The 57,671-nt window shown below is 71.6% G+C and carries 44 protein-coding genes and 2 pseudogenes (1 of these 46 running past the window's edge); 18 read left to right on the top strand and 28 right to left on the bottom strand.

Translation table 11 applies throughout. The features are described from left to right. Positions 1–846: the 5' portion of an amidohydrolase family protein gene (locus tag AB0399_RS26120; protein ID WP_329361837.1), read on the bottom strand. The gene continues 180 nt to the left of window position 1, outside the view; the window shows 846 of its 1,026 coding nt (coding positions 1–846); it begins with the start codon at positions 844–846; its stop codon lies off the left edge, out of view. Between the two features lie 309 nt (positions 847–1,155). On the opposite strand from AB0399_RS26120, the pseudogene AB0399_RS26115 reads away from it, so the two are divergent. Together AB0399_RS26115 and AB0399_RS26110 are read left to right on the top strand one after the other, a co-directional pair. Beyond that, positions 1,156–1,218 (top strand): annotated as a pseudogene (locus AB0399_RS26115) (hypothetical protein); the annotation flags it as partial. 55 nt (positions 1,219–1,273) lie between these two features. Further along, positions 1,274–1,540, top strand: a pseudogene (locus AB0399_RS26110) (FCD domain-containing protein); the annotation flags it as partial. Positions 1,541–1,654: 114 nt separating this feature from the next. On the opposite strand, the gene AB0399_RS26105 reads toward AB0399_RS26110, so the two are convergent. Continuing rightward, positions 1,655–2,332, bottom strand: coding sequence for a GntR family transcriptional regulator (locus tag AB0399_RS26105; protein ID WP_366412994.1), 678 nt, complete (start codon positions 2,330–2,332; stop codon positions 1,655–1,657). 173 nt (positions 2,333–2,505) lie between these two features. Between AB0399_RS26105 and AB0399_RS26100 the strand changes: the two genes are divergently transcribed. Beyond that, entirely contained in the window at positions 2,506–2,967 is a 462-nt protein-coding gene (locus tag AB0399_RS26100) for a nitroreductase family deazaflavin-dependent oxidoreductase (RefSeq protein ID WP_366412993.1), read from the top strand. Between the two features lie 118 nt (positions 2,968–3,085). Here the strand turns inward: AB0399_RS26100 and AB0399_RS26095 are convergent, their stop codons facing one another. Then, positions 3,086–3,340, bottom strand: a complete 255-nt coding sequence (locus AB0399_RS26095; protein ID WP_366412992.1) for a hypothetical protein — start codon at positions 3,338–3,340, stop codon at positions 3,086–3,088. 221 nt (positions 3,341–3,561) lie between these two features. On the opposite strand from AB0399_RS26095, the gene AB0399_RS26090 reads away from it, so the two are divergent. Both AB0399_RS26090 and AB0399_RS26085 read left to right on the top strand, forming a co-directional pair. Then, positions 3,562–4,284 carry a sulfite exporter TauE/SafE family protein gene (locus tag AB0399_RS26090; RefSeq protein ID WP_366412991.1) on the top strand — a complete coding sequence of 241 codons (723 nt, stop codon included), beginning with the start codon at positions 3,562–3,564 and terminating at the stop codon, positions 4,282–4,284. A gap of 692 nt (positions 4,285–4,976) precedes the next feature. Then, positions 4,977–5,753, top strand: coding sequence for an AfsR/SARP family transcriptional regulator (locus AB0399_RS26085; RefSeq protein WP_329373624.1), 777 nt, complete (start codon positions 4,977–4,979; stop codon positions 5,751–5,753). A gap of 125 nt (positions 5,754–5,878) precedes the next feature. Here the strand turns inward: AB0399_RS26085 and AB0399_RS26080 are convergent, their stop codons facing one another. The 5 genes from AB0399_RS26080 to AB0399_RS26060 all read right to left on the bottom strand — a co-directional run bounded on the left by AB0399_RS26080 (position 5,879) and on the right by AB0399_RS26060 (position 14,154). Then, positions 5,879–6,451, bottom strand: coding sequence for a flavin reductase family protein (locus tag AB0399_RS26080; RefSeq protein WP_366412990.1), 573 nt, complete (start codon positions 6,449–6,451; stop codon positions 5,879–5,881). A 3-nt stretch (positions 6,452–6,454) separates the two neighbouring features. Beyond that, positions 6,455–8,584, bottom strand: coding sequence for a tetratricopeptide repeat protein (locus AB0399_RS26075; RefSeq protein ID WP_366412989.1), 2,130 nt, complete (start codon positions 8,582–8,584; stop codon positions 6,455–6,457). A gap of 50 nt (positions 8,585–8,634) precedes the next feature. Continuing rightward, positions 8,635–9,972: a hypothetical protein gene (locus AB0399_RS26070; protein ID WP_366412988.1), complete on the bottom strand. Its 1,338-nt coding sequence runs from the start codon at positions 9,970–9,972 to the stop codon at positions 8,635–8,637. Between the two features lie 301 nt (positions 9,973–10,273). Beyond that, on the bottom strand, positions 10,274–13,042 hold the full coding sequence (locus AB0399_RS26065; protein ID WP_366412987.1) for a glycoside hydrolase N-terminal domain-containing protein: 2,769 nt from the start codon (positions 13,040–13,042) through the stop codon (positions 10,274–10,276). A 278-nt stretch (positions 13,043–13,320) separates the two neighbouring features. Next, complete coding sequence (locus AB0399_RS26060) at positions 13,321–14,154, bottom strand: FadR/GntR family transcriptional regulator (protein WP_366412986.1); 834 nt, start codon at positions 14,152–14,154, stop codon at positions 13,321–13,323. Between the two features lie 191 nt (positions 14,155–14,345). Here AB0399_RS26060 and AB0399_RS26055 point away from each other — a divergent pair, with 191 nt between their 5' ends. The 5 genes from AB0399_RS26055 to AB0399_RS26035 all read left to right on the top strand — a co-directional run bounded on the left by AB0399_RS26055 (position 14,346) and on the right by AB0399_RS26035 (position 20,242). Beyond that, positions 14,346–15,401, top strand: coding sequence for a substrate-binding domain-containing protein (locus tag AB0399_RS26055; RefSeq protein ID WP_366412985.1), 1,056 nt, complete (start codon positions 14,346–14,348; stop codon positions 15,399–15,401). 110 nt (positions 15,402–15,511) lie between these two features. Further along, the gene (locus AB0399_RS26050; RefSeq protein ID WP_329361856.1) at positions 15,512–16,600 is read left to right on the top strand and encodes a mandelate racemase/muconate lactonizing enzyme family protein; all 1,089 of its coding nucleotides are present in this window, start codon (positions 15,512–15,514) and stop codon (positions 16,598–16,600) included. 2 nt (positions 16,601–16,602) lie between these two features. Beyond that, entirely contained in the window at positions 16,603–17,697 is a 1,095-nt protein-coding gene (locus AB0399_RS26045; protein WP_366412984.1) for an ABC transporter permease, read from the top strand. Next, positions 17,694–18,695, top strand: coding sequence for an ABC transporter permease (locus AB0399_RS26040; RefSeq protein WP_366412983.1), 1,002 nt, complete (start codon positions 17,694–17,696; stop codon positions 18,693–18,695). Before AB0399_RS26045 ends, AB0399_RS26040 begins: the two co-directional genes overlap by 4 nt. Further along, a complete protein-coding gene (locus tag AB0399_RS26035) occupies positions 18,692–20,242 on the top strand; it encodes a sugar ABC transporter ATP-binding protein (RefSeq protein WP_366412982.1) in 1,551 nt (516 codons plus the stop codon). The genes AB0399_RS26040 and AB0399_RS26035 overlap by 4 nt, the downstream gene beginning before the upstream one ends. A 76-nt stretch (positions 20,243–20,318) precedes the next feature. On the opposite strand, the gene AB0399_RS26030 is transcribed toward AB0399_RS26035, so the two are convergent. From AB0399_RS26030 to AB0399_RS26020, 3 genes are read right to left on the bottom strand one after another with little or no spacing between them, the layout of a single operon-like run. Further along, a complete protein-coding gene (locus AB0399_RS26030; protein ID WP_366412981.1) occupies positions 20,319–21,074 on the bottom strand; it encodes an SDR family oxidoreductase in 756 nt (251 codons plus the stop codon). Further along, positions 21,071–22,024, bottom strand: a complete 954-nt coding sequence (locus tag AB0399_RS26025; protein ID WP_366412980.1) for a dihydrodipicolinate synthase family protein — start codon at positions 22,022–22,024, stop codon at positions 21,071–21,073. The genes AB0399_RS26030 and AB0399_RS26025 overlap by 4 nt, the downstream gene beginning before the upstream one ends. Continuing rightward, entirely contained in the window at positions 22,024–23,739 is a 1,716-nt protein-coding gene (locus AB0399_RS26020) for an IlvD/Edd family dehydratase (protein ID WP_329361868.1), read from the bottom strand. Before AB0399_RS26020 ends, AB0399_RS26025 begins: the two co-directional genes overlap by 1 nt. Positions 23,740–23,998: 259 nt before the next feature. Here AB0399_RS26020 and AB0399_RS26015 point away from each other — a divergent pair, with 259 nt between their 5' ends. The 4 genes from AB0399_RS26015 to AB0399_RS26000 all read left to right on the top strand — a co-directional run bounded on the left by AB0399_RS26015 (position 23,999) and on the right by AB0399_RS26000 (position 27,609). Next, complete coding sequence (locus AB0399_RS26015; RefSeq protein ID WP_366412979.1) at positions 23,999–24,625, top strand: bifunctional 4-hydroxy-2-oxoglutarate aldolase/2-dehydro-3-deoxy-phosphogluconate aldolase; 627 nt, start codon at positions 23,999–24,001, stop codon at positions 24,623–24,625. Beyond that, complete coding sequence (locus AB0399_RS26010; RefSeq protein ID WP_366412978.1) at positions 24,622–25,587, top strand: sugar kinase; 966 nt, start codon at positions 24,622–24,624, stop codon at positions 25,585–25,587. Before AB0399_RS26015 ends, AB0399_RS26010 begins: the two co-directional genes overlap by 4 nt. A 251-nt stretch (positions 25,588–25,838) precedes the next feature. Continuing rightward, a complete protein-coding gene (locus AB0399_RS26005) occupies positions 25,839–26,834 on the top strand; it encodes an aldo/keto reductase (protein WP_366412977.1) in 996 nt (331 codons plus the stop codon). A gap of 364 nt (positions 26,835–27,198) precedes the next feature. Further along, on the top strand, positions 27,199–27,609 hold the full coding sequence (locus tag AB0399_RS26000) for an L-rhamnose mutarotase (RefSeq protein ID WP_366412976.1): 411 nt from the start codon (positions 27,199–27,201) through the stop codon (positions 27,607–27,609). Between the two features lie 6 nt (positions 27,610–27,615). Here AB0399_RS26000 and AB0399_RS25995 read toward each other — a convergent pair whose 3' ends face one another. Genes AB0399_RS25995 through AB0399_RS25975 form a run of 5 tightly spaced genes read right to left on the bottom strand, consistent with a single transcriptional unit; the run spans position 27,616 to position 32,815 of the window. Then, positions 27,616–28,470 (bottom strand): ribonuclease activity regulator RraA, encoded by an 855-nt coding sequence (locus AB0399_RS25995; protein WP_366412975.1) that lies wholly within the window; start codon positions 28,468–28,470, stop codon positions 27,616–27,618. Then, a complete protein-coding gene (locus AB0399_RS25990) occupies positions 28,467–29,630 on the bottom strand; it encodes a mandelate racemase/muconate lactonizing enzyme family protein (protein WP_366412974.1) in 1,164 nt (387 codons plus the stop codon). The genes AB0399_RS25995 and AB0399_RS25990 overlap by 4 nt, the downstream gene beginning before the upstream one ends. A 24-nt stretch (positions 29,631–29,654) precedes the next feature. Next, the gene (locus AB0399_RS25985; protein ID WP_366412973.1) at positions 29,655–30,560 is read right to left on the bottom strand and encodes a carbohydrate ABC transporter permease; all 906 of its coding nucleotides are present in this window, start codon (positions 30,558–30,560) and stop codon (positions 29,655–29,657) included. After that, positions 30,557–31,513 carry a sugar ABC transporter permease gene (locus tag AB0399_RS25980; protein ID WP_366412972.1) on the bottom strand — a complete coding sequence of 319 codons (957 nt, stop codon included), beginning with the start codon at positions 31,511–31,513 and terminating at the stop codon, positions 30,557–30,559. Before AB0399_RS25980 ends, AB0399_RS25985 begins: the two co-directional genes overlap by 4 nt. Before the next feature lie 3 nt (positions 31,514–31,516). After that, positions 31,517–32,815, bottom strand: coding sequence for an ABC transporter substrate-binding protein (locus AB0399_RS25975; protein ID WP_366412971.1), 1,299 nt, complete (start codon positions 32,813–32,815; stop codon positions 31,517–31,519). Between the two features lie 208 nt (positions 32,816–33,023). On the opposite strand from AB0399_RS25975, the gene AB0399_RS25970 reads away from it, so the two are divergent. Next, positions 33,024–33,716: a FadR/GntR family transcriptional regulator gene (locus tag AB0399_RS25970; RefSeq protein WP_366412970.1), complete on the top strand. Its 693-nt coding sequence runs from the start codon at positions 33,024–33,026 to the stop codon at positions 33,714–33,716. 62 nt (positions 33,717–33,778) lie between these two features. Here AB0399_RS25970 and AB0399_RS25965 read toward each other — a convergent pair whose 3' ends face one another. From AB0399_RS25965 to AB0399_RS25955, 3 genes are read right to left on the bottom strand one after another with little or no spacing between them, the layout of a single operon-like run. Next, on the bottom strand, positions 33,779–34,822 hold the full coding sequence (locus AB0399_RS25965; RefSeq protein WP_366412969.1) for an ABC transporter permease: 1,044 nt from the start codon (positions 34,820–34,822) through the stop codon (positions 33,779–33,781). Then, the gene (locus AB0399_RS25960; protein WP_366412968.1) at positions 34,819–36,531 is read right to left on the bottom strand and encodes an ATP-binding cassette domain-containing protein; all 1,713 of its coding nucleotides are present in this window, start codon (positions 36,529–36,531) and stop codon (positions 34,819–34,821) included. The genes AB0399_RS25965 and AB0399_RS25960 overlap by 4 nt, the downstream gene beginning before the upstream one ends. Before the next feature lie 4 nt (positions 36,532–36,535). Then, positions 36,536–37,579 (bottom strand): substrate-binding domain-containing protein, encoded by a 1,044-nt coding sequence (locus AB0399_RS25955; RefSeq protein ID WP_366412967.1) that lies wholly within the window; start codon positions 37,577–37,579, stop codon positions 36,536–36,538. Between the two features lie 427 nt (positions 37,580–38,006). Here AB0399_RS25955 and AB0399_RS25950 point away from each other — a divergent pair, with 427 nt between their 5' ends. After that, on the top strand, positions 38,007–38,705 hold the full coding sequence (locus tag AB0399_RS25950; RefSeq protein ID WP_329361869.1) for an FCD domain-containing protein: 699 nt from the start codon (positions 38,007–38,009) through the stop codon (positions 38,703–38,705). Between the two features lie 13 nt (positions 38,706–38,718). Here the strand turns inward: AB0399_RS25950 and AB0399_RS25945 are convergent, their stop codons facing one another. From AB0399_RS25945 to AB0399_RS25935, 3 genes are all read right to left on the bottom strand, one after another. Beyond that, positions 38,719–42,456: a glycoside hydrolase family 2 TIM barrel-domain containing protein gene (locus AB0399_RS25945; RefSeq protein ID WP_366412966.1), complete on the bottom strand. Its 3,738-nt coding sequence runs from the start codon at positions 42,454–42,456 to the stop codon at positions 38,719–38,721. Between the two features lie 271 nt (positions 42,457–42,727). Further along, positions 42,728–45,229: an RICIN domain-containing protein gene (locus tag AB0399_RS25940; protein WP_366412965.1), complete on the bottom strand. Its 2,502-nt coding sequence runs from the start codon at positions 45,227–45,229 to the stop codon at positions 42,728–42,730. Between the two features lie 62 nt (positions 45,230–45,291). Continuing rightward, positions 45,292–46,458 carry a glycoside hydrolase family 16 protein gene (locus tag AB0399_RS25935; RefSeq protein WP_366412964.1) on the bottom strand — a complete coding sequence of 389 codons (1,167 nt, stop codon included), beginning with the start codon at positions 46,456–46,458 and terminating at the stop codon, positions 45,292–45,294. 527 nt (positions 46,459–46,985) lie between these two features. Between AB0399_RS25935 and AB0399_RS25930 the strand changes: the two genes are divergently transcribed. After that, complete coding sequence (locus AB0399_RS25930) at positions 46,986–48,032, top strand: LacI family DNA-binding transcriptional regulator (RefSeq protein ID WP_366412963.1); 1,047 nt, start codon at positions 46,986–46,988, stop codon at positions 48,030–48,032. A gap of 119 nt (positions 48,033–48,151) precedes the next feature. On the opposite strand, the gene AB0399_RS25925 is transcribed toward AB0399_RS25930, so the two are convergent. The 4 genes from AB0399_RS25925 to AB0399_RS25910 all read right to left on the bottom strand — a co-directional run bounded on the left by AB0399_RS25925 (position 48,152) and on the right by AB0399_RS25910 (position 52,611). Beyond that, positions 48,152–49,393 (bottom strand): family 16 glycosylhydrolase, encoded by a 1,242-nt coding sequence (locus AB0399_RS25925; RefSeq protein ID WP_366412962.1) that lies wholly within the window; start codon positions 49,391–49,393, stop codon positions 48,152–48,154. A 62-nt stretch (positions 49,394–49,455) separates the two neighbouring features. Next, on the bottom strand, positions 49,456–50,736 hold the full coding sequence (locus AB0399_RS25920) for an ABC transporter substrate-binding protein (protein WP_366412961.1): 1,281 nt from the start codon (positions 50,734–50,736) through the stop codon (positions 49,456–49,458). 25 nt (positions 50,737–50,761) lie between these two features. Further along, positions 50,762–51,679, bottom strand: a complete 918-nt coding sequence (locus AB0399_RS25915) for a carbohydrate ABC transporter permease (protein ID WP_366412960.1) — start codon at positions 51,677–51,679, stop codon at positions 50,762–50,764. Beyond that, positions 51,676–52,611 (bottom strand): sugar ABC transporter permease, encoded by a 936-nt coding sequence (locus tag AB0399_RS25910; protein ID WP_366412959.1) that lies wholly within the window; start codon positions 52,609–52,611, stop codon positions 51,676–51,678. Before AB0399_RS25910 ends, AB0399_RS25915 begins: the two co-directional genes overlap by 4 nt. Before the next feature lie 555 nt (positions 52,612–53,166). On the opposite strand from AB0399_RS25910, the gene AB0399_RS25905 reads away from it, so the two are divergent. Further along, a complete protein-coding gene (locus AB0399_RS25905) occupies positions 53,167–55,449 on the top strand; it encodes an FAD-dependent oxidoreductase (RefSeq protein ID WP_366412958.1) in 2,283 nt (760 codons plus the stop codon). Positions 55,450–55,510: 61 nt separating this feature from the next. On the opposite strand, the gene AB0399_RS25900 is transcribed toward AB0399_RS25905, so the two are convergent. Both AB0399_RS25900 and AB0399_RS25895 read right to left on the bottom strand, forming a co-directional pair. Continuing rightward, entirely contained in the window at positions 55,511–56,290 is a 780-nt protein-coding gene (locus AB0399_RS25900; protein ID WP_329361875.1) for an IclR family transcriptional regulator, read from the bottom strand. Positions 56,291–56,453: 163 nt separating this feature from the next. Further along, positions 56,454–57,164 (bottom strand): FadR/GntR family transcriptional regulator, encoded by a 711-nt coding sequence (locus tag AB0399_RS25895; RefSeq protein ID WP_366412957.1) that lies wholly within the window; start codon positions 57,162–57,164, stop codon positions 56,454–56,456. Between the last annotated feature and the right edge of the window lie 507 nt (positions 57,165–57,671).

The following is a 57,671-nucleotide window of genomic DNA, read 5'->3' as shown; positions in this document are numbered from 1 at the left end:
GGCGAAGAGGACGTTGGCGTGCGGAATCACCTTCAACAGCAGGTCGATGCCCGGCTGGTGGTAGACGCAGGTGTCGAAGTGGACGTTGCCCAGGAGGTGTTCGGCCGGTTCCGGCCTGCCGAGCGCCTGGGCCAGGCCGCGGAAGCGGCCCCAGTGGTACGGGACCGCGCCGCCGCCGTGCGGGATGACCAGCCGCAGCGTGGGGAAGTCGGCGAACAGGTCGCCCTGGATCAGCTGCATGACGGCGGTGGTGCCGGCGTTGAGGTAGTGCGCGCCGGTGGTGTGGAACGCGGGGTTGTCGCTGGTGCTCACGTGCACCATCACCGGTACGTCGAGTTCGACGATCTTCTCGTAGAGCGGGTACCAGGAGCGGTCGGTCAGCGGCGGCGCCGTCCAGTGGCCGCCGGAGGGGTCGGGGTTGAGGTTGACCGCGACGGCGCCCAACTCCTCGACCGCGCGGACGAGTTCGGGGACGCAGCCGGCCGGGGCGGCCCCGGGTGACTGCGGCAGCATCGCGGCGGGCGCGAAGCGGTCGGGGAACAGCTCGGCGACACGCGCGCACAGGTCGTTGCAGCACCGCGCCCATGCCTCCGACACGGCGAAGTCGCCGATGTGGTGGGCCATGAACGAGGCACGCGGGGAGAAGACCGTCAGGTCGATGCCGCGCTCGTCCATTCGCCGCAGCTGGTTGGCCTCGATGGTCGCGCGGATCTCGTCGTCGCCGATCCGAAGGTCGGAGGGCCGCGGCGGCTCACCGGAGCCGGCCAGGGCCCGGATCTGGCGCTCGCGCCACTCGCCCAGTGCGACGGGAGCGGTCGTGTAGTGGCCGTGGCAGTCGATGATCAACGCGGCCTCTCCTCGCTGGTCGTGAGGGCTGCTGGGGGCGGGCGTTCGTCTGTCGTGTCGCGCTCCGCATGCTAGTCGTCCATCATATTGCTGACAATATTGCCAACGGTAAAGTCGGCAACCGGCTGGGTGATGCACGGGAGTCGACCTGGGGCCGGCGGCCTGCGAGCCGCGGGCCGCGCGGGCCCATGAGAGCGGGACCCATGAGAGAGGAAGCGGCGACAGGTGACCAGCACGCGAAGGAAGAAGGCGGCCGCGCGGCACCACGTCGGCGCCCAGATCCGGCGCGCCCTGTGGGTCGGCGAACTCATGCCGGGGCAAAGGCTGGTGGAGCAGGACCCGGCCGACCGGCCGGGGGCGACCCGCAGCTCCGTGCGCGAGGCGCTGCTCGGCCTCGCCTCCGACGACCTGGTGGGCCGGTGGGCCGGTGGGCCAGTGCCGAACCGGGGCGCCCGGGTCAGGGTGGTCTCGGTCGAGGAGGCCCTCCAGATCACCGGGTACCTCCGCGCTGGAGCGCCTGTGCGCGCGGACAGCGGCCGGGACCGCGAACGAGGAGCAGCGCGCCGCGATGGTCGAGGTCGGCGAGCGCCTGCGTACGGCGGTCGCCGAAGGGGCCTTAGCGACCTACTCCACGCTCAACCGCAGCCCGCACGACCTCGTCATCGAGTCCCCCGGCCGGGCCGTCGCCCAGCACCAACTGGAGCGGCCCCACCCGCAGATGGCGCGCTTCCGGTTCCGCCTCGCGATGCGGCCCACCCCACGCGCGCCCCCGCCCCGGCCCCCGCCTCAGCTCCGTTTCAGCTCCGTCTCAGCCGACGACGGACGAGGCAGCACCGTCAGCGGTCGCTCGCAACTCCTCCAGCACGCTGTCGAGATGCGCCCGCGTCGCCTCCTGCGCGGCGTCCGGGTCCCCGGCCACGACCGCGTCGATGATCGCCAGATGCTGGGGCAGCGACCTGGCGGGGCGGCCGGCGCGGGCGGCGAGGCGGAACTGGTGACGCACCATCTGGGCGCTGAGCCGGTCGAGCAGCGACTCGGCCACCGACTGACCGCTCGCGGCGGCCACGCGCTCGTGCAGGCGGCGGTTGAGGGCGGAGTAGGTGTCCAGATCTCCTTCGGCGACGGCCGCGCGCATGCGCTCCCCGACGTCGAGGAGCGCCGTGCGGTCCTCGGCCGTCGCGTGGACGGCCGCCCGCCGCGCGCACAGGACTTCGAGCGCCGCGCGGCACTCCGTGATCAGCACGGCGTCCTCGACCGACACCACGCGCACCCGCGCGCCCCGGTTCGGCACCAGCTCCACCAGCCCCTCGGCGGCCAGCTCCTGGAGAGCCTCGCGGACCGAACTGCGGGTGACGCCGAACCCGTCCGACAACTCCTGCTCCACCAGCCGCTGGCCGGGCACCATGTCTCCGGCCGCGAGCGCCTCGCGGATGCCCTGCTGCACCGCGCTCCGCCCCGCCCGCCCCGACTTCCGGTCCTGCGCCACTGCGACCGCCTCGCTGAGTGCTGCTGTTCTCCTGTTCTCCGCCTGGAATATATCTCCGGCCTCTCCCGTGGCGCGCCGAAGCCGGCCGGCCGGCGCACACGGTTCCCGTACCGGCACTCGGGCCGCGCGGACGCGTGTTAGCCTCCGCTGTGCCGAAGATACGGAAGCTGCTCATGAAGCCGGGCGCCACGCGGGCCTGGGCGGCCCTGGGTCGCTTCCTGGCCCCCGCCGACCGCGTTCTGCTGGCCCTGAGCCGTGGCCGGGTCGGAGTGGGAGCGGCGGCGGGTCTGTCCACCCTGCTGCTGACGACGACCGGCCGGCACAGCGGGCAGCCCCGGCAGGTCCCCGTGCTGTACGTCCGCCACGGCGGCGGCCTCGTCGTGGTCGGCTCCAACTGGGGCGGCGACCGCCACCCGGGATGGTCCGCGAACCTGCTCGCCCAGCCGCGGGCGGAGGTGACCGCCCGCGGCCGTACGACGGCGGTGACCGCGCGGCTGCTCACCGGCGAGGAGCGCCGGAGCGCGTGGGAGAAGGTCGCGGCGTACTGGCCCGCGTACGACGCCTACGCCACGCGGGCCCCCGACCGCGCGATCCGCGTCTTCCTCCTGACCAGGTCACCGGAGACGTCGGCCTGACCGGGACCGGTCCGCGACCGGGTGGCGCGGAGCCGCGCCGTGCAGTGCCGGGCGACCCGCTCGCCCGGAACAGCAGAACACGGGAACACCGGAACACCGGAACAGCCGCCGGGGTCGGCTACGCGAACTCGCCGCATCCCAGCACCGGGTTGGTCTCGTCGGAGATGTCCGTGTCGGCGACCCATCCCCAGCCGCCGTCGTCGGACTCCGTGTACAGCCAGCGGTTGGGGTGCGGGCCGCCGCCGTTCCACGGGCCGTTGTCGATCCTGCACTCGAACCAGCTGGGGTTGCTGTTCAGGTGGCCGGACACCACGTTGAGGTTCACCGTGCCGTCGGTCTTCGAGCTGGGTCCCTGGCCGCCGTACACTGCCAACGCAGCGAGCTGCCGTGCCGGGCGCCGCGAACCGGTGCACCTTTCCCGTCATGGCGCTAGCATCGTGCCCGACAGCGCCTAGGGTTCCGGTGCCGGGTGGCACGGCTGGTCCGAGCGGCGCCACCGCGCACCGCCGATCGGGGCGCGGTCATCTCAAAGGACAAAAGCCTGGAGGATCGGTTCCGCTCGCGCCCGCGACGGGACAGAAACGGTCCTTCCGCATGCTCGCGCTGTCCCTTCTCTCGTGCCTCGCCCTCGCCGCCGGTGTGCTCGGTGGCGTCGTCGGCACCGGCTCCTCGCTGGTCCTCCTGCCGGTGCTCGTCGTGCTGTACGGGCCGCGGGTCGCCGTACCGGTGATGGCGATCGCCTCGGTGTTCGGCAACCTCGGGCGGGTGATCGCCTGGTGGCGCGAGATCCGCTGGCGGCCGGTGCTCGCGTACGCGCTGACCGGCGTGCCCGGCGCGGCGCTCGGCGCCCACACCCTGCTGACGATCCCCCCGGCCGCCGTCGATGTCTTACTGGCCGGGTTCTTCCTGGCGATGATCCCGATCCGTCGCCTGATCCGGCGCTCACGCGTCCGTGTCCGGCTGTGGCACATGGCGCTCGCGGGGGCGTTCGTCGGTTTCCTCACCGGGCTGGTCCTGTCCACCGGGCCGCTCAGCGTGCCGGTGTTCACCGGATACGGGATGACCGGTGGCGCGTTCCTGGGTTCCGAGGCGGCGAGCGCGGTGCTGCTCTACACGGGCAAGCTCGCGACGTTCGACACCGCCGGCGTCCTCGCGCCGCCCGTCGTCGCCCACGGCCTCGTCATCGGGGTGGCCCTGCTCACCGGCGCCATGTGCGGCAAGTGGGTCGTGCGGCGGCTTCGCGTACGCACCTTCGAGCTTCTCGTCGACGCGGTGCTCGTCGTCGGCTCGGTGGGAATGCTGCTCGCGCTGCGGTGAACGAGCCCCCCGCGCGGGTCGAGCCGGCGTTCGACGGCCGGCCCGGCGGCCACCGGCCCGGCGCTCGGATTGCCGTATTTCGAGACAGCGGACAGCGCATCCGGAACCTCCGACCATTGCCGCCGAGGATTTTCCGGGCCACGAAATGGGCTGCCCACGAGGGGAGTTGGCGCTCCGCCAAGATCGAATATCAGGAATGGCGCAAATCTTCTTTTGTCTTGAATCCAGCTTTGTGCGATGGCTGGCATGTGGAAGAGTTCCATCCACATCAGCTCACACGGGGAACGTCTCTTTCGAGGGAGGGCACTGTGGCCGGCACATCGTTCCGTGCGCGCCGTGCGTTCCTCCGTGGCACCGCACCGCCTCGCACGTGCTGCGTCGGCCCGCCCTTCACCCGCCGGCCGCGCCCGCGGGGCGGATTTCCCGGGCTATTGGCTCCCACGGCCGTGACATGAACTCCGGCCCGCCTTATCGGCGAGAAGTCGCCCCCTCGGTTCCCGCCCTCGCCTAGGGATGTTCTCCGCACGTCGTCCGCGCGCGCATATCGATCGGATCAGCTCTGCCGCAACGATCAGACCGGTTCGTAGAATTCGGAGACCGCCGTGGTCAGTCAGCTCACTCCAGCGTCACCCGGAATCCTCCCCGCAGCGAGAGCGGAAGGCCCACGCTATTTCGTGCTGGGACCGGTGACGATGCTCCGGAACGGCCTGCCCCGCACCCCCAGCGCGCTCAAACAGCGGGCCCTGCTGGCCCTGTTGCTGCTGTCCGCCAACGCTCCCGTCCCGACCCACCGGCTGATCGAGGGGCTGTGGGGGTCGCGCCCGCCGCAGGCCGCCGCCGCGACCCTGCAGATGTACGTCTCCGGACTGCGCCGCGCCCTGGACCCCGAGCATGGTGCCGCGCACCGCGACCCGCGGCACCATCCGGTGCTGCGCACCGAGGCGAACGGCTACCGGATGCGGGTGGCACCGGGCGAACTCGACCTCGACCGGTTCCGCACCCTCACCGCGGCCGGCCGCCGCCACCTGGCCGAAGGACGATGTCGGCAGGCGGGCGAGGCGCTCCGCCAGGCGCTGGCACTCTGGCGCGGGCACCCGTTCGCCGACCTGGAGCACTCCGGCCGACTCGGCTCCTACGCGGTGCGGTTGGAGGAGGAACGCCTCTCGGCGCTCGGCGACAGCATCGACGTGGTGCTGTGCCGGGGCAGGAGCCACGAGATCAGCGATGTCATCGGTGAGCTGCACGAGTTGTGCGCCGCCCATCCGCTGCGGGAGTCGCTGCACGAGCAGTTGATCCGGGCGCTGTGCCGGGTCGGCCGCCGCGCCGAGGCGCTCACGGTCTACGCCCGGGTGCGCGGCATGATGATCGCGGAACTCGGCATCGAACCCGGCCCCGGGCTCAGAGCGGCCCAACTCGTCGCCCTGGAAGCACGCGAGCCCTACGGGACCGGGCATCTGCACTGCCGCTGACGGACCGCGGCACGGGGACGAGGACCCGGGCGAGGGCGGAACTCCGGGCAAGGGCGGGCCTCCGCGCGCCAGCGGCGACGAAGACGCGGACGAGGACGGAGACATCCGCGACGACGGGGACCCGGTCACCGTGGCGCCGCCACCTGGTCCCGCTCCCCCGCGACCTCCCCCGCCCTCGCGGCGCACCCCTGGTCCTCCGGCGCCGCCAGCCGCCACCCGAACCGCCGCCGGTAGTGGACCAGGGGATCGTCCTCCGCCGGGGCCGGCACGCAGCGCACCACCTCGCCGACCACCACGGCGTGGTCGCCGTGGTGGAGGACCGCGGTGGACACACACCGCAGATACGACGGCACGTCCGCGAGACGCGGCACCGGCCCGTCCCAACTCCACCGCGTGTGGGCGAACTTGTCCGCTCCCCGGCGGGCGAAGAGCTCGGCCGTCGCGCGGTCCGCGGCGCTCAGCAGATGGACGCCGAAGGCCGCGCCGACGACCGCCAGCGCCGGGCAGGCGCGGGCGGACTCGGCGACGGCGACCAGCACGGAGGGCGGCGCCACGCTGTAGGAGCAGACCGAGGAGACCAGCAGCCCGCACGGCGCGCCGTCGGCCTGCCGTACGGTGACCACGGCCACCGCGGACGCGAGCCGGGCCATGCTCTCGGTGAAGACCGCGGTCAGCGCCGCGTCCCCTCCCGGCGGCACCGCCTACACCCCGGCCCGCTCGGCGCGCAGGCACGAGGCGTGGTGGACCCGGGCTTCCTCGTCGTCGGTCTCCGCCAGCACCGCCGCGAAGTCGCTCACGGCGTCGGCGAACCGGCCCGCCGCCTCGTGCACCAGGCCCCGGTTGTAGCGGATGGCGGCGCCGCCGCCGATTCCGACCGCCCGGTCGAAGTCGGCCGTCGCCCGGTCCAGATCGCCCGCGCCGAAGGCGATCTCGGCCCTGACCGCCCACGCCTCGGCGAGGTCGGGGGCGCTCTCCAGAGCCGCGCCGAGCGCGTCGAGCGCGGGTCCCGATTCGCCCTGCTCGGCCAGCAACCGGCCCTTGAGCGTGAGCAGATGGGCGTTGCCGGGGTCCACGTCGAGGCCCGCCGCGACATCGCGCAGCGCGGCCTGCGGGTCGCCGAGTTCGGCGTGCACCCCCGCCCGGTTCAGCAGCGCGTCCACGTTGCCGGGGTCCAGCACCAGGGTGCGGTCGAACTCGGCGAGCGCGCCCTCGATGTCCCCGAGTTCCAGCCGGGCGTCACCGCAGTTGTAGTGCGCCTCGGGGAAGGGCGGTTCCAGCGTCAGCGCGTGCTCGTAGTCGGCGAGCGCCTCCTCGGTGCGGCCCAGGCGGCGCAGGATGTTGCCGCGGTTGAAGTAGTGGTCGGAGAAGTCGTCGTCGATGGCCATCACGATGGCGTAGTCCGCCAGTGCCTCCTCCAGCCGGCCGCTCATCGTGTGGACCTGGGCCCGGTTGTAGCGCAGCCCCACCCGGTGCCAGCTGCGCTCGCCAAGGCCGAGTTCCCTGTCCAGCCGCTCGATGCCCTCGTCGAGCAGCTTCAGCGCCTCGTCGGTGCCGCCGGTGCGGGTGGCGACGAGGGCGAGCCCGTTGCGGTTGAAGACGGAGAAGAACGTACGCTCCTGCGGGTCCTCCAGCACCGAGGCGATGGCGATCGCCTGGTTGATCCAGGCCCTGGCCAGTCCCGGATCGCGCTTGTCCGGGCTGAAGTGGCGGGCGTAGAGCATGCCGGTCTCGTAGGCGAGTTTCATGTGCACGGCCGGGTCGATGCTGGTGCGCCGGGCGGCGTCCTGGAGCGCCGCGGACTCCTCGGCCCGGCCCGCCGCCGCGAGCGAGACCGCGGTGTCCCGGGTGAACTCCCACCAGGCGTCGGGCTGTTGCGCCGCCTCCACCAGCAGCAGCCCGCGTTCGCCGTACTCCACGGCAGTCCCGTACAGACCGAGGTACTTGCAGCGGGTCTGCGCCCAGCGCAGCGCCTCGACGCCGGCGGTGCCGCGGTCACTGCCGCGTTCCAGGTGGTAGGCCAAGGCGCCCAGCCGCAGGGACGGTTGGGCCTCGGTCATGGGGGCCAGTACGGCGGCGCGGGCGTCGTGCAGCGCCGCGCGGCTTGCCGGGTCCAGGGCTTCGTACGCCGCGACCGTCGCCGGGTCGTCCGCGACGCCGTCGGATTCGGCGTAGGCGCGGGCGAGTTCGTCCGGCGTGGGGGCGGCGGCGGCCGGTCGGGCCGCGGCGGGCTCCGGCACCCGGCCCGGCGCGGTGATCCGCTCGGTGTGGGCGAGCAGGGCCCGGGGCAGGTCCTCGGAGATCGGGCCCGGCCGCGACGGCGGTGTGTCGGGGCCGGTGGCGACCACGACGGTCAGCAGCCGGGCGGGGACCCGTCGCAGCAGCACGGCCAGGAACTCCTGGTCGGTGGCGTCGGCGTGTTCGACATCGTGCACCACCAGCGTCTGCGGGGCCCCGCCGAGGCCGCCGAGGTGGCTTTCGAGGAAGTCGACCAGGCCGTGCGAGATGCGCAGCGAGTGCAGTCGCGCGGGGTACCGGCTGACCGCGACCGGCCCGGTCGCGCTCGCCTCCAGGGGCCGGTGGATCGCCGGTACCAGGCCGGCCAGTTCGGGTGTCGTCTCCTGGAGTTCGATGCGGTGCCGCCGCGCGAGTTCCGGGTCGCGCCGCAGCGCCTCCGGGGCGATCGCCCGCAGGAGGGTCCCGACGGCCGTGTACGGTCCGCGCAGGTGGCGGTGCGCGCTGACCGTCGCGAGCAGGGGCGGCAGCGACAGACCCCTGATCAGCCGGTCACGGTCGGCGCGCAACGGCGCCTGTATCCAGTAGTGGCTACTCATGAGCCTGCCTTTCGAGCGACGAGGTGAGCTGTGCTCCGGGCGTGCGGCCGTCAGGCGACGACGTGGACGGCTTCGGATCGGCGGCGGGCGCGGTCCCTGAGGGCGATCCACAGCGGGAGCAGCGTCTGCGTGAGCAGCAGGACCAGGAAGACCACCGAGTCCAGCAGCCGCAGGGCGCTCGCCCCGCCCGAGGTGAAGCGCTCCACGGAGTTCACGCACATGTGCACGAAGACCGGCAGCAGCGCGAAGAGCGTGGTGCTGAGGCTGATGGTGTAGCCGGCCAGCACGAGCCACGCGTACCAGCGGGCGGCCTTGAGGTCCACCGGATGCGCCGTGCTCAGGTCGGTGATCTTGTCGCGCCGGCCGAGGAGGCGGTTGACCCGGTTGCGCAGGGTCCGCAGGGCGACGCCGTGCAGGTCCACGTTGCCGAGCATGGTGGTGATCAGGACGTAGATGTCGGTGCGCAGGTAGAAGAAGAACTGCCAGAGCAGGCGGGTGAAGGTGGCGAAGGCCACGCCCAGGCAGACCCGGCCGGCCAGGGACGGGTGGCTGCCCGTCCCACCGAGGACGTCGGCGAGGACCACCAGCGCGCACAGCACCAGGACATCGGCGAGCATGCCCGCGAGGATCGGCAGGTACCGCTTGCGCCGGGGCACCGCCACCAGCCCGTCGAGGGCGGTCTCGACCACCAGGAAGTAGAAGCGGTAGGACATCGACAGCCGTGAGCGGATGGCGAGCCGGCGGCCGGCCAGCGCGTGGAAGATCTCGTGCAGCGCGATCAGCGGGGTGACCGCGACCAGCAGCGTCAGGTTCACCAGGGAGTAGTACGAGCTGAAGACGAGGTCGTGCGAGCGCGGCACCAGGCTGGGCGAACGCGCCATCAGCACCACGGCGGTCACCGCCAGTGCCGCGTAGCAGAACCAGGCGTACGGCGAGAATGTCGCCCGGCCCAGGCGCTGCCACCGCAGCGGGGCCGTCTCGGCGGGCTCCTCGTCGACGGTCCTGGTGAAGCCCAGTTCCTCCAGCGCCGCCAGGACGTCCTCGACGTCCGCGCTCTCACCGTAGGTGTCGCGGTAGCGGCGGGCGGCCTCGTCGGCGGTCGCGCCGCCTTCGAGCCAGCGCACGAGTTGGGCGCCGTCCGGCGGGAAGATCGCGTACGAGTCGATGTCCGCCCGGCCGATCGTCACACCGTCGCCGTCTTCGAGATAGACCAGCGGGTGGAAGAGGATCGGCTTCCGCGTGCTCTGACCGGTGGCCTGGCTGTCGACGGCCTGACCGCCGGTGGCCTCGCTGCTGACGGCCGGGCCGCCGGGCGCCTGACCGCTCGTGCCCTGACTGCTGGTGACCTGACTGCTCGTGCCCTGACTGCTGGTGATCTGTTCCGGCACCGCTCGACCTCGCTTCTCCGCGGCCGTCCGCAGGGGCGATGTGCCCCGCTGGCAGATGGGGGGCGCGCGCCGCCGCCCGGCAGCAGGCTGCTGGACGGCGGCGTACCCTCGGCCTGGATCAGGCAGTCGGGTAGGTGTGGCAGCCCGCGGTCGTGAGACGGACGGGACCGGCCTTGCGGATCACGATCTTCTTCATCGCTGACCTCCTGGAGTGGGAAACGGAACGTGCTTCCTCACCTTCGGCGGGCCCTCCAGAACCTCACCAAACTCCCGCCAAACCGTGCCGCACCGCGGGGGCCGTCTACACCGCGATGAGCGTCCAGTTCTGGTGGTAGCCACCGGTGTTCGTCTGCTGCGTCAGCGTCGCGCCTTGGGAGGTGGCGGCGTCCGCCACGCCGATGACCTTGCCGCTGCGCACCGAGGTGAGGGTCACGAAGCCGCCGCCGACCGGGTCGATGGTCCACTCCTCGTTGGTGCTGTTGCCCGACGGCCACTGGATGAGGGTCGCGCCGTCGGCCGTCGAACCGCCGCCGACGTTGGCCAGCAGCCCGGAGTTGACGTTCCGCAGGGCGACCTTCCCCGCGCCCCGGTCCACGATCCGCCACTGCTGGTTCGACGACCCGGCCGCGTCCGGCCACTGGTCGAGCAGGACGCCCTGCTGCCGGGAGCCGCCGGGCACCTCAAGATCCATGCCCGTCAGGCGGTTGACCAGCCTGACGGTCGCGGGCCGCGCCGGGGTGACCGTGAGCGCACCGCTCGCCGGGATGGTGACGTGCTGGGTCCAGGTACCGAATCGCAGGCTCGTCGTGGCGCCCGCCGGGCCGTGCAGCGTGACCGACGTGGCCTGCCCGCCGGACCAGGTGAGGTCGACGGTCAGCCCGCCCCTGGCCCGCACCCCGGTGATGGAGCCCGTGCCCCAGGCCGGGGGCAGGGCCGGAAGCACCTCCACCACCCCGGGCCGTGAGTACACGAGCATCTCGACCGCCGCCGCCGGCGTGCCGAGGTTGGCGTCGATCTGGAAGAGCCCGGTGTAGACGTCGAAGAAGTTGATCGCCGTGCCGTTGCTGTTGTTCACGCTGAGCTTCATCACGCTGGCGAAGTACTGGTACGCCTTGCCGGCGTCCTTCAACCGGGCCCAGCAGACCGACCGCCAGGCCTCGGCCCAGCCGTAGTACCCGTCGCCGCGACGCGTCAGCAGGCTCCTGGCGCCGGCGAGCAGGGCCGCCGGACTGGAGTCGACCGCGATCCGATCGCCCGGGAAGAGCCCGATGAGGGGGGACAGATGCCGGTGCTGGGGATCGTCGGCCAGGTCGGCCGGGTCCATCCACTCCTCCAGGTCGCCGGTGGTCGGGCTGACCACCGGGAGGTACAGCCTGCTCTGGAGGTCGGCCACCGCACCGGCGAAGGACGCGTCGCGGTGCAGGACCGCGGCCGCAGCGCCGAAGTCCTCGAAGAGCTGCCAGACGAGTTCCTGCGCGTAGGTGATGCCGCGAACCGTGCCGTCCGGGCCGTGTTCCGGCGACCAGTCGTAGTCGTCGACGAGCACCTGGCTCCCGCCGACGTCCATCGTGACCAGCCGTGCCTGCCAGAACTCGCAAGCCCCTTTCAGCAGGGGGTAGATCTTCGCCAGATAGGCGGCGTCCTGGGTGTACTGGTAGTGGTCGAACAGGGTGGTGCACAGCCAGGCGTTGCCCGCCGGATGCCAGTTCCACCCCGAACCGCCGTTGATGTTGGTGGAGATGCCGACCGCCCAACCGGCGATCTTCCCGCTGGTGTTGCGGTAGCGGTTGCGCGTGTCGTTGAAGTCGGCCGTCGTCGTGGCGGTCCACACCGGAAGCTGCGACACGCAGTAGTCCGCGAACGGCTCGAACGAGGCGGGCAGGGCGCACCGGTCGGGGAGCCAGTAGTTCATCTGGACGTTGATGTCGGTGTGGTAGTCGCCCTGCCACGGCGGGTTGGGGCCGTCGAACCACAGGCCCTGCAGGTTGATCGGCAGGTCGTGGCGCGATCCGCTGATCATCAGGTAGCGGCCGAACTGCACGTAGGACGCTTCCAGTTCGGGGTCCGGCGCGGCACCCGAGGCGCTGCGGGCGGCCAGCCGGTCGGGGGTGGCCATGCCCCGCTGCGCCGGCGTGGACGCGCCGAGGTCGATCTTCTGGGCGCCGTACAGCGGTTGGTAGTCGGCGAGGTGCGCCGCGAGCACCTGGTCGGCTCCCGCGCTCTTGGCCGCGGCAAGGCGACTCGCCGCGACGGCCGCCGGGTTGATCGAGGTGTCCTGGTACCCGGCCGCCGTCGGCGAGTAGTCGGTCCCCGCGGTGACGACCACCAGCACGTCGCTGCACCCGGTGAAGGTGACGGTGCCGCCGCTGACGCCGACGGTTCCCCCGGAAGCGGTGGCCGAGGCCGCCACGGCGTACTTCAGTCCGTTGTCCGACGCGGCGGCGAAACCGGCGGTGTTCGTCGCGGACTCGGCCGTCGGCTGCTCCGCGTTCAGCCCGGCGAGCGTGATCGTTCCGGTGTACGTGCCGCCGCCGGACTGGGTCAGCCGGACCGCGATGACCTCGCCCGGCGCGCTGGCGACGATCTCGCGGCGGTAGGTGACACCGTCGACGGTGTAGCTCGCGGAGACGATGCCGTTGGCCATGTCGAGTTGGCGGGTGTAGCCGGTGGCGGACTGGTGCGCCGGAACCGCGACGTACACCTTGCCCATGAGGCCGGTGTGGCCGAACTCGGTGTTGTCGTAAGGGAACTGGCCGTCGGACTGCAGCGTGGCGTTGGCGGTGCCGTTCCAGAACGACCCGTCGTTGAGGTAGAGCGCCTCGCTCGCCGGCCCGCAGGTGGTCAGGGCGCCGATGCGGCCGTTCCCGACGGCGAGGCCCTGCTGGAGTATCGCGCTTTCGGTGGCCGGCGCCGTGTACCGCAGGAGGCTCGCGGCATCGGGGGTGACGAGCGAGGAGGTTGCCGGGGTGGCGGCGGTCGCGGGAGCGGCGGTGAACAGCCGGCCACCCCACAGGAGTGCCGCTCCCGCCGCTCCGGCCTTCAGCGCGCTGCGTCGGGACATGTCAGCCATGGGGCAGGTCCTTCCGGTGGACGTCCTGCTGAGCATTCGTATGACGAAATACGATGCAGAGGATGTCCTCGCCGGGCCGCCGGCGCAAGAGGTCGTACCGCACCGGTTCACCGCGGCGGCGGGCGCGCGGCCCTCGACGTGCGGCGAAGATGTGGCGAACGTGCGGCGAAGGGTACGGCGAACGTGCGGCAACCGCGCGGCGATACGGGCCCACCACCGGCACCCACCCGACGGGCCGGGCCGGGCGGGGCCGGCTGACGGTCACTCAGGACGCGAGGTCAGCGCTCCGGCCGCTCCGGCCGAGGCGGCCGCCGGTGCAGCCAGGACCGCTGGATGTGGTCGTCCATCGCCCGCGCGGCGCCCTCGGCGTCCCCGGCCCGCACCCGATCGTGGATGAGCCGGTGTTCGGCGGTGGAGTCCTGGCAGTCCTTGACCGAGGTGTCCCCGATGTAGCGCAGGCTCCGGTACGCCTCGGCGTTGATCGTGCGCACCACCGCCCGGCCGAGGCGGTTGCCCGACGCCACCATGATCGCGTCGTGGAACTCGAGGTCCGCGCGCAGGTAGCGGGCCGGATCGTGCTCCTCGGCCACCAGCAACTCGAAGGCCGCGGTGATGCGTTGCAGGTCCTCGGGCCCCGAGCGGGCGGCCGCCCGCGAGGCCATCTGGGCCTCCAGGGCGCGGCGCGTCGCGACCATGTCCTCCAGGATCGCCAGTTCCGCGTCGTGGCGCACGCTGGCGGCGAGCACCACCGGATTGAGCAGGTCCCACTCGTCGGAACGGCGAATCCGGGTGCCCTGTCCTTGCTGCGCCGTCACCAGCCGCATCGCCTCCAGTGACTTCACCGCCTCGCGGATCACCGTACGGCTGACGCCGAACAGCTCGCACAGCACCGGCTCGATGGGCAGCGGGCCGCCCTCGGGCAGGTCTCCGCCGACGATGCGGTCGATGAGGTCCTCGACGACCGCGGTGGCAAGCCGCTTGGGACGGCGAGGCCATGGCCGCAGCACGGTGCCGTGCTCGTCTGCGGGGCCGTCCGTACCGCCGGACGCGGGGCCGGATGCGGGTGCGGGGCCGTCCGTACCGCCGGCCGCGGGGGGTGGAACAGGGCTCATGGCGTCCGTTCTCGCGCTGGGTTCTGACCGTGGAGCATAGTCGACGCATTCCCTTGACTGCATTCGTATGACGAATTATGTTGTGCGCCATTCTCGGTCGCCCCCACCGCCAACGGGCCGGCGATCCCACGCACCGCAGCAAGGAGTCCGCGGTACGTCGCGCGTCCTCCGGGCTTACAGAGAGGTACGTCATGCGCTCCCCCCTCACTCGCCGATGCCTCAGCGCGTCGGCCGGCCTGATCGCCCTCGCGGTCGCCCTGACCGGATGTGCGAAGAAGGCGGACAACGGCGACGGCGCCGGGCACGGCCTGTCGCCGGGCAAGGTCAACGTCGCCCTGGTCCCAGGCGGCCCGCACCCTTACTTCCAGCCCTGGAAGAGCACCATCCAGCAGGCCAGGAAGGACTTCTCGCTCGGCCAGGTCACCTTCAACGAGACGTCCGCGTGGGACCAGACCACGCAGAACTCGGTGCTCAAGTCGCTTGCCGCCCACGGGTACAACGCCTTCGGGGTGTTCGGCGTGTCGCCCGACAACATCAACTCGACCTTCGGGGACCTCGAACGGCAGGGCTTCCACGTGGCGTCCCTCGGCTCGTGCCCGGCCGGCAGCACCGACGCGGCGGACTTCTGCCTGTCCACCGACGTCGAGCAGGCCGCCTACAAGGCCACCAAAGCGGCCATCACCTCCATGGGCGGCCATGGCCGGCTCGTCCACCTCACCGGGAACAAGACGGATTCCAACACCTCCCGCCGGGAGGCAGGCGTGGCCAAGGCCGTCGCCGAGACCGGCGGGAAGGTGACGCTGCTGCAGACCGTCACCGACATCGACACCGACCTGCAGACCGCCCAGAAAGCCGTCGCCGACCTGCTGGCGGCCAAGGGCTCGGCGATCAACGGCATCGTCAACACCGCCTACAACCCCGCGGTGGCCTCGGCGGCGGCCGTGAAGAAGGCGGGCCTGCCGATCAAGGTCGTCGCGATCGACGACGACCCCACGATCCTGGCCGACATCAAGGACGGCTCGGTCACCGCGTCCGTGGTGCAGAACCCGGTCGGCCAGGCCTATGTCGGCTCCTACGCCCTGATGAAGCTCGCCGGCGGCTGCACCATGCGCACGCCCGGTGTGGTGATCGACTCCGGGTCCTTCGTCGTCACGACGGCCGACGTCGGCAGCTACGACGCCGCCCGCACCACGAAGACGGCGCAGCTGAGGAAGGACTTCGACCGCAGCTACCTGTCCTGCCCGTAAGCCCGAACACCCCGCACGCTCCGACGACCGCGAAGACGACCCCGAACGCCCCGCACACCCCGAGCAGGCGCGGCCGGTGCACCTCCGGCCGGCCGCGCCGAGGAGAGCCCTTGTCCAGCATCACCCGCGCCGTGGCCTACCTCGTCGACCTGCCCGTCGAGGCCGAGCGCAACGACGCCGTCCAGTCGTTCCTGAAGCAGGAGACCATCTTCGTGGAGATCTCCACGGCAGACGGCGCCGCCGGCACCGGGTACTCGTACACCATCGGTACCGGCGGCACCGCGGTCCTTGCGCTGCTCCGCGACTACCTGCTGCCCCGGCTGCACGGGCAGGACGCCCGCCGGATCGACGCGATCTGGCAGGACCTGTTCGCGGCGACCCGGGCCACCGCGGTGGGCGCGATCACCTCGCTGGCCCTGGCCGCGGTCGACACCGCGCTGTGGGACCTGCGGGGCCGGCAGACCGGCCTGCCGCTGTGGATCATGGCCGGCGGTGCCCGCGACCGCGTCCCGCTCTACGACACCGAGGTCGGATGGCTCCACCTGACCACGGAGGAACTCGTCGCCGGCGCGCGCAAGGCCGTGGCGCAGGGCCGCCGCGGCATCAAGGTCAAGATCGGCAAGCCGTCCGCGGTCGAGGACGCGGAACGGCTCACGGCGGTGCGGTCCGCGGTCGGCCCGGACATCGACCTGATGGTCGACGCCAACCAGTCGATGACCGCCGCCGAAGCGGTGCGCCGCGCGGCCCTCCTGGCACCGGTGAACCTGCTGTGGCTGGAGGAGCCGCTGCCCGCCGACGACCTCGACGGCCACGCCCACCTGGCCCGCTCCACCACCATCCCGGTGGCGGTGGGCGAATCCCTGTACTCCATAGGCCAGTTCGCCCAGTATCTGCGCAGGGGGGCGGCCGGGGTGGTCCAGGCCGACGTCGCCCGTATCGGGGGCATCACCCCGTGGCTGAAGGTGGCGCACCTCGCCGAGGCGCACAACGTCGCCATCTGCCCGCACTTCCTCATGGAGTTGCACGTCAGCCTGGCGGCGGCGGTCCCCAACGGCCGCTACCTGGAGTACATCCCGCAACTGACGGCGATCACGAGCAGCCCGCTGGCCGTCGAGGACGGCGCCGCCCTCGTTCCCCGGACGCCCGGCCTGGGCATCGACTGGGACCGGGACGCCATCGACGCGCTGCGAAAGGCCTGACGATGAGCCGCTCCTCACCGCCCCCCGCCGCCTCGCCCGCCGCCGCGTCCGACCTGGACGGCGCCGGACCGGACCCGCTCTCCCCGGTCACCCGGGCGCTGCCGTACTGGGCCAATCCGCGGCTCGGCCTCCTGGTCGTGATCGCCGCGTTGGTCGGGGTCTTCACCGCGCTGCGACCGGAGTTCCTCGACACCGATCTCACGCTGGTGCCCATGCAGGCCGACCTGAGCGTGTTCGTGGTGGTCGGCCTGGCCCAGCTGTCCGTCCTGTCCCTGGGGCACATGAACCTGGCGATCGGCCGGATCGCCGCCATCTCGGCGTTCGCCATGGGCTGGTGCTACGACAAGCTGTCGTTGCCGCTGCCGGTGGGCCTGCTCGTCGGCATGGCCGTCGGGACGGCCGTGGGCGCCGCCGCGGGCTGGACGATCCACGCCACCGGCGTCAACTCCTTCGTGGTGACGCTCGCCCTGGACTTCGGGCTGATCGGGCTCGTCTCCCTGCTGTACAGCAGTGTCGGTGACGGGGTCGCGTTCCACGTCCACCCCGCCGGAATGGACAGCCTGCGCAACGACACGTTCAGCGACTACTGCGCCGGCAACGTCTGCGGGCCGCCGGTCCCGCTGATCGCCCCGCTCGCCCTCCTGGCCGTCGTCGCCGTCGGCGTGCTCTTCCGGTACTCCCGGCTGGGCCGGGAGATCCTGATGACCGGCTCCAACGCGCGAGCGGCCGAACTGTCGGGCATCCCCACCGCCCGCAGGGTCGTCCAGGCGCACGCCGTGTCCGGGCTGCTCGCGGCGCTCGCCGCTTTCCTGCTGGCCATCACCAACGGGGCGTTCTCCGCGGACATCGGTGGCCAGTTCCTGCTCCCCTCCTTCCTGGGCCCCGTCCTCGGCGGCACCCTGCTGGCCGGCGGCGCGGTGAGCGTCATCGGCACCGTCCTCGGGGCCGCCCTCACCGAGGTGATCCAGACCGGTCTGAACCTCATGCAGTTCCAGATCGAGAAGTCCAAGATCCTCATCGGTCTCGTGCTGCTCGCCGCTCTGTCACTCGACCGGGTCCGGCACGTCATCGCCCAGCGCAGAGGAGGCAGCGCATGACCACCCCGCACTCCACCGTGGGCGCCGGCCCGCGTCCCCGCGGGCGCTGGCAACAGGCTGTCCGGAGCACCGAGTTCACCCTGGCCTGCCTCGCCGTGGCCGGATACGCCCTGCTCGCCGCGACCACGCACGGCGCGGTCGTCTCGGGGGACACCGTCACCGCCGTCTTCCAGTTCCTGGCGGTGCCGATGGTCATCGGACTGTCCCAGATGGCGGTGCTGAGCGTGGGCCAGATGAACCTCAGCAGCGGAGTCCTCACCGGCCTGTGCGCCATGGTGTGCGCCTGGCTGATGGCGGCCGCCGGGCTGCCCGCGTGGCTCGCCGTCCTGGGCGGAGTCCTCACCGGGGCCGCGATCGGCCTGGTCAACGGATTGCTGGTGGTCCTCACCCGGATCAACGGGTTCATCGTCACGCTGGCGACCATGACCATCATCGACGGGCTCCGCTACGGCATCCACGGCACGGCGACCTACCAGGGGTACTCCCCCGGCCTGGTGTCCCTCGGCCAGCGTTCGCTCCTCGGCGTTCCCACCGTGTTCCTGGCCGCCGTGCTCGTCGCCGTCCTCGTCGGCCTCTTCTTCCGGAACGCGATGCTCGGCCGCAAACTGCTGGCCAGCGGGGGCAATCCGCTCGCCGCGCGGCTGTCGGGAGTGTCCAACGACCGGTCGGTGGTGGTCGCGCACCTCCTGTCCGGCCTGCTGGCCGGGGTGGCCGGGGTGATCGTGGTCGCCCTGTCCGGATCGGTGAACGCGACCATCGGCGACGACCTGCTGCTGCCCAGTTTCGCGGCGCCGATCATCGGGGGCGTCGCCCTGGCGGGCGGCGTGGTGAGCGTCCTGGGGACCTGCCTGGCCGCGCTGGTGATCCGCCTCGTCGACGTCGCGCAGGCCCAGTACTCCGTCGATCCGGACTGGGTGGACCTCATCGTGGGAGCCGTCGTGCTCGGGGCCGTCCTGCTCACCCAGTTGCGCCGCGGCAAGCCGGGCGGCGCCCGATGATCTTCACCGCCGAACGCCTGGTCAAGACCTTCCCCGGAGTGCGGGCCCTCGACCACGCGACGCTGCGCCTCGAACCCGGCTCCGTGCACGCGCTGCTCGGCGAGAACGGGGCGGGAAAGAGCACCCTGATCAAGGTCCTCACCGGAGTGGTCCGACCGGACCACGGCCGGCTGCTCCTCCAGGACGCGGCGGGAACCGGAGCGCGAGAGGTGCGGTTCTCCGGGCCGCACGACGCCCAGCAGGCCGGGATCGGGGTCGTCCACCAGGAACGCAACCTCGTTCCCGCCTTCGGCGTCGCGGAGAACGTCGCCTTGCAGGCGTTGCCCGGACGCCGCGGGCTGGTCGACCGGTCGGCCATGCGGACGCTCGCCCGCGACTGCCTGGCACGACTCGACGTCGACCTCGACGTGGACCGCCCCGTCTCCTCGCTGTCCGTCGCCCAGATGCAACTCGTGGAGATCGCCAAGGCGCTGGCGACCGACAGCCGCGTCCTGCTGCTGGACGAACCCACCGCGTCGCTCACCTCGCAGGAGGCCGACCGGCTGTACACCGTGGTCCGCCGGCTGCGCGACGAAGGGCGTGCCGTGGTGCTGGTCAGCCACAAGCTGGAGGAGGTGTTCGCCGTCGCCGACACCGTCACGGTGCTGCGCGACGGCCGTACCATCACCGAGGCCGAACCGCTCGCCGACCACTCCGTCGCCCAGATCGTCGACCTGATGGTGGGCCGGGCCCACGCGGAGGTCCGGCTCGACCGCGTGCCCGTCCCCGCCGACGCGGCACCGTCGTTGGAACTCGACCAGGTCAGCACGGCCGCCGGGCACCGCGATGTCTCGCTGGCCGTCCGCCCCGGCGAGATCCTCGGCCTGTACGGGCTGGTGGGTGCCGGCCGCAGCGAACTGGCGCGCGCGGTACTGGGCTTGGACGCGATCACCGGCGGCGCCGTGCGCGTGCACGGCCGCGAGGTGCGGATCGGCGGTGTCCGGCAGGCACTTCACCGGCACCGCATCGGCTACGTCACCGAGAACCGCAAGGAGGAGGGCGTCTTCCTCCAGCAGCCGGTCACCCGGAACGTCGCCGTGACCGTCTGGAACCGGCTGGCCAGGGCCGGCATGGTGCGCCAACGCGACGAGCGCCGGGTCCTGGCGACGTACCAGGAGCGGCTGGGCATGCGGGTGTCCGGGCCGGGCCAGCTCGCCGGCCAGCTGTCCGGGGGCAACCAGCAGAAACTCAGCCTGGCCAAGTGGCTCGCCGCCGAGTGCGACATCCTCATCATCGACGAACCCACCGTCGGCATCGACGTGCGCACCAAGGCCGCGTTCCACGAGCTCATCGTCGAACTCGCCTCGGGCGGCCTGGCGATCCTGCTGATCTCGTCCGACCTGCCCGAGATGGTGACGCTCGCCGACCGCATCATGGTGATGCGGGAGTACACGGTGGCCGGCGAGATCGAGAACGACCACCACTACGCCGGCGTCAGCAAGGCCGTGGGCCGGCTGCTGCACCGGCAACCGGCGGGCGCGGGTCCGGAGGGCCGGGCCGGCGGCTGAGGAGGGGCGCCCCACGGCCGGGCGCCCACCGGCCGGCGGCACGCGCCGGCCGCCGGCCGGTGGCACGGTGGGGAGTTCAGGCGAACCGGGCGGACACGCCGCCGTCCACCGGCCAGTCGGCGCCGGTGACGAAGCCTGCCGCGTCGGAGAGCAGGAAGACCACCACGGCGGCGACGTCCGCGGGTGTGCCGAGCCGGCCGAGGATGTGCTTGTCCAGCGCGTCCTGGCGCACGTCCGGCGCGCTCTGCGCGAAGTACTCCGCGAGCAGGTCGGTCTCGATGTAGCCGGGGCTGACCGCGTTGACCCGTACCCCTTGCGGGCCGACCTCCAGTGCGAGGCTGCGGGTGAGGCCGACCAGGCCGGACTTGGCCGCGGCGTACGGGAACATCCCCGGGCAGGTGAGGCTGGCGTGCATGGAGGCGATGTTGACGATCGAGCCGCGTCGGGCGTCGAGCATGGGGGGCAGCACGGCGCGGGCGGTGAGCCAGGCCCCCTTGAGGTCGACGCCGAACACCTCGTCCCACTGGCTGGTCGTCATCGCGACCGGGTCGGCGTAGGAGTTGCGCCCGGCGTTGTTGACCAGCCCGGTGAAGGGGCCGAGTTCCGCGCTCAGTGCCGCCACCGCCGCGGCGACCTGCTCCTCGTCGGTGATGTCGCAGGGGGCCGACGCGGCCGACGCGCCGAGGCGGCGGGCGGTCGCCCGGACGCCGTCCGCGTCGATGTCCAGCAGGCCGGCGCGGCCGCCGGCGTCGACGACCGCGGCCGCGACGGCGGCGCCGATCCCTCGTGCGGCACCCGTGACGAGTACGCGGTGGCCGGTGAGATCCGTCATGATGCGCTCCTGTTCCGCCGGGGCCGCAGGAGCGCGTCGAACTCGGCCAGGAACCGGTCGATGCCGCCGATCTCCTGCGGGTCCAAGCGGCGCGCCGGATGGCGGCAATGGGGGTCGTCGATGAGTCCGCGGCGGGCCGAGACGACCTTCTCCACCATGATGATCAACTCCACCTCCTGCATCCAGTACGCAAGGTAGGGCACCAGGCGGGCGTGGAGGAGCAGGGCCCGGGCCTCGTCGCCGGAATGCCACAGCCGCCAGATCTCCTGGTAGATCTCCGTGAAGGAGCATCCCGGCTGCACGCCGTCGACGCCCCGCCGCAGCCCGTCGGCCAGTTGGAGCCCGGCGTAGCCGGTGAAGGAGCGCAAGCCCGGGGTGCCGGCCGCGAGGTCCTCCGCGAGCCGGCCCGGCAGCGGCGTCTCGATCTTGACGGCCACCAGGTTCGGGTGGTCCGCGGCCAGGGCGCGCAGGGCGTCCGCGGTGAAGGACGACCCGGTCTGCGCGGGGGCGTACTGGAGGACCACGGGCGTGGGGGCGACAGCGGTCAGGATCGCCGTCACGTGCCGGCGCACCTCGTCGGCCGGAGGGGCGAGGAAGTGCGGCGGCAGGAGGTTGATCGCGTCGGCGCCGGCGTCCACGGCGGCGGTGGCGCGCTCGACCGCGAGGCGGGTGGCGTGGTCGGGGATCGACACCACGGCCGCCACGTCGGGGCGGGCCGAGGTGAGGTCGAGCAGGCGGGCGGTGAGCAGGTCCCGTTCGGCGTCGCTCAGCTTGTGGAACTCGCTGGCGAAGCCGGGGAACATGACGGCCGTGACGCCGGTGTTCAGGACGTGGCGCACCAGGCGGTCGAAGCTGTCGAGGTCGAGGTCGCCGCCCGCGGTGAAGGGCACTTCGAGGACGGGCATCACCCCGCGCAGCAGGTCGGCGCCGGTGGTCGGGGGCACGCTCATCAGAAGGGCACCTTTCCGGGCTGGTCGCCGGACCCGCCGACCAGGAAGTCGAGGTCGACGCCGCGGTCGGCTTGCAGGACGCGGTCGACGTACAGCCGCGTCCAGCCGCGGGTGTCCGTGCGCTGCGGGGCGGTCCACGCGGCGCGGCGTTCGGCGAGTTCGGTGTCGGTGACGTCCACGCGCAGGCTGCGGGCGGCGACGTCGAGTTCGATCGTGTCGCCGGTGCGTACCAGGGCGAGCGGCCCTCCGACGGAGGACTCCGGTGCCACGTGCAGGATGACGGTGCCGTAGGCGGTGCCGCTCATCCGCGCGTCGGAGATGCGGACCATGTCGGTGACGCCCGCGGCCAGCAGCTTGGCGGGCATGGGCAGGTTGCCGAGTTCGGGCATGCCCGGGTAGCCGCGGGGGCCGAGGTTGCGGACGACGAGGACCGTACCGGCGTCCACCGGCAGGTCGGGGTCGTCCGCGGCGCGCAGGTACTCCTCGATGTCGTCGAAGACCAGGGCGGGGCCGCGGTGGCGGAGCAGGTGCGGCGAGGCCGCGGACTGCTTGAGCACCGCGCCGTCCGGTGCCAGGTTCCCGCGCAGCACCACGGTGCCGCTGCCGACGGGCTGGACGGGATCGTCGACCGGGCGGATCACCTCGCGGTTCCAGACCTGATGGCCTTGGATGTTCGCGCCGAGGGTCCGCCCGTTGACGGTCGGCGCGTCGTGGTCCAGCAGATCGCCGAGTTCGGCCATGAGCGCGGGAAGGCCGCCGGCGTAGGCGAAGTCCTCCATGAGGAAGCGGCCGCTGGGCATCAGGTCGGCGAGCAGCGGCACCCGGCGGCCCAGGGTGTCGATGTCGTCGAGGGTGAGGGGCACGCCCGCCCGGCCCGCGATCGCGAGCAGGTGCAGTACCGCGTTGGTCGAGCCGCCGATGGCGGCGTTGACGACGACGGCGTTGGTGAAGGCCCTCTCGGTGAGGATGTCCGACGGGCGCAGGCCCTCGCGGGCGAGTTCGACCGCGCGGGCGCCGGACTCCTCGGCGAGTTGGGCGCGGCGGGCGTCGGCGGCGGGCAGGGCGGCGGCGCCGGGCAGCGAGAGCCCGAGGGCTTCGGTGACGCAGCCCATGGTGGAGGCGGTGCCCATCGTCATGCAGTGGCCGGCCGAGCGGGCGAGGCAGCCTTCGAACTCGTCGAAGTCGGACTGCGTGATGCGGCCGGCGCGCAACTCCTCGCTCATCCGCCAGATGTCGGTGCCGGAGCCGACCGTCCGGCCCCGGAAGCGTCCGGTCAGCATCGGGCCGCCGGACAGCGCGATGGCGGGCAGGTCGACGCTCACCGCTCCCATGAGCTGCGCGGGCAGCGTCTTGTCGCAGCCGCCGAGGAGCACCACCGCGTCCAGGGGGTTGGCGCGGATGGTCTCCTCGACGTCCATGCTCATCAGGTTGCGGAACATCATCGACGTGGGCCGCATCAGGGGCTCGCCGATGGACATCGTCGGGAACTCCAGGGCCAGGCCGCCCGCGGCGGTGATCCCGCGGCGCACGGATTCGGCCAGCACCCGCAGGTGCGCGTTGCACGGGGACAGTTCGGACCAGCTGTTGCAGATGCCCACCACCGGCTTCCCGCGCAACTGGTCGCGGGTGAGTCCGAGTTGGCGCATGTGGTGGCGGGCGATGAAGCCGGCCTTGCCGGGCTCGTCCCACCAGGCCGAACTCCGCAGGGGGCTCATGTCCGGCTCCCCACAAGAGACCTGCCCGCGCGTTTCGTGGTGATCCGGTCACGCATCGCCGCCACACCTTCCGGTTTTCTGGGGTCCACTCTCCTGAACGGAGTGGTCGCTCGATCCGACCGCTCCCGGCAGCGAAGGCACGGCCATGGAGTCCGTCATAGCGAATACGACAGGACGATGGCACTTGGCAGCTATGCTGTCAAGCAATCGACGAGCCGGCAGAGCCGTCGGGGACCACACCGCCGCACAAGGGGCCGCCATGAATCCGACCGAACTGCCGCACCGGACCGTCGCCATCGTGCGCGGAAGCGATCGCCAGGCCGCGCTGCGCACGGTGGTCACCCTCGCCGAGGAGGGCATCACCTGCGCCGAGGTCTCGCTCACCACCACCGACGCGCTGTGGGTGATCCGGCAGGCCCGCCGGGAACTCGGCCCCGGCGCCCACCTCGGCGCCGGCACCGTCCTGACCGCGGCCGACGCCGCGAAGGCCGCCGACGCGGGGGCGGGCTTCCTCGTCACCCCCGGGCTCGGCAACGACCTGCGCGGGGCCATGCCACTGGAACTGCCCACGCTGATCGGCGCCCTGACGCCCAGCGAGGTCGTCGCCGCGCACGAGTGCGGAGCGCTCGCGGTCAAGCTCTTCCCCGCCTCGCTCGGCGGCCCCTCGTATCTCAGGGCGCTGCGCGATCCCTTTCCGGCGATCCCGTTCGTGCCCGTGGGAGGTGTCGACGCCCGCGCGGCGCGCGCCTTCCTCGCCGCCGGCGCCGTGGCCGTCGGCGCCGGCACCCCACTGGTCGGCGACGCGGCCCACGGCGGGGACCTGGCCGCGCTGCGCCGGCGCGTCGCCCACTGGCGCAGCGCGCTGGCCGAGGAGGTCACGGCATGACCGCCACCGGCGGCCCTGAGGTCGTCACCATCGGGGAGACCATGGCCGCGCTGCGCGCCACCGGCCCGATCAGGCTCGGCCCGGCGATGGAACTGTCCGTCGCCGGCGCGGAGTCCAACGTCGCGATCGGCCTCGCCCGGCTCGGCCACCGGGTCGGATGGGTGGGACGCGTCGGGGACGACGCGTTCGGCACGCTGGTGCTGCGCACCCTGCGCGCCGAAGAGGTCGACGTCACCCACGCGCGCGTCGACACCGACGGACGCGCCACCGGCCTCCTGGTCCGCGAGGACAGCATCGGGGACCTCGCCAAAGTCGCCTACTACCGTGCGGGATCGGCCGGATCGGCCATCCGGCCGGAGGAGGTGCTGCCCGCCCTGCGGCCCGGGCTGCGCGTCCTGCACCTGACCGGAATCACCCCGGCCCTCGGTCCTTCGGCCGCCGAGGCCGTGGCGGCGGCGACGACGCGCGCGGGGGAACTGGGCGCCCTGGTCTGCCTGGACGTCAACTACCGTGCCGGGTTGTGGAATCCGGAGCGGGCCAGGAGGCTCCTGCTGCCGCTGGCCCGCACCGCCGACCTGCTCGTCGCGTCCGCCGACGAACTGCACCTGGTCAGCGACGATCCCGGGCTGGACGAGAGCGACGCGGTCGCCGCGCTGGTCGCCCGCGGACGGCGCGAGGTGGTGGTCACCCGTGGCGGCGACGGCGCGAGCGCGACCGACGCCCACGGCACCGTCAGCGTCGCCGCCCGCCCGGTCCGGGTCGACGACGTGATCGGCGCCGGCGACGCCTTCGTCGCCGGCTACCTCTCGGCGCTGCTCGACGGGCTGGACCTGGCAGCCAGGCTCCAACGGGCCGCGTCCACCGGCGCCTTCGCCGTCGCCGGCCGCGGCGACTGGGAGGGCCTGCCCACGCGCGCGGACCTCGCGCTCCTCGACCAGCCCGCCGGGACGACGCTGCGCTAGGCCGGCCGAGCGCGGGGCTCGCTCACCGTCAATGCCGCTCGGGAGGACAGGATTCGTACCCGCGACCCCCTGACGCCCAGTCAGGTGCGCTGCCAAGGTGCGCCATGTCCCAGAACGACCGCCCGAGAGATCGTATCTCTTGGAGCCTCAGGGGCTGCCGATAGCGTCAACTACCGGCATACTGTCCATCGCCGGGCCGAAGATGTCCTACCTCTTCGCCCGGACACGCGAGCACACTTCAGGAGGGCACCATGGCGGACCGCCGCCACACCGCACCGGCGGCCGAGCGCGCCGGACTGCCGCGACTCGGCCTCGGGTGCGCGCCGTTCGGCAACATGTTCCGGGTCCGCTCCGACGAGGAGGTCGAGCGCGCGCTCGAAGCGGCGTGGGCCGCCGGCGTACGGCACTTCGACACGGCACCCCACTACGGGCTCGGCCTCTCCGAGCGCAGGCTGGGCCGCTTTCTGGCGACCAAGCCGCGCTCGGAGTTCACCCTGTCCACGAAGGTGGGGCGGCTGCTGCGGGAGGACCCGCGGTGGGACGGCCGGTCAACGGACCCCGAGGGGTTCGTGGTTCCCGCGCGGTACCGCAGGACCTGGGGGTTCGGCCCGGACGACATCCGGGCCGGCCTCGAGGACTCGCTCGGCCGGCTCGGAACGGACCGGGTGGACGTCCTCTACCTCCACGACCCGGAGCGCTCGGACGACGCCCAGGCGGTTCCCCGCGGCATGGCCGCCCTGGCCGGCCTGCGCGAGGAGGGTCTGGTCACCTCGATCGGCGCCGGCTCGATGGACCCGGGCACCCTGGTCGCCACGGTCGAGACCGGCCTGGCCGATGTCGTCATGGTCGCGAACCGGTACACGCTCCTCGACAACAGCGCGGTGCCCGATCTGGACTCCGCGTGCGCGCGGCACGGCACGGTGATGGTCGCCGCCGCCGTCTTCCACAGCGGGCTGCTGGCCCGGTCGCCGCGCGAGGACGCCACGTTCGACTACCACCAGGTGCCCGCCGACGTGCTCGCCCGCGCGCGGCGGATCGAGGCGGTCTGCCTCGCCCACGGTGTCGAACTCCCCGCGGCCGCCCTGCGGTACCCCCTCCTCGACGCGCACGTGACCGCGGTGGTCGTGGGCGCCGACAGCCCCGAGCAGGTCCACGAGAACGTCGCCCGGGTCGGGGCGCGTATCCCCGACACCTTGTGGGACGACCTCGACGAGCAGCGGCTCGTCCCCCGGCGCGGACGGCCGTAGGACCGCGCGTCTCGCGCCCCGTCGCGCCCTCGTGGCAGCCGTCACGAGGGCGCTTTCCCCGGCCGCCATGGGGGGATGGCTCCCCAGTCCGCCCAGGCGGTCGGCTCCGTGTCCTACGTGTCCCCGGGCGGTGACGGCTCGGCCGCCGGCGGGCAGCAGGCACACCGCCGACGGCGCCGACCTCATCCAGCACACCTGCGGCGAGGTCGGCACCATGGAGCTCACGCTCCAGCCGATCAAGTGACGACCCACCCCGGCGGTTCCGCGACGAACCGACCGACCACCCGCACAAGGACCGGGGCGGCGCGGGGAGACCTCCTCCGCGCCGCCCCGGTTCGCGGGCTCCACAGCGAAAGGAACACTGGTGCGGAATCCCGACACCGAACCGGCCGGCAGAGCGGTCCATGTGACCGGCCGGCGCACCCGGCTGCGCCCGGGGATGGAGGCCCGGTACGCATCCGTCCACGCCGCCGTTCCGCCGGCGGTGCTCCGGGCACTGCACACCTGCGGCGTGGTCCGATGGCAGATCTGGCGTGACGGACGCGGCCTCTTCCACCTGATCGAGTCCGAGGACCGCTACGAGGTCATGGTGGAGCGCATCCTCGGGCTCGGCCCGATCGACCCCGAGTGGGACCGGACCATCGCCGCGCTGCTGGAGGAAGGGGAGGGCTCCGACGAGCTCCTCCCCTTGATCTGGACCATGGTGGGCCCGGAGCAGTTCGCCGGAGCGGCGGGCGAGACGCTCGCCACTCCGGCGTCGTGGTCAGGACGTTGAGCGGGGTCAGACGCTGAGCGGGGGCCGTCCCGCGGCCTCCCACGCCTCGTACTCGGCGCGGCCGACGTCGTCGAGCGGGTAGTAGCGGCGCAGCGCGCCGCCCAGCGCCAGCTTCTCGCGGGAGAAGTCCTCCCACGCCTCGTGGACGGCGCTGGCCGCCGCCAGTTCGGCGGCCTTCGCCACCGGCACCACCACCGCCCCGTCGTCGTCGGCCACGATGAGGTCCCCGGGGAGGACCAGGGCGCCGCCGACCGCCACCGGCACGTGGTAGCCCCACGGCAGCAGCTCCCCTTGGGAGGCGTAGTGAGGTGTCGGGCCGAGGGACCAGATCGGTACGTCGAGTCCGTCCAGCTTCTCCGAGTCCCGGATGCCCCCGTCCGCGACGAGACCGAGGCCGCCGCGGTTGTGGAGGTGCCGGGCGAGCATCTCGCCGACCACCCCGCTGCGCAGCGACCCGTACGCCTGGACGACCAGCACATCGCCGGGCTCGATGAAGTCGAGGACCGCCCACAGCGCGGTCGCCCGCTCGACGTACTCCTGCGTGACGCCGGCGTCGGTGTAGACGTCCTCCCGCATCGGCATGAACTGCAAGGTGACCGCCCGGCCGACGACCCTGCGACCGGGCTTGTTGGTCCGGGGGCCTTGCAGGAAGGTCTTGGTGATCCCCATCTGGTGCAGCTTCGCCGACGCGGTGGCGGCGGTCACCGTCCGGAACGCCTCGACCAGGCCCGGGTCCAGCGGCGGGACGGCGGGGCCCTTGACCGGCAGGGTCCACGCCCCGTGGATCGTGTACTCCGGGATTCCGTCCGGGCCGACGCCGGACGGCTGGATCGCTCCCGCGGGAGCGGAGGAACCGGTCATCGGTACACCTCCACGCTGTAGTGGCCCTCGACGTACGGGTACTGCTCCTCGAGGTCGTCGACGACGTCGACGCCGAGGCCCGGCGACTCCGCCACGGAGACCGTGCCGTCCTTGACCCGCGATCCGCCCTGCACGATGCCCCACCTCAACGGGCCCTGCACCATGCACTCCTCGACCATGGGGGCGTTCGGGAGCGCGGCGACGGCGTGGGCGTTGGCCATCAGCATCAGGCCGTTGTGCCACGAGTGCGGGATCAGGGAGATACCGGCGTCGGCGGCGATCCGTCCGACCCGCATGACCTCGGTGATGCCGCACACTCCGGCGTCGGGCTGGACGATGTCGAAGCAGCCGCGCTCGATCCACGGCCGGAACTGCTCGATGGTGGTGAAGGACTCGCCGCCGCTGATCCGCAGGTCGACCGATGACGTCAACTCCGCGTAGCCCTCGATGTCGTCCTTGCCGAGGGGCTCCTCCAGCCACAGGGTCCCGCGTGCCGCCAGGCCCTCCGCGAGCTCCCGGGCCTCGACGCGGGACAGCCTGCTGTTCGCGTCGACCGCCAGCCCGGCGCGATCGCCGACGGCGTCGCGCACCTCGTCGTACAGCGCGAGGAAGCGGGCAGGGGTGACCCGGTCCCAGTGCCACGCGGTGCCGAGCCGGAACTTCACCGTCCGGTAGCCGGCCTCGACATGGCCGAGGACGTCGGCGACGAGCGTGCGGGGGTCGTCATGCCAGTCGTAGCGCACGCCGCCCGAGGCGTAGACGTCGACCGCGGTCGTGGACACCGCCGGATCGAGGAGCCGCGCCACCGGCTTTCCGGCCGCGCGGCCGCGGGCGTCCCACAGCGCGCAGTCGATGCCGGCCACGGCGAAGTCGTGTGCCGAGCCGACCGCGTGCTCCAGGGCGGTCCCGGTGGGGCGTGGCACGACGGAGAAGTCGTCGAGGTCGGCGCCCACCAGGCTGCCGCGGTACCACCGCACCCATTCCGCGATCTGCCGCGGATTGCCGTAGGAGCAGGCCTCCCCGACCCCGGTCACACCGTCGTCGGTCTCCACCACGACGATGGCCGCATCCGCTTTGACACTGCGATAACGGTCAGTCGCCCACTGGTCTTCTCGCGTGTGCAGCCGGGTGGCGCACAGGGTACGGACGTCAGTTATCACAGCGGTTGGGCCTTTCTGGGGTGTTCATTCCTTCTCCGCTCCCGCTTTCTGACCGGCGACCAGAAAACGCTGCGCGAAGACGAAGATCAACAGGATCGGGGAGATGGAGATCAGGGCCGCGAGCGCGACCTCGGGTTCGCGCACCGGGATTCCGGTGAAGTTCGCGCCGCCGAGGGCGTTGGTGTTGCGCACGAGCAGCTGGAGGCCGGTCTGCACGTTGGCGAGCTGCGGGTCGGTGTTCATGATGTACGGCAGGAAGAAGGTGTTCCAGGCCGTGACGAACGAGAAGAACGCGACCATCGCGATCGCGGGCCGGGCGATGGGCGCGTAGATGCGGAGGAATATCCGCCATTCCGAGGCACCATCGAGCCGGCCGGCCTCGATCAGCGAGTTCGGCACCGAGGCCATCGCGTGCAGGTACACGATGTAGACCCCGAAGGGGTAGAACGACAGGGGCAGGATCACCGCCCACAGCGAGTTCGTCAGGTCGGCCGCCGACATCTCCAGGTAGAGCGGGAGGATCAGCGCCGCCTGGGGCACGATCATCGTGACCAGGGTCAGGAACAGCATCGTGGTGCGGCCGACGAAGGCGAACTTCGCCAGCCCGTATCCGGCGGGGACGCACGTGACCAGCGCCAGCGCCACGGCGGCCACGCTGATGAGGGCGGAATTGCCCAGCCAGGTACCGAAGATGCCGTGGTCGTAGCCGAAGACGTGCGACCAGGCGGACCCCACGTGGGACAGGCTGCCGAACGACAGCGGCTGGTCGCCCGTCAGCTGGTCGCGGGTCTTGGTGGGCGCGAGCAGCAGCCAGACGATCGGGACGCCGAAGAACAGCACGGTCATCGACAGCAGGACGTTGCGGCCGAAGGAGCCGAACGCGGTCCGCACTCCTTTTCGCTCCGCCGACGAGGAGGACAGCGTGCTCATGCCGCATCCTTCGAGTAGAAACGGGTCTTCCTGATCACGATGACCGCGGCCGTCACCGTGACGACGAGCAGCAGTACCGAAAGCGCCGACGCGCGACCGTAGTTCGACTCTCCGGTGGCGTAGGAGAAGACGAGCTGGTTCAGCGACCAGGTGCTGTCGACCTGGCCTCGGGCGCCCGCGCCGAGCACCTGGGGTTCGACGAAGACCTGGAACCCGTTGGCCAGGGAGACGATGAAGATGAAGCCGATGTAGCTGCGCAGCATCGGCAGCTTGATGTGCCACACGACGTGCCACGCGCCGGCGCCGTCGAGTTCGGCGGCCTCCAGCACATCCCGCGAGATGTCCGTGAGCGCGCCGTAGAGCAGCACGATCCAGCCGCCCGCGCCGGCGGCGATGCCCATCACCGACAGGATCACCGGCAGCGAGCCGTCGCTGATGACGGTTCCGGAGTCGCCGGCGAACGGACGGAGGATCGCACTGGCCGGGCTGGCCGCGGGCGAGAACATGAAGAGCCAGAGCAGGGCGGAGGCCGCGCCGGTGACCGCTCCGGGAACGTAGCAGACGAACCGGGTCAGGGCGGCGAACCGGGTACGCCGCGCGTCCATGGCCAGCGCGACGGCGAAGACGACCACCAGCATCGACGGCAGCCAGATCAGCAGGTAGGAGCCGACGTTCTGCGCCGCCCGCAGGGTCCGGTAGTCGCTGAGGACCGCCGAGTAGTTCTCCGTCAGGCTCGTGTAGGAGTCGCCGATCACGGGCGTCACCGAGAACGAGGTGGCGATGCCGTAGACGGTGGGCACGAGGCCGAAGAGGACCAGGGCGGCGAGGTACGGAAGGACGAAGGAGACTCCCGCGGTGCGGCTGCGGAACCGGCTGCGGGCCTGGCTCCGGGTGCGGCCCCGGGACCGGCTCCCGGACCGGCCGCGCACCGCGGAGGAGGACAGCGGTGCCATCCGCTAGTCGCCCTTGACGCTGTAGGACGCCGACCGCGCGGCCTTGGTCAGCTGCTCGCCGAACTTCTCCAGCGCGGCGCCGATGTCGTGGCCCCCGCTCTTGAGGATGGTGGCGTTGAAGGCGTCCTCCGCCTGGACCTGGAAGCGGACGAAGCCGAGGGTCGGGGAGATCTTCCCCGCGGCGTCCCGGTACACCGCCGAGGGGTCCTCGGCGTACCAGTCGTCCTTCGCGACCTGCTTCAGCCAGATGTCGGCGTCCGCGGTGTAGGCGGGGTACCCGGACGAGGCCGCCTGGACCTTGGGGTCGGTCGCCATGCCGGTGGCGAACTTGGCCGCGGCCGCCTTGTTCTTCGACTTCGCCGAGACCACCCAGATGCCGCCGCCCGCGGTGCCCGAGGCGTTGGTCGCGGCGCCCTTCCAGGTCGGCATGGGCGCGACCGCCCACTGGCCCTTCTTCGGTGAGGTCGGCTTGATCCCGTAGTCGCCCATCCACGCGGGTGAGATCGTCGCGAGCAGCTTGTCGTTCTTGACGACCGGGGTGTACGCCGCGTCGAACGGGTCCAGCTTCGAGAGCGTCCTGTTGGCGAGGAGCGGCCCGACCACGTCGTCGACCCTGGTGCACGCGGGCGACTTCACGTCGATGGTGACGGTGGTCGGAGAACTCGACTCGTTGAAGGCGCAGCCGCTGGAGCCGTAGTAGCCGTTCAGTCCGTACCGGCCGTTCACCGACCCCAGGGAGTAGCCGGGGTGTTCCTTGCCGACCCGCAGGCCGAGCGCGAGCCACTCGTCGAACGTCTTCGGCACGGTGTAGCCGAACTTCGCGAAGAGCGGCTTGTTGTAGTAAAGGACAGTCTGCGCGAGGTCATTCGGCAGGCAGTACGTCTTGCCGTCGAAGGTGCAGGCCGCCGTGGACCCCTTCGCGAATCCGCCCAGGACGTCCGAGCCGACCACGCCGTTGAGCGGGAGCGCGTAGTTCACGGGGTTGACCAGCATGTTGGCCAGCTCGTCCGGGTAGCTCAGGAAGACCGCGTCCGGCACGTCCTTGCCGGCCTTGACCGCGAGGGCGACCTGGGCCGGGATGTTCCCGTGCGTGTTGTCCACGGACTTGACGGTGGCCTTCAGTTCCGGGTGGGCCGCGGCGTACTCCTGCGCGGGCTTCGTCCGGGTGTCGTCGACCCAGATGGTGATCGGAGCGGACGCCTGCTGCTTGACGTTCGCACCGGCCCCGTTGTGCCCGCCGCACGCGGCGAGCAGCAAGCTGGTCGCCGCGAGAAGGGGTGCGACCGCGCGTCTGGTTTTCATAGGGTTCTCTTCCTCAGAGGTGAGGGGGTCGATGGCGCCCATCGAGAGAAAGTTCTCCGACCTCTCGTGTACGCTAAGCGCCTATGTGACACCTCGATGGCGTTGATGTCAACGTTCGATCACCAAGTCATCGGAGAACTTTCCGCAGTCGACCACGGCACTCACACCAGGTGCCGTACGTTCACTCATGGCACAGGAGGGATGGCCAGTGGCTGTCATCGACGGCGTCGTCGCCGAGGTCCGGAAGCTGATCATCGAAGGACGTCTGCGTCCCGGGGACCGGCTCCCCCAGGAGTCCGACTTCGCCGAGCAGTTGGGCGTCTCCCGCAGCTCGCTGCGCGAGGCGGTCCGGGTCCTGGAGCAGATGCGCGTGCTCGACGTCCGGCACGGCTCGGGGACGTACGTCAGTTCCCTGCAACCGGCCCAGCTCCTCGAAGGCATCGCCTTCGCCGTGGAGGTGATGCGCGACGAGACGCTCCGGGAGGTGATCGAGACCCGCGAACTCCTCGAACCGGCGGCGACCCGGCTGGCCGTCACACGGATGACCCCCGAGAACCTGGACCGCATCCGCGACACCTACGAACGGCACACCCGGCAGCGTTCGATCGAGGACCTGGTCCACAGCGATCTGGAGTTCCACGCGGAGATCGTCCGGGCCACCGGCAACCAGACGCTGATCAGCCTGCTCGACGGCCTGTCCAGCAGGACCGTACGGCTGCGGCTGTGGGGCGGGATCGTCAGCGACAACGCGGTGGACCTCACCATCCAGCACCACCACAACATCCTCAGCGCGATCGAGGCCGGCGACGCCCACGGCGCCGAGTGCGCGGCGTACGTGCACGTCACCACGGCACGCCGATGGCTCGACGCGTACTTCGCCGACCACGGCAAGCCGGCCTGAAGCAGGCCGGCTTGCCGTGGCGGCCGAGGTCGCGGAAGAGGGCGCGGCAGGTGCTGCCGCGCCTACGCCGGCAGGCCCACCGCCCGCTCGCCGGTGCGGCGCTGCTGGATGACGACGGCGGCGACCAGCAGCAGCCCCTGCGCGATGTTCTGCCAGAAGGCGTTGACGCCCTGGACGGTGAGGCCGTTCTGCAGCGCTCCGAGCAGGGCGACGGCGAGCAGGGTGCCCCCGATCCCGCCCTTGCCGCCCTTCAGCGCGCAACCGCCCAGGGCCGCGGCGGTGATGGCCTGGAGTTCGAGTCCGTCGCTTCCGGACGTCGGCTGGCCGGAACCGGTGCGGGCGGTCAGGAGGATGCCGGCCACGGCGGCGACCATGCCGCTGAGGGCGTAGACGGCGATCAGGTACTTGTTGAGGTTGATGCCGGCCAGCCGCGCGGCGGTGTCGTTGCCGCCGATGGCGTAGATGTTGCGGCCGATGTCGGTCTGCTTGAGCAGGATGTGGACGGCGACGGCGGCCATGATCAGCAGCCAGACCATGACGGGGATACCGGCGATCTTGCCGCGGCCGAGGAAGACGAACACGGAGTTGTTGAGGACGTATCCCTGGGCGCGCCCGTCGGAGACCAGTTGGGCCACGCCCTTGTAGGCGGCCAGGCCGGCCAGGGTGGCGATGACCGAGTTGACCCGGCCGTAGACGATGATCACGCCGTTCAGCAGGCCGATCACGGCGCCGATGGCGATCGCGACGCCCATGCCCAGGAAGGCGTTGGAGCCCCAGGAGGTGAAGACCATCGCGCTGGTGACGGAGGCGAGGCCGGCCTGGGAGCCCACCGAGATGTCGAGCGCGCCGCAGATGATCACGACGGTCTGGACGACGGCCAGCAGGCCGGAGATCGTCACCGCCTCGGCGATGACCTGGATGTTGTCCCAGCTGAGGTAGTTCGAGTTGAGGGTGCCGAACAGGGCCAGCACCACGGCCATCGCGCCCAGCAGGCCGAGGTTCTGGCCGCCGGCCCGGGCGAGCCACCGCTGCGACCTGGTGGCCGGCGACGGCAGGGCGTCGATGTCGTCGGACCGGGGGTCGGCGGTGGAGGGGGCGGCGGTCATCGGATTCCTCCGGAGGCGGCGTCGTTGCTGTCGGATGGTGCCGTCCGCCCGCCGGGGGCGGGTTCGGGGTCGGTTTCCGGTCCGGCGTCGGGTTGGGCGTCGGGTTCGGGTTGGGCGTCGGGTTCGGGGTCGGTTTCTGGTCCGGCGTCGGGTTCGGGTTCGGCGTCGGGTTCGGGCGGGGCCAGGTCGTCGGCCATGGCGAGGGCGAGGATGGCCTCCTCGGTGGCGTCGGCGCGGTCGAGTTGCCCGGTGACGCGGCCGTTCTGCATCACCACGACCCGGTCGGCCAGACCGAGCACCTCGGGAAGCTCGGAGGACACGACCAGGATCGCGGTGCCCTCCCGGGCCAGTTCGGCGATGATGTGGTAGATCTCGGCCTTCGCGCCGACGTCGACGCCCCGGGTGGGCTCGTCGAGGATGAGCAGCGCGGGCTTGCGGGCGAGCCATCGGGCCAGCACGACCTTCTGCTGGTTGCCGCCGGAGAGCGTCCGGACGTCGACCTCGATCGAGGGCGCGCGCACCCGCAGCCGGTCGGCGTACCGCTGGGCCAGCTCCCGCTCCGCGCCCGTGTCGACGAAGCGCCACCTGCGCAGGCGGGCGAGGCTGACCAGGGTCGTGTTGTCGCGGATGGTGCGCTGGAGGAACAGCGCCTGGGCCTTGCGCTCCTCGGGGGCCAGTCCGATCCCGGCGCGGATCGCGTCGCGGGGGCCGCGCAGCCGCAGCGGCCGGCCCTCGATCCGCAGGCTCCCGGCGCGCACGGGTGCGTCGCCGGCCAGCGCGAGGGCGAGTTCGGAGCGCCCGGCCCCGATGAGGCCGGCCAGCGCGACCACTTCGCCGGCCCTGACCTGGAGGCTGACGTCGTGGACGTCGTCGGTGCTGAGCCGCTCGACGTCGAGGACGACGCGGTCGGTGGCCACCCGCTCGCGGGCGAACAGGGTGGTCAGGTCACGGCCCACCATCAGGCGGACCAGGGCGGCTTCGGTGGTGTCCGCCGCGTCCACGACACCGGCCACCGCGCCGTCGCGCAGCACGGCGACACGGTCGGCGAGCCGGAAGATCTCCTTCATCCGGTGCGAGACGTAGATGACGGCGACGCCCTCGTCCCGCAGCCGGCCGATCAGCGCGAAGAGCGCGTCGACCTCCTGGTCCGACAGCGAGGACGTCGGCTCGTCGAAGGCGATGATCCGTGCCCGGTGGCTGCCGGTCAGCGCCCGCAGGATCTCCACCAACTGCCGCTGCGCGGCGGTGAGTTCCGAGCCGAGCAGGTCGGCGTCGAGGACCTTGTCGAACCCGAGGCGGGCCAGGTCGGCGGTGATCCGGCGGCGCAGCTCGGCCCGGTCGAGGCGGCGGCCGGCCCTGCGCGGGAGGGACCCGGCGTAGACGTTCTCCGCCACCGAGACATGCGGGATGATCTCGGGTTCCTGCGGGATGATCCGGATGCCGGCCCGGCGGGCGTCGGTCGGCGAGTTCAGGTCCAGGACCCGCCCGTCGAGGATCACCCGCCCGTCGGTCGGGCGGTGGTCTCCGGTCAGGATGCGCAGCAGCGTGGACTTCCCCGCCCCGTTCTCGCCCATCAGCGCGGTGACGCGGCCAGGGGGGAAGGTGAGGGTGACGTCCCGCAGCGCGTGGACGGCGCCGAAGCGCTTGGTGATCGCGTGGGCGGTCAGGCCGTCGTCGGACGGTGGCCGGTGAGCGGTGGAGGCGGTCATCGGATCAGCTGCACTTCGCCCCGGTGGACCGCCAGTTGGCCGGGTCGACCATGGTGGTGGGGGCGAACGCCTCCTGCGGGAACGCCTTGCCCTTCTTCAGCTTGTCGTACATCGTCTGGACGGCCACCGCGCCGACGTCCCGGCCGTCGAGGAGGAGTGCGGCCTTCATGCCCGACGGCTTGCCGGAGCCCCAGTCCTTGCAGGCCAGGTAGGCGCCCAGGCCCACGCCGATCACGTTGTCCGCGCTGACCCCGGCGTTCTGCATGGCGGTGACACCGCCCTGGACGTTCTCGTCGTTGCAGCCCCAGATCAGCCAGTGCTTGACGTCGGTGTGCGCGGTGATCGTCGCGGCGACCTTGTCCTGGGCGTTGGTCGGGGTGTTGTCCGTGGCCACGTTGATCGTCTGCACCTTCGCCCCGGCCGCCGCGTCGAACGCCTTCTGCGCGGCCTTGACGCGGTCACCGCAGACCGTCACGTCCTGCTCCCACGCGGAGATCACCCGGGTGTCGCCGGCGCTCCAGCCGGCCTTCTTGAACTCCGCGGCCGCCCGCTTGCCGACCTGGTCGCCCATCTGGGCGCCGGAGAAGCCGATCCGGGGCACCAGGTCGGCCTTGGGGCACTTGGCGGGGTCGGGACCCGTGGTGCAGATCTGGTCGTCCGAGGTCAGCAGGGCGATCTTGGCGTCGCCGGCCATCTGCACGACCTGGGGGCCGACGGACGGGTCCGGCACCACGACGATCAGGCCGTTGCTCTTCTGCGCGATCGCCGACTGGACCTCGCTGACGGTCTTGTTGGCGTCGCTGCCGAGGTTGACCACCTTCAGGCCGATCCCCAGGGCCGCGGCCTTCGCCTTGGCGCCCGCCGCCTCGTCGATGAAGTACTGCTGGTCGCCCTGCTTCTGCAGATAGGTGAGCGTGATCCGGCCGTGCACCGGGGCGACCGTGGGGGTGGCGCTGACGGAGGTCTGGCCGCTGGAACACGCGGCGAGTCCGAGGGCGACCACCGCGCCCGTGACGGCGGTGACACAGCGGGTTCGCGAGATGGGCATCCTGGCTCCAGTGAGTGTATGAGCCCCTGACCGGGGACGAAAGGTGCTGCGGTTCGGCCATGGGGGGACCGTTCGGGCGGAGCGCGCGGGGAGTTCGCCCGGTCCGTGGTGAGATGCATCGTGCTGCTTAGCAGCTATGCTGTCAAGCGTAGGGACAGGAGCTCGTCACGGGCTTTCGTCGAAGCGGCTTCCCCGGCGTCCCGACCTGGGGGCCGGCCGCCGGGGAAGCCGAACGGAGAGGGAATCGGATGAAGGCGCATCAGCACAGGGGTGTCCCCGGCGCACCGCGGAACAGCCCGCCGGCCGTCGGGCGCCCCGGCGCCCGGCGACATGGCAATATGGCGGCTGTGAAGACGGTCGGCCGCTGTGCCTCGCGACACCCCTACCAGGCGTGCCCGGACGCCAAGTGCGGTCTGGAGGCGCGCGCATGACGTTCGCACGCACCACCCTGAGCGACCACGTGGTCCGGGAGATCATCGCGGAGATCAAGCAGCGCCAGCTGCGTGCCGGTGACGAGATCCCGGCCGAGGGCGAACTCGCCGAACGGCACGGCGTGAACCGGCTGGTGGTCCGCGAGGCCATCCGCACGCTGGTGGCGCGCGGCGTCCTCGCGTCCAGCCAGGGCAAGCGCGCGACGGTGGCCACCCCCTCGCCCGCCGTGCTGGCACAGATCCTCGAATTCCGGCTCAGCCAGAAGTCGATGGACCTGCGGGACCTGCTCGACACCCGAAGGGTGCTGGAGGGCGAACTCGCGCAGCGCGCCGCGGCGTGCGTCGCCGCGGGCGAGGGCACGGTGGCCGAGGCGGCGGAGGCGCTGGAGACCATGCGGGGCGCGGTCGGGGACCGCGACGCCTTCATCGCCGGCGACCTCGCCTTCCACCAGGCGGTGGCCAACCTGGCGCGGTCCGAGGTGTTCTCCTTCCTGCTCGCGGCCATGAACGGCGTGCTGCTCGACGCCCGCCGGGCCAGCTACCAGGGTCGCGAGCAGCGCGGCACCGGACAGGACGCCACGATCGAGGGGCATCAGCGCATCCTCGACGCCATCGCCTCCGGGGACGGCGCGGCGGCGGCCGAGGCCATGACCGGCCACCTCGCGGAGACCAGCCACGACCTCGGCCTTCCCTAGGGCCGGCGCCGGGCTACGAGCCCAGCAGCCGCATCCGGGTGGTGGCGCTGAAGTTCGCGGCCAGGGTGATCGCCGGATCGGTGTAGTTGCCCCAACCGAGGTCGGGGTAGTTGATCCGCGCGCTGGTGATGAGCCGGACGCCCGGCTCCTGGGCGGCGAACGGGTCGGCGCTGAGCACCTCGAAGGCGTCCAGCGACACGAAGGTGTCGCTCGCCGCCGTGTTCCTGTCGCCCGTGACCCGTACCGACACCGTGTGCCGGCCTTCCGGCAGGTTCGCGAGCTCGAAGACCTTCTGGGCGGCGTTCTTGGCCGCGGCGTAGAGGTCCACGCGGGTGGCCGCGCCGCCGTCGACGCTGATCTCCGCGATGCCCTGGGTCGGCCCCTTCGGGCAGATCACGCGGACGCCGTTGCCCCAGAAGTCCGCGTGCGCGGTGTGCCCGGCCTTCCGGCTGAACGACTCGGTCCGGTCGAGGTCGTCCTGGGTCCAGCTCTGGGAGGCGTCCGCGTGGGTCCACTCCCCCGCGTACACCACCCGGTCCGAGGCGTCGTCGATGACCGGGTCGATGACCCGGAACGCGTCGACGAGGGCGTAGGTCCCGCTGGACGCCGCGTTCTTGGTGCCGGTGCACTCCACGGTGAGGGTGTGGCTGCCGCGGGGCAGCGGGTCGCTGCGGAACACCAGCCGGCCCGGGGTCTTGCCCGATCCGTAGAGGTCCACCGTGGCCTTGACGGCGCCGTCCACGGAGACCTTGACGATGCCGAGGTTGTCCGCCAGCGCCGAGTACAGCGCGACCCCGGTGCCGGTGAAGGCCAGCGTCGCGGTGTCGCCGGCGGTGTTCGAGAAGGACTCCGTGCCGAACAGGTCACCGCTGGTGTAGCCCGAGTCGGTGCCGGCGTGGGTCCAGGCGCCGGTGTAGACGACCTGCGAGGACGCGTCGTCGATCAGCTCCGGCTCCACCGGCGCCAGCCGCACCGCGTCCGTGCCGTCCGACTCGACCTGCACGCCCGGCCCTGACGCGCCGGAGGTCGCCTTGGCCAGCCGCACCCCCGTCTTGGTGCTGCGGAAGTCGTTGGTCCACTGCGCCGCACCGTCCTTGCCGAACAGGAAGTAGCTGTGGGTGTCCTGGCCCCACGGCCACGTCGGCTGGGTCCGGTAGCCGTCCGTGCCCGACGCCCGCGTCTTCGTCGCGGTGCCGGTGGTACGGCCGATGTGGTCGTCGGGGTAGGCCGTCCACTGGCCGTCCCGCTGCCAGGTGAAGGTGTCGGTGCCGTCGGCGAGCGTGTAGGAGACGCCCACATCACTGACCTGGCCGGTCGGCGGATCGGCGAGCGTGTACGTGGTCGTCAGCAGCCCCCGCCCGTCGACGGCCACCTGGATCGTGGTGTCGACCGCCCCGAACCGGCCCTTCAGCGTGACGACGGCCTGCCCGCCGCTGGTCGCCACCGTCGCCGAGCCCCCCGTCCAGGCCCCGGGCACCGCGCGGGAGATGACCAGGTCCGGGCCGCCGATCAGGACCTGCGCGTCGTGGGCCGTCGCCTCCGTCAGCCGTCCGGCCGCCTTGTCGAAGACGACGGTGAACGGTGCGTCGACCCCGCTGACGGTGATGGTGTCCGCCGTCTCGTGGACCGTGGGAGCGGTGCCGCCGACCGGCGTGAAGACGGGCGTCCTACGGCTGTTCAGCCACAGGCGGTACTCGTCCACCACCGACGAGCCGCGGCTGAAGGTCAGGTGCAGCACGTCGCCGGCCGACCAGGGACCCTTCGGGACGGTGAGCGTTCCGCTCTTCCTCGGCGGGATGTCGACGCCGGTCAGCTTGCCGGAGCGGGTACCGATCTGCCAGGCGACGGTCAACTCGCCCAGGTTGCTGTGGTCGTGCCAGTTGGCCACCGTGACCGGGACGCTGCCGCCCGGGGTCAGCCCGGTCAGCACCCCGTCGGCGATCTGCACCGGCGAGTACGCCTTCTTGGTCAGCCAGTGCTCCGGCTTGTGCCGCCGCCACAGGTCGATGATGCCCCACTCGCCGTAGCCGACCGGCCCGGACGGCAGGTGGTACACGTCGTCGATCGCGGCCCAGATCGCACCGCCCACCACGCCGCTGGTGGCACGGAACCTGGCGGCGAGCTTCGCGATGCTGTGGCCCCAGAAGTCGCGAACCCCGGGGTCGGTGCGCAGCGTGTCCACGATGTAGCACGGGCAGTGGGCGAACTCGTCGTACTGGATCGGCTGGGCGGAGTTGCCGTTCGCGGTGCCGAGGCTCGGGTAGTGCCCGCTGTAGATGTCGGCCTGGGTGCCGCCGTTGTTCTGCGACGCGTCCTCGAAGACGGTCGGCCGGCTGGTGTCGGTCTGGTGGGCGTAGGTGTTCTCCGCGGCGAAGTTGCGGCCCATGCCGCTCTCGTTGCCCAGCGACCACTCGATGACCGCCGCGTGGCTGCGGTCGCGTTCCACCATCTCCGCGAACTGCGCCATGTACTGGTCGGTGTAGGCGGGGTCGTCGACGGTGTCGTACTGGAAGCAGACCGGCGCCTCCACCTCGACGTACAGGCCCAGCCGGTCCGCCCAGTCGAGCATGGCGGGCGTCGGGGGGTAGTGCGAGGTGCGGATGAAGTTGCAGTTGGCGTCCTTGTAGGCGCGAAGGGCCTGTTCCTCCATCGCCGATGTCGTCGAACGGCCCATCTTCTCGGTGATCGTGTGGTGGCAGACGCCCAGCAGGTGCACCGGAGCGCCGTTGACCAGCAGTTGGTTGCCCTGCACGGCGACCTGACGGAATCCGATCGCCTTGCTCACCGTCTGGGTCGTGCCCTGGGCCTGGAAGGTGGCGCGCAGGGTGTAGAGGTCGGGGTGCTCCGCGTCCCACTTGCTCGGCGCCTTGATCGGGATCACGGCGGTGGCCTGCGGCGCGGCCGCGGTCAGCGCCACGGTCGAGGGAGAGATCGCCACCGCGTGCCCTCGCGGGTCCACGAGTGCCAGTCGCACCGTGCCGCCGGCACCCGCCGGCAGGTCGGCGGCCACGGTGACGGCGAGCTTGGCGTCGGTGAACGTGGCGTCGAACGTCGTGTCCGCGTGCAGCCGCGTGAGGTACGCCTTCGGTACGGCGACGAGGGTGACGTCGCGCAGGATGCCGCCGATGATGTGGTGCGCGTACTCGGACTGGTCCGCGATGCTCGTCGGCCGGTCGGTGACGCCGACGGTGACCACGGCCTGCCGCCCCGGGGTGACCAGTGCGGTGATGTCGGCGTACCAGGTGGTGAATCCGCCGTCGTGCGTGCGCACCAGCGTGCCGTTCACCCACAGGCGGGCGTCGCTGTAGACGCCGTCGAACCGCAGCATGACCCGCTTGCCGGCGAAGTCGGCCGGGATGGCGACGGATACGGCGTAGGCGCACTCCGTGTTCGACGGCACGGTCTCGCCCTGGAGCGCCGGTTCGCCGGGCACGGCGATCGGATGCCACGACGAGGTGTCGGTGCCCTTCGCCCAGAACGACGCGGGCGGGCTCGTGGTGTACCGCCAGCCCGTCGTGAGCGGAACCGTGGGGGTACGCACACCGGAGACGGTGTCGGGCAGCGGCGGGATGAGCGGGAGCGGGACCCCGGTCGCGGCGCCGGCCGGGGCGGCGAGGAACACCTCCCCCGCGGCGGAGAGGATTCCCGCGGCCGCCAGGCCCTTCAGTGCTGCTCGGCGGGAGAGACCACGGGGAACTCCCGGGTCTGCGGCGGTGGAAGCCGCCGGTGTTGAGCGACGCGGTGGGATCACGGTCGACCCTTCCTTAACAACTAGGCTGCTAAGCATATATACGAGAAGCGCGTTCCCTGTGCAATACCTCGTACGGCCAAGGCTCTGCCGGATGCCGGCCGGACGGACGGCGGAGGGCGGGCCGCTCCACCCGGCCGCCGGCGGCACGGCGGCGCGGTGGTCCGGCGGCGCGGTGGTCCGGCGGCCATGACGACGAGGCCCCCGCCGGCGGCGGGGACCTCGCGGCTCGTGCCGGCGGGGCGAACGGGTCCGGCCCGGCACGGCGTTCTCGTCAGGACACGTTCTGCAGCGTCCACTGCTGATCGGCCTGCGTGCCGCAGGGCCACTGGATGAGGGCGGCGCCGTCCGCGCGCGACCCGCCCTTGACGTCCAGGCAGTTGCCGCTGCGCCGCGCGACCAGTCGCACGTAGCCGCCGGCGTCCTTGACGGTCCACTGCTGGTCCGTCCCCGATCCGCACCGGTGCCGCGTGATCGCGGCCCCGCGGGCCCGCGCACCGCCGCGGGCGTCCAGGCAGGTGCCGTCGGCGCGGTTGACCAGGCGCACCTGGCCGTTGCCCAGTGCGACGGTCTTCCACTGCTGGCCCGCCGCGGTGCTCCCGGTCTGCTGCTCGACCGCGCTGCCGCGTCCGATGCCCACGGTCTTGCCGCTTCGCCGGGAGACCAGCACGGTGGGCGTGTTCGCGCTGTCCCCGCACCCGGTGAAGGTGCAGCCGGGGACCCAGGGGGTCTGGCCCGACTCGTAGGCCCCCTGGTCGGGGGCGCTTCCGGCGTAGCCGTCGGTCACGCCCGGCACGACGGCTCCGGCGTCGACCGCCGGGGAGGCGGGCTGGAGGGTGTAGCCCCCGTGCTCGGGATCGCCGTACCGGGGATCGGGGGCGCCGCCGTCCAGGCTGTGAGTGGTGACGAGGTCGTTGCTCTCGTCCGGAGTGCCGCCGGGAATGGAGAAGTAGGTCTGGTCGGCGGGGCGGTAGCCGTCGAGGATGTTGTTGCGCAGCACCGTGCGGGCGTCGTCCGACGGGTTGGCGTAGTAGTTGCTGATGGTCTTGCCGCCGGCGGAGACGAAGGTGTTGTCGGTGATGTGCCCTTCGAGGTAGGGCAGGTTCTTCCCGGACTGGACGAAGCCGCCGAAGGACATGCCGTTGCCGCCGTGCAGGTTCCAGGCGACGTTGTGGTCGGCGTTCAGGTCGTAGCTGCCGTTGTCGAAGTGCAGGCCGTTGCCGGTCTGCGCCGGGTCGTGCAGCCAGTTGTGGTCGATCCGGGTGCCGGTGTAGGCGGTGTTGCAGCAGGTGTAGACCGCCCCGAGGTCGTAGTTGACCTTGGCGTAGTCGTACATGTCGTTGTAGGCGATGCGCAGGTCGGTGTAACCGGTGTTCGGGTACGCGTTGGTGTTCATGTTGATCACGTCGCGTCCGGTCGTGTGCATGGTGTTGTGCGTGATCGCGACGTCTCGGGCGCCCACCTCCACCGCGATCGCAGCGGTGTAGGTGCCGCCGTAGGCCACGTCGGTGATGAGGTTGTCGGTGATGACGTGGCCGGTGCCCTTGACCGAGACGCCGTTGCCCATCGAGTACTGCAGCGTGCTGTCGCGCAGCACGTTGTCGGTGCCGTGCAGCAGGATGCCGCTGTCGAAGTGGTGGTTGGCGTCGTAGACCCCGTCGTACGGGAGGCTGCTGTCGTACTGGGAGGTCTGCCAGGTGGAGGTGTACCGGGCGGTGATGCCGTCCAGCACGTCGTGCGAACTGCCGTCGTCCGTGGTCACGGAGGTGGCGAACAGGCCGATGCCGCGTACGGTGATGCCGCTGCGGCCGTTCAGGTCGAAGCCGTAGTTGCGCTTCTTCGCGGTGATGCCCGAAGGTGCGCCGCCGTCGGGCGCCCACATGTACAGCTCGTGGGCTCCCGGGTCGTAGTACCAGGCGTCGGGGCCGGTCAGCAGTGACTTCTTGCCGACCAGGCGGAAGCCGGTCGAGCTGCCACCGGGTTCGTTGTGGCCGTCGCTGCCGGGGAAGCCGAGGCTGAGGGTCTTGTTCGTGCCGTCCAGATCTCCGCTGGTCACGGTGGCCGAGTTGGCGACCCAGGCACCGGCCAGGTAGACGGTGGCCCCGGTCAGGTCACCCAGCGCGGGGAACCCGGGGTAGCTGAGCGTGCCGGTCAGCGTGGCGGTGCACGGAGGTGTGGAGCAGGTCGCTCCGGCACCGGAGCGGGTGGACTTCCACCCCGAGGTGACGAAGGAGTCGGCCCAGGGGTCGCTGGAGGCCGCGGGATAGGCGGCCTCGGGGACGACCGTGCCGGAGGAGAAGATCTGGTTGGCCCACAGGTCGCTGTCGGACGGGTACTCGGTCGACGAGTAGGGCGCCGCGGCACTCCCGGCCAGCGTCACCGGCGCCTTGTAGATGTGGCCGCTGTCCAGCGTCCAGCCGTCGACGCGGTCGGTTCCGTCGACGGTCACCTCGGCCCCGGGAGCCGCCGCGAAGGTGATCGGCGCGGCGGCGGTCCCGGACCGCGGCGGGGTGACCGTCTCGCGGTAGGTGCCGCCCGCGATCAGGCAGGTGTCCCCGGGGGCCGCGGTGTCCGCGCACTTCTGGATGGTGCGGAAGGGCGCGTGTGCCGTGCCGGCCGCGGAGTCGCTGCCGGTGGTGGCCACGTAGCGGACCCGCGCCGGCGCGGCGCTCGCGGGCGCGGCGGTCAGGCCCGCGGCCGCTGCCGCGACCACGGTGGTCACGGCGACCGCCCGCCCGGCCCGGCGCCAGTACGGCGATCTTCTGGTGCTGTGCATGGTGTCTCTCCTGAGAGGGGATGGGCCCGCGCCCGGGGTGGTACCGGAAGGGGCGAGGAGCGTCATGCGACGCGGACGAACCGCACGGAGTCGGCGCGCAGGCAGCCGGTGCCGGAACCGGTGGCGGTCACCGTCTGCGTCGTCCCCGCCGGCAACCGGTCGGTGCCCAGCGTCACCCAGCCGGTGGTGCCGCTCCGGCCCGCGACCGTGTGCGGGCCCGCCTCCGCCGGGGAGACGCGGTACGCGATGTCCGGCGGGTTGGCCTGGTCGACGATGTTCCAGGTGTCGATGCGGTACGTCCCGCCGACCGTCGGGGTGAACGTCCACGACGCCCGCGTTCCCGGCGAGCAGCTGTAGCGCGAGGTGGAGTGGGCGAAGCCGGGCAGCGAACTGGTCGCCCAGCCGGGCCCGCTCTCGGAGTAGCCGGTCTGGGTCGGGCCGTCGTTGTCGACGTAGTACGCCTGCTGGTAGTAGCGCACGTAGTCCCAGTCGACGGTGGCGGGCAACTGCGCCGGGTCCGGGGTGTTGTTGAAGGCGATGGTGGTCAGCCAGAGATTTACCCAGTCCTGGACGTTGTCGGCGGCGCTGAACGGGATGGTCCTGGTCAGCACGCCGTCGATGTACTGGCTCACCCCGGTCTCCTCGTAGTCGTAGCCGTAGGTGTGCCAGCCGGCCGAACTGTCGAAGCCCATGTCGTAGTTGCCCGTGGTGGACGTGGTGGTGCCGTAGGCGTTCATCCGGATGTCGCGCGGGCTCGCGGAGTCGATCTCGAAGCCGTCGATCTCACTGGGACGCGGCTTGCAGTCGGAGAAGATGTCATGTCCCGCGCCGCAGGTGGACCAGAAGGCGCTGTGCCAGCCGGGCCCGGTGTTGAGCCTCATCCGGGTCTCGTAGTAGCCGTAGCGGAACTTCGCCTTGCTCACCAGACCGCCGCCGGTGAACGACTTGCCGTTGTAGCTCTCGGCCTTGAGCGCGATGTGCATCGCGCCGCCGGACTCCGAGACGTTCTCCGCGCGCTGCGCGCTGTTCCCGCGGACGTCCGTGCGGTGGTTCCACACCGACGTGTCGACCGCGGTGCCGTTGAACTCGTCGTCGAAGGTCAGGGCGTACTGCGGGGTCGGAGCAGCCGCGTGGACCGCGGCGGGCCGTGCCAGGCCCGCGGCCGACAGTGCCGCGAGCAGGGCGAGCACGGCCAGGACCGCGCGCGGGCGGAAGGCGGACGCGCTCACGGCTGTCTCCCGTCACGGAGAGAGCGCCGGCCGTGAGGTGGGAGGTCCGAGCCGTTCGGACAGCGCCGGACGGGAGCTCCGGGAGGGGCGGGAAGACTCCTGGACATGGGGTCCTGCCTTTCGGGAACACCGGCTCGATACGGCCGGGCGAAGAGGGGAAGGGGGCCCTCGGGACGTCGCGTCGAGGGTCATGGGGAGGCCATGAGGAGGGAGGCCGGACACGCGGAAGGGAGGTGCGGAAGCTGCGGCTCCTGACCGGCTTGCGGCCGAGTGTTCCCGGGAACAATCACCGCAGTCAAGATGTCTGCGCAACATCGTCGTCATCCGAATGACACGGAGCGGCCGCCGTCCGGCGACGGTCCGCTCGGACGAACCCTCCCGGCGCGGCACCATTTTGTGCGCTTTTCCGCACATCCGAGGACCCCTTCCGCGGCCGGTCGGAAGCGGCTCGATTGACCATGCACATGGTCCCGGTAACATGTCGACAAGGGGCACGCCCAGTGCCCGGGAACGCGAGGAGGACAGCGATGCGGGGGGTGTCCGCAGCCGACGAAGGCGCCGGGACCGGACGCAGCGGCGCCATCATGGTGGACGTCGCCGAACGTGCGGGGGTCTCCAAACAGACCGTGTCGCGGGTCTTCAACAACAGTTCGAACGTCAGGCCCGAGACCCGCCAGAAGGTGCTCGCCGCGGCCGCCGAACTGGGCTACCAGCCCAACCACTCGGCACGCGCCCTGACCACCGGCCGCACCCGCACGCTCGGGGTGATCACGTCCGACGCCGTCAGCTACGGTCCTGCGGCAACCCTGCACGCGATCAGCGGAGCGGCCCGCGACCGCGGGTACTTCGTGACGGCGATCCCGCTCAGCGCGCTGACCCGTGCCGCGGTCACCGACGCCGTGCTGAGGCTCATCGGCCAGTCCGTGGACGGGATCATCGTGATCGCGTCCCGGACGCCGGTGGCCCGCGCGCTCGCCGACGCCTCGCACAAGGTGCCGCTGGTCATGCTCGACATGAGCTTCGACGAGTCCGTGCCCGTCGTCACGGTGGACGAGGAGCAGGTCGCCCGGCAGGCCGTCGACTACCTGCTGCACCTCGGCCACCGGACCGTGCGGCACATCGCCGGCCCGCCGGACTCGATCGCGGCCGAGGGGCGGGCCGCCGGCTGGCGATCGGCCCTGCGTGCCGCGGGAGCACCGGAACCGCGTGTCCTGGTCGGCGACTGGAGCGCCACCTCGGGATACGTCCTGGGCCGGGAGTTGGCCGCGGACCCCGACGTCACCGCCGTCTTCGCCGCCAACGACCAGATGGCCATGGGGGTGCTGCGCGCGATGCACGAAGCCGGCCGCCCGGTCCCCGAGCAGGTCAGTGTGGTCGGCACGGACGACATCCCCGAGTCCTCGCACACGATCCCGCCGCTGTCCACGGTGCGGCACGACTTCGCCGAGATCGGCCGTCGGTGCCTTGCCCTCATGCTCGACCAGTTGGAGAGCGCGCCGCGCCCGTGGGCGCGCTCCACCGTGCAGTCCGAACTCGTCGTCCGCAGGAGCAGCGGGCCGCCACCCGCGCGCTGACAGCGGGCGGGTGGCCGCCGGTCAGGCCATCAGGTCCAGCCCGATCTGCACCGGTCCGCGGCGCATGCCACCGGCCAACGGCGGCGGCGTCTTCGGGGATCGGACCCGGGACCTCGCCATCACGGCACCTGCCGGACGAACTTCACCGCGTTGGCGCGCGAGTACGCCGCGCTGCCGGTGAGCTTGACGTATCCGGACGTACCGCGGCCGAACTGGTAAGTGCCCAGGTCCAGCCAGCCGGTGGCACCGATGGTCCCGTTGACGACGCTGCGGTGCACCCGGTGCCCGTCGCCCACCTCGACCGTCTGGTCCGGGTCGGCCGCTGTCTGGCTGGCCTCCTTGTAGAGGTACACGTGGTACTTCCCCGAGGACAGCAGGTCCGGCCGCCAGGTCGCGGTCGCGCCGGGCCGCGTCGCGTAGCGGCTCCTGGTGCCCGCGGTGTAGCCGGTCTGGTTGCTGTCGGCCCAGGACCCCGTCTCGCTGTACCCGGTCGCGGTGGCGTTGTCGACGTAGTAGTCGCGCTGGTAGTAGCGCACGTAGTCGAAGTCGCAGTGGCCGGGCAGCGCCGAGTCGTCGACGGTCTGGGTGGCGATGTCGGTCAGCCAGATGTTGAGCGGATCATGGGTGTCGATGGATGCCGGGTACGGGGCCTCGTAGGCGAGCTTGCCGTCCACGTAGAACGCGACGTGCTGCTCGGTCCACTCGAAGCCGTAGGTGTGCCAGGCGGCGGAGGTGTCGAACGGCAGGGTGTAGTTGTTGCTGGTCGGGTTGTATCCGGAGACCGCCGGAAACCACGGGATGATGTTGTGCCGGATCGTGCTCGGCGTCGAGGAGTCCACTTCGAAGCCGTCGATCTCGGTGCGCCGGTCGGCGTTGTAGGTGTCGCTGCCGTCACCGGCCTGGGCCCAGAACGCGCTGTGCCAGCCCGCGCCGGCCGTCGTACGCGCGCGCACCTCGTAGTAGCCGTACCGGAGTTTCTGCTTGCTGACCACTCCCCCGCCGGTGTAGGCGAAGTCCCCGACCGTCTGCTTCTTGACGTTGATCCGCAGGTGGCCGTCGCCCTCGGTGACGTTTTCCGGCAGTTGCGCGCTCTTCGCCTTCTGGTCGGTGCGGTAGTTCCACTTCGAGGTGTCGACCGATGTCCCGTTGAACTCGTCGTCGAAGGCGAGGGTGTAGCCGCCGCCCACGGGCAGGGCGGCAGCACCGTGCTGGAGGGCCGGGTGGGCGGCGTCCGACGGGGCCGCCGACGCGACCGCCGTGCCGGTGAGCGCGAGCAGCCCGAACCCCGCGAGGAGCGGGAGCATCCTGCTCGGTCTGCGCACCACGGCGCGCCACTTGGGGGAGCGTGTGCTGGTGGACATGGGAAAAGGTCCCTTCTGGGAGGGTGGAGGGGATTCCAGGTGCCGAACCTCATGAATCTCGATCAGGAGCTCATGAGTGCCTTGATGTCGGACGCGGCTTGCTGCATGGCGTGCTTCGGGCTGGCCTGCCCGGTGAGCGCCGCCTGGACCTGGGTCGCGAGCGCGGTGTCCATCTGCGCGCCCTTCGGATAGCCCCAGAACGGCCCGGGGCGCGCCGTCTTGGTGATCAGGGACGACCACCGGGAGGTGTAGGTGTCCTTGGCGACATCGGGCCGAGCAAGTCCGGCGGTGGTGGCCGGCGGGTACGACGTCTTCTCGAACCAGGTGGTGAGGGCGGCCTGGTCAGTGGTCAGCCATGAGGCAAGCTGTGTGGCCCTGTCCGAGCCCGTGCCCTTGAACACCACCAGGACGTGGCCCCAGAGCATGGCCTGCGGGGTGTCCCCCGCGTGCACGACCGGCCGCGGAACGGGGGTCAGCTTCTTCGCCAGTTCCTTGTCGCTGGAGGCCGCGGCGACGGCTCCACGGCCGCTGATCGCGTCGTCGTAGATCGCGGCCTTCTTCTGTGCGAACAGCGCGCGTGCGTCGAAGCGGTCGACGTCCGGCGCGATGAGCTTCTTGTCGTAGAGCTTCTTGTACCAGGTCACTGCTTCGACGCTGCCGTCGTCGCCGAGGGTCACCTTGCCGTCGGCGATGATGCTGCCGCCGAAGGTCCAGATCCACGGCTCGATGTCCTTCAGCTGCGTGACCTTGGTCGAGCCGGCGTACGGCGTGACACCGGTCGCCTTGAGTTCGGTGAGCAGGGCTTCGAAGTCGTCGATCGTGGCCGGCAGCGCCTTGGCACCGACCTGGTCGAGCATGTCCTGGTTCGCGATCAGGCCGATCGAGGCAGTGGTCCACGGCAGTCCGTACTGCACGCCGTCGGCCTTGCCGCTGGTCAGCGCGGCCGGGGTGTAGCCGCCCTGGGCGGCGGGGGTGCCCAGGTCCACGAGTCTGCCGAGGGCCGCGGCCTGGCCGAGCCAGGCGATGTCCATCTGCGCCGCGCCGCTCAACTCGCCGCCGCGCGCCTGGAGTGTGAACTGGCTCAGGTAGTTGTCGTAGGGGAACGCCGTCTTTCTGAGCTTCACGTGGTTGTTGCCGGCCCACGTGGCGAGCAGGGAGTTGAGGGCGTCCTTCGACGACGCCTCGTTCAGCGACCAGCCGGTGAAGCCGAAGCCGGTGGCCTGTGCGTCGCCGTGGGTGCTCCCGCTGCTGCTGGGCGCGCAGGCGCCCACGAGGGCCGCCCCGGTCGCCGACCCGATCAGGCCGAGCAGCGACCGTCGGGTGAGTAGGGTTTCGGTGCCCATGGTGGTTCTCCGATCAGGATTCTTTTCAGCCTTTGACGGCGCCGGAGGTGAGTCCGGCGACCAGGTAGCGCTGCAGGAAGGCGAAGGCCACGACGACCGGGACGGACACCGCGAGCGAAGCCGCCATCAGATCGGCCCAGGAGGTCTGGAATTCGCCGATGTAGGTGTTGACCAGGCCCGGTGGCAGGGTCTGTGTCCTGGGTCCTGACAAGGTGAGCGCGAAGATGAAGTCGTTCCAGCCGCGGACGAACGCGAACAGTCCGGCCGCGATCAGACCCGGTCGGGTCAGCGGCAGGACCACCGAGTGCAGCGTCCGCCAGCGCGAGGCCCCGTCGATCCGCGCCGACTCGATGAGGGAGTCCGGGATGCCGTCGAAGAAGCCCTTGAGCATCCACACGCAGAGCGGCAGCGTGAACGTGGAGAACGACAGGATCAGCGCGAAATAGGTGTTGAGAAGGTGGTAGGCGTTGAAGAGTGCGTACAGCGTCACCAGCAGCAGTGCCTGCGGGAACATCTGGGACGCGAGGATCGTGTACATCAGCGTCGACCGGCCGCGGAAGCGGAACTTCGAGAACGCGTAGGCCATGTAGGCGGCCACGATGACGCTGAGCACCGCGGTGCTGAGGGACACGATCGCGCTGTTGAGCAGATACCGCAGCAGCTGCGCGTTGTGACCCAGACTGGTGAAGTGACTGAACGTCACCGATGTCGGGAACAGCCGCGGCGGGAACCTGAAGACGGCTCCGTCGGGCGTGATCGCCGTCACGACGAACCAGTAGACGGGCAGCAGCCCGAAGCAGCCGATGACGGCGACGGCCGCCCATGCCGCCACGCGCTGGCGTCGGAGGTCGGCGCGACCTCCGCGTCGACGGCGCCGGGCGCCGGGCTCCTCGCCGGCCACCTCGCGTGTTTCGGTCGCCGCACGGCTGAAGGCCACGGTCATCGCGATGCTCCTCGCTCGCTCAGCCACACGTATCCCGCGGTCAGCACCAGCAGGATGACCATCCACAGCGCGCCCAGCGCCCCGGCCCGTCCGACGTCGAAGCCGGTGAACGCGGTCTGGTAGAGATCCACGGCCAGCGTGGTGGTGGCCTTGGCGGGTCCGCCGCCGGTGAGCACGTAAATGGTGTCGAAGTGCTGGAAGTTCCAGATGAACTCCAGCAGCAGCACGATGCCCGCGATCGGGCGCAGGTGCGGCACCGTGAGGGAGAAGAAGCGCCGTACGGCTCCCGCGCCGTCCATGGCCGCCGCCTCGTACAGTTCGCCGGGCACGGTCTGCAGCCCGGCGAGCAGCATGACCATCATCCAGGGGAAGCTGGCCCAGCTCTTGGCGACGATGACCGCGATCATGGCGGTGCCGGGCCGGGCGAGCCAGGCGACGCTGTGGTCGATGAGGTGCAGGTCGAGCAGGACGCCGTTGAGGACGCCGTAGTTGGCGTTGAAGATCCACAGCCACAGGAACGAGACGACGACGCTCGGCATGACCCAGGGCAGGAGGAAGACCCCGCGCAGCACCGCTCGCCCCCGGATACCGGTGTTGAGGGCGAGTGCCAGGCCCAGTCCGAGGACGAAGGACAGCGCGGTGGTGCCTGCGGTGAAGACCACCGTGCGTTCCAGCGCCGGCCAGAAGTCCCCGTCCAGCACGGCACGGAAGTTGCGCAGTCCGACGAAGCTGCGCCCCGGGGTGACGAGGCTCTGCCGGAAGAAGCCGCTCACGATGGACGCGACGAGCGGGTAGGCCACGATGGCGAGGAACAGGGCGAGTCCCGGCAGGACGAGCAGGGCGACGAAGCCGAAGTCGCCGCGTAGGCCGCGCGACGACGCGGCTCCGGCCGGCCGTGTGCCGCCCGGTTCGAGAACGGTCTGGTCCGACATAGGACCTCTCTTGGGTACATGTCGCAATCTGCGAATATCCGGAACGGCCAGGACGCTAGGTGCCGCCGACGGACGCTGTCAACCAATCCGACAGCAAAATCCCTCCGCTTCTGCATGTCGCATGCACATGAGGGGTTTCCGCGTGCAACGCGTCCACCTGACCCAGCAGCCGCCGCCGGTGACATCCCATGTCCAAATCCGCTTCTCGGCAAGAGGGTTCTCGCGGATTGGTCACAACATCCCGTTAAGTCGTCTTTCTCCGGCCGCGCGTAGAGGGCTTCCCCTGCCCACGTGCCGAACGAAGGGCGGGTGCCGGTGGATTCATCCCATGGCTCGCCCGCCTCGCGGCCCGGTGCCGACCCCGATGCCCCGCCGGCGTACGGCGATACGACCGGGACGAGACACGGGCGCCGACGACCTGACCGGCATCGCACGCACCCACTACCGGAGACCGTTCGCTTGGATGCATACTGTGCACATCGAGCGCGTTATATGGATGCCAGTTGCAGTGATGGTGACAGTGGGCGCGCCGCCGACGTGAGGGAGCACAGCACCATGCGGCACGAACACCACCACCACGACATCGTCGTGATCGGCGGCGGACTCGCCGGCGTGTGCGGCGCGATCGCCGCCGCCCGGCTGGGCTCGCGGGTGGCACTGGTCCACAACCGGCCCGTGCTGGGGGGCAACAGCAGCAGCGAGGTCCGGGTGTGGGTCTGCGGCGCGACGGCTCACGGGGTACAGCGGTTCGCCCGGGAGAGCGGCATCATGGGCGAGCTGTACACGGAGAACCAGTTCCGCAATCCCGAGGGCAATCCGTACTACTGGGACCAGGTCGTCCTGGACGCGGTCCGTGCCGAGCCGCTGATCGACCTCTACCTCAACACGGACGTACGCGAGGTCGAGGCGGACGGCCCCGAGGACGCCCGCGCCGTTCGCTCGGTCACCGGCTGGATGATGGGCTCCGAGCGCGTCCTCACCTTCACCGGCGAGCAGTTCCTGGACTGCACGGGCGACGGTCTGGTGGGCCATCTCGCCGGCGCCCGGTACCGGTTGGGGCGGGAGGCACGCCGCGAATTCGGTGAGCCGTGGGCCCCCGAGGAGGCCGACGGGGCACTGCTCGGCTCCACGCTACTCTTCTACACCAAGAAGGCCGACCGGCCGGTGAAGTTCGTGCCCCCGAGCTACGCCAAGGACCTGGCGACGACCCCCATCCTGCGCAACCGCGTGCTGCGCACCGGTGACAACGGCTGCGACTACTGGTGGGTCGAGTGGGGCGGGGAACTGGACACCGTCCACGACAACGAGCGCATCCGCGACGAGTTGTCCGCCGTCATCGCCGGCATCTGGGACCACATCAAGAACTCCGGCGAGTTCGACGCCGACGACCTCGTCCTGGAGTGGGCGGGCAGCGTGCCCGGCAAGAGGGAGTACCGCCGCTTCGCCGGTGACCACGTGCTGACCCAGCAGGACATCCTGGAGCAGCGGCAGTTCGCCGACCGGATCGCCTTCGGCGGCTGGTCGGTGGACCTCCACCCGGTGCAGGGGATGTACGCGGAGGGGCCCGGCGCCCGGCAGCGGTACGCGAACGGGGTCTTCCACATCCCGCTGCGCTGCCTGTACTCGGCGAACGTCGGCAACCTGTTCTTCGCCGGCCGGAACATCTCCGCCACGCACATCGCGTTCGGCGCCACCCGCGTCATGGCCACCTGCGCGACGCTGGGCGAGGCGGCGGGTACGGCGGCGGCCCTGTGCGTCGCGGAGAAGCTGAGCCCGCGCACCCTGGCGACCGAGCACGCGGACCTGGTGGGCCAGGTGCTGCTGCGCCAGGACGCGTCGGTCATGGGCGTCGCCAACACCGACCCCGCGGACCTCGCCCGTACGGCCACCCGGGTCACCGCGTCCTCGCACCTTCGCCGGCTGGCGGCCGAGCCCGCGCCCGGCGGCGGCTGCGAACCGTTCGCCCTGGAGCGTGACATCGGCATCCTGCTGCCCGTCGATCCGGCGCTGGAGTCGGTCGACCTCCTGGTGTCCGCCGGCGACGGCGCCGACCTGACCGTGGAGTTGTGGGGCACCCTCCTGCCGGAGAACGGGGTCCCGCTGGAGCGCCTGGCCGGCACCCGGGTGGCGGTGCCGCCAGGCGGCCCCGGCTGGGTGACGGCGCCTCTCCCCTACCGCCCGGCGTCGCCCGCGAACGTGGTCCTCGTGGTGCGCGCGGCCCCGGGTGTCGCCTTGTACCTGGCGCCGGACCGGACCGAGGGGGTGCTCGCCCTGCGCCGCAAGGCGGACGGTGACGCCGCCGTCGATCACGACATACCCGAGGAGGGCGGCCAGCCGCTCGTGGAGTGGTCCGCCCGCGAGTTGCGCCGGCGCTCGTTCTGCTTCCGGGTCTCCCCCGAAACCTCCGCCTTCGCGCCCACGAAGGCGGTCGGCGGCTACCAACGGCCCTACGGCGGACCCCAGATGTGGGTCTCGCAGACCACTGCCGGGTCGGGCCGCGGCAGCGAGCACCTCCAGCTCGAATGGGACGGCGAGCAGGAGCTGCGGACGGTCCACCTGGTGTGGGACGACGACGTGGACGAGTACCTCAACAACCTGCACCGGCACCGCACCCCGTTCGAGGTGATGCCGGAACTGGTGCGCGACTACCGCCTGCTGGCCCGCACCGCCGACGGAGGGTGGCGGATCGCGGCCGTCGTCGAGGGCAACCGCCGCCGCCACCGGGTGCACCGCTTCACCGACGATCCGCTGCGGACGACCGCCCTGCGCGTGGTGGTGGACGCCACGCACGGCGCGCCCCGCGCGCACCTGTTCGCGGTCCGGGCCTACCGGGACTGACCGGAGCCGCCAGGAGTGACGGGACCTGCCAGAAGTGACGGGACCTGCCGGACCGGCCGGGTCAGTGTGCGCCGAGCGCCTGGCTGACCGCGTCGGCCGCCTCGATGACCTGGCGGGTCAGGTCACCGCTCCGGCCGGCTCCCTCGTTCTCCTCGGCGAGCAGCGAGGCCGGGCCCCACAGCGAGACGGCCGCCACCACCTGGTCCGCGGCGTCCCTGACGGGTGCGGCCACCGAGGCGCGGCCGAGGGCGCGTTCCTCGGCCTCGGTGGCGTAGCCGGTACGGCGCACCTCGTCCACCACGGAGTCGAGCCGGTCGTGGGAGGTGATCGTGTGCTCGGTCGGGGCTTCCAGGTCGGGGCCGAGCAGGTCCCGGCGCTCGGCCCCGGTCATCCGGGACAGCAGGCACTTGCCCATCGCCGTCGCGTGCAGCGGCGCGGTGTGGCCGGCCTGCGTGTAGGCCCGCGGTGTGCGCGCGCCTTCGAAGTTGGCGAGGAACATCAGTTCGCCGCCGCGCCGGATGCCGACATTGGCGCCGAGACCCGTCCGTGCGGCCAGCGCCTGCAGCACCATGCGGGAGGCCCGGTGCACCGGGTCGGCGTTGAGCGCGACGGCGGCCAGCGACACCGTACCCAGGCTGAGCCGGTACAGGCCGCTGACCGGGTCGCGTTCCACCAGGTCGAGTTGTTCGAGGGTGGCCAGCAGGCGCGAGGCTGTGGACGCACCCAGCCCGGCGCCGGCGGCCACATCGGACACCCGGCGCTCCGGCCGTCCCTCGGCGAGGGCCCGGAGCACGGCGGCGGCCCGCTCCACGCTCTGGTTGGTCCCCTGTTCTGCCGCCATTCCGGTCTCCTCTGCAACTTCCATGCACATTCTGCAAGCAGTCTATCCGGAGGCCGGACGCAAGACGGTCGTCGCATCGGAGGACGGCCCCTCGTGACCGCGTGACCGCGTGACCGCGTGCCCGGGCTGCCGCGACCGGGCCCGCCAAGGGGCCGCTGTGCGGCTACTCCTCGGTGGCGGGCCGGTCGGCGCTCCCGGAACCCAGGTGGCGGCGCAGCCACTGCTCGGTCGTGCTCACGTGCATCAGGGCCGCGGCCTGCGCCATGACCGGGTCCCTCGTCTCCAGGGCCGCGTAGATCGCCTCGTGTTCGGCGACGGCCTGGCCCGCGGCGTTGTCGTCGACCATCCCGCGCCACACGCGGGAACGGATGGTACGACTGGAGATGCCGTCCAGCAGGCTGGCCAGCGTGGCGTTCCCGGCGGCCGCGATCACCGCGCGGTGGAAGGCGGCGTCGTGCTCGTTCAGAAGCTCCACGTCGTCGCGCGCCCGGATCATGGCGTCGAGGTGCCGTCTGACGTCGAGGAGTTGCCCATCGGAGATCCGGCCGGCGGCCAGCCCGGTCGCGGCGGGCTCGAACAGCCTGCGCACCTCGGTCACTTCCAGCACCGTGTCGCTGCGGAGGAGTTCGACCGCGGAGCCGATGCCCTCCAGCAGCAGGGCCGGTTCCAGGCTGGTCACGTAGGTCCCGTCTCCGCGCCTGATCTCCAGGACGCGCGCGACGACGAGGGCCTTGACCGCCTCCCGCGTCAGGTTCCGGGAAAGGCCCAACTCGGCCGCCAACTGCTGTTCCGGCGGCAGTTTGCCACCGGGTGACAATTCGCCGGACCGAATGAGTTCCCTTATCCGGGCGATTGCCTTGTCGGTCAGCGACATCGATCGAACCACGCCTTCCCCTGCTCCCGCCGGGATACTAGCAGGTCATCCCATGTCCAGAAGAGGGACGGCTCGGCTTCTCCCGCGCTCAGGCGCGCCCATGTGCCGCCAGGAATGGCTGTCGGTGCGGCCATTCACGGAAAGAGGCATGAGCCCTTGGATACTCGGCATCTCGGACCGGCCGGAAGGAATTCGCCGCGGCCGGTATCGGCCCATTGCGGGCGGCGGTGCCCGGCACCGCGGCCAAAGCCGCAGGACGCGCCCGACCTGGCCTGATGCCGGGTCGGACGCATCGTCGCGGCCGTCAGGGGCGGGGGCTCGCCGCCACGTCGGCGGCCGGCGGCCGGCCGTTCGCCAGTGCCGGCGGGATCGCCCTGCCGCGGGAACCGGGCCCGAGCGGTGGGTCCGTGAACTGACGGCCTGACGCTGACGGTCTGACACTGACGGCCCGACGCTGACGGCCTGCACCCGGGGGCGCCGGCGGCGCCCGCGAAAAGGGATACCCCC

Origin of the sequence: Streptomyces sp. NPDC088194 (genome assembly GCF_040702025.1) — a bacterium.
Lineage (GTDB): Bacteria > Actinomycetota > Actinomycetes > Streptomycetales > Streptomycetaceae > Actinacidiphila.
The sequence above is the reverse complement of the archived record's forward strand: the minus strand, read 5'-3'. Positions and strand labels throughout refer to the sequence as shown.

Bases quoted from the DNA above. Each gene is read 5' to 3' on its own strand.
- AB0399_RS26100 (WP_366412993.1), top strand. From the start codon at position 2,506: ATGAAGCCGGGCGCCACGCGGGCCTGGGCGGCCCTGGGTCGCTTCCTG.
- AB0399_RS26090 (WP_366412991.1), top strand. From the start codon at position 3,562: ATGCTCGCGCTGTCCCTTCTCTCGTGCCTCGCCCTCGCCGCCGGTGTG.
- AB0399_RS26085 (WP_329373624.1), top strand. From the start codon at position 4,977: ATGCTCCGGAACGGCCTGCCCCGCACCCCCAGCGCGCTCAAACAGCGG.
- AB0399_RS26075 (WP_366412989.1), bottom strand. From the start codon at position 8,584: ATGAGTAGCCACTACTGGATACAGGCGCCGTTGCGCGCCGACCGTGAC.
- AB0399_RS26065 (WP_366412987.1), bottom strand. From the start codon at position 13,042: ATGGCTGACATGTCCCGACGCAGCGCGCTGAAGGCCGGAGCGGCGGGA.
- AB0399_RS26060 (WP_366412986.1), bottom strand. From the start codon at position 14,154: ATGAGCCCTGTTCCACCCCCCGCGGCCGGCGGTACGGACGGCCCCGCA.
- AB0399_RS26055 (WP_366412985.1), top strand. From the start codon at position 14,346: ATGCGCTCCCCCCTCACTCGCCGATGCCTCAGCGCGTCGGCCGGCCTG.
- AB0399_RS26045 (WP_366412984.1), top strand. From the start codon at position 16,603: ATGAGCCGCTCCTCACCGCCCCCCGCCGCCTCGCCCGCCGCCGCGTCC.
- AB0399_RS26040 (WP_366412983.1), top strand. From the start codon at position 17,694: ATGACCACCCCGCACTCCACCGTGGGCGCCGGCCCGCGTCCCCGCGGG.
- AB0399_RS26035 (WP_366412982.1), top strand. From the start codon at position 18,692: ATGATCTTCACCGCCGAACGCCTGGTCAAGACCTTCCCCGGAGTGCGG.
- AB0399_RS26030 (WP_366412981.1), bottom strand. From the start codon at position 21,074: ATGACGGATCTCACCGGCCACCGCGTACTCGTCACGGGTGCCGCACGA.
- AB0399_RS26025 (WP_366412980.1), bottom strand. From the start codon at position 22,024: ATGAGCGTGCCCCCGACCACCGGCGCCGACCTGCTGCGCGGGGTGATG.
- AB0399_RS26020 (WP_329361868.1), bottom strand. From the start codon at position 23,739: ATGAGCCCCCTGCGGAGTTCGGCCTGGTGGGACGAGCCCGGCAAGGCC.
- AB0399_RS26015 (WP_366412979.1), top strand. From the start codon at position 23,999: ATGAATCCGACCGAACTGCCGCACCGGACCGTCGCCATCGTGCGCGGA.
- AB0399_RS26010 (WP_366412978.1), top strand. From the start codon at position 24,622: ATGACCGCCACCGGCGGCCCTGAGGTCGTCACCATCGGGGAGACCATG.
- AB0399_RS26005 (WP_366412977.1), top strand. From the start codon at position 25,839: ATGGCGGACCGCCGCCACACCGCACCGGCGGCCGAGCGCGCCGGACTG.
- AB0399_RS25995 (WP_366412975.1), bottom strand. From the start codon at position 28,470: ATGACCGGTTCCTCCGCTCCCGCGGGAGCGATCCAGCCGTCCGGCGTC.
- AB0399_RS25985 (WP_366412973.1), bottom strand. From the start codon at position 30,560: ATGAGCACGCTGTCCTCCTCGTCGGCGGAGCGAAAAGGAGTGCGGACC.
- AB0399_RS25980 (WP_366412972.1), bottom strand. From the start codon at position 31,513: ATGGCACCGCTGTCCTCCTCCGCGGTGCGCGGCCGGTCCGGGAGCCGG.
- AB0399_RS25975 (WP_366412971.1), bottom strand. From the start codon at position 32,815: ATGAAAACCAGACGCGCGGTCGCACCCCTTCTCGCGGCGACCAGCTTG.
- AB0399_RS25965 (WP_366412969.1), bottom strand. From the start codon at position 34,822: ATGACCGCCGCCCCCTCCACCGCCGACCCCCGGTCCGACGACATCGAC.
- AB0399_RS25960 (WP_366412968.1), bottom strand. From the start codon at position 36,531: ATGACCGCCTCCACCGCTCACCGGCCACCGTCCGACGACGGCCTGACC.
- AB0399_RS25955 (WP_366412967.1), bottom strand. From the start codon at position 37,579: ATGCCCATCTCGCGAACCCGCTGTGTCACCGCCGTCACGGGCGCGGTG.
- AB0399_RS25950 (WP_329361869.1), top strand. From the start codon at position 38,007: ATGACGTTCGCACGCACCACCCTGAGCGACCACGTGGTCCGGGAGATC.
- AB0399_RS25940 (WP_366412965.1), bottom strand. From the start codon at position 45,229: ATGCACAGCACCAGAAGATCGCCGTACTGGCGCCGGGCCGGGCGGGCG.
- AB0399_RS25930 (WP_366412963.1), top strand. From the start codon at position 46,986: ATGCGGGGGGTGTCCGCAGCCGACGAAGGCGCCGGGACCGGACGCAGC.
- AB0399_RS25925 (WP_366412962.1), bottom strand. From the start codon at position 49,393: ATGTCCACCAGCACACGCTCCCCCAAGTGGCGCGCCGTGGTGCGCAGA.
- AB0399_RS25920 (WP_366412961.1), bottom strand. From the start codon at position 50,736: ATGGGCACCGAAACCCTACTCACCCGACGGTCGCTGCTCGGCCTGATC.
- AB0399_RS25915 (WP_366412960.1), bottom strand. From the start codon at position 51,679: ATGACCGTGGCCTTCAGCCGTGCGGCGACCGAAACACGCGAGGTGGCC.
- AB0399_RS25910 (WP_366412959.1), bottom strand. From the start codon at position 52,611: ATGTCGGACCAGACCGTTCTCGAACCGGGCGGCACACGGCCGGCCGGA.
- AB0399_RS25905 (WP_366412958.1), top strand. From the start codon at position 53,167: ATGCGGCACGAACACCACCACCACGACATCGTCGTGATCGGCGGCGGA.
- AB0399_RS25900 (WP_329361875.1), bottom strand. From the start codon at position 56,290: ATGGCGGCAGAACAGGGGACCAACCAGAGCGTGGAGCGGGCCGCCGCC.
- AB0399_RS25895 (WP_366412957.1), bottom strand. From the start codon at position 57,164: ATGTCGCTGACCGACAAGGCAATCGCCCGGATAAGGGAACTCATTCGG.